This is a genomic window from Tenacibaculum pacificus (genome assembly GCF_027941775.1).
GTDB lineage: Bacteria > Bacteroidota > Bacteroidia > Flavobacteriales > Flavobacteriaceae > Polaribacter > Polaribacter pacificus_A.
On sequence record NZ_CP115917.1, the window covers coordinates 95001 to 152671 of the forward strand.

General features: G+C 28.8%; 53 protein-coding genes, 2 rRNA genes and 3 pseudogenes (2 of these 58 cut by a window edge). 38 read left to right on the top strand and 20 right to left on the bottom strand.

The window, feature by feature from the left end:
* Together PG913_RS00400 and rrf are read left to right on the top strand one after the other, a co-directional pair.
* Positions 1 to 283, top strand: a 23S ribosomal RNA gene (locus PG913_RS00400); it begins 2593 nt to the left of the window's first position.
* Positions 284 to 388: 105 nt separating this feature from the next.
* Positions 389 to 497, top strand: a 5S ribosomal RNA gene (gene rrf, locus PG913_RS00405).
* A 205-nt stretch (positions 498 to 702) separates the two neighbouring features.
* Here rrf and PG913_RS00410 read toward each other — a convergent pair.
* From PG913_RS00410 to PG913_RS00440, 7 genes are all read right to left on the bottom strand, one after another.
* Positions 703 to 1827 (bottom strand): NTP transferase domain-containing protein, encoded by a 1125-nt coding sequence (locus tag PG913_RS00410; protein ID WP_271231123.1) that lies wholly within the window; start codon positions 1825 to 1827, stop codon positions 703 to 705.
* Positions 1828 to 2613, bottom strand: coding sequence for a pyrroline-5-carboxylate reductase (gene proC, locus PG913_RS00415; RefSeq protein ID WP_271231124.1), 786 nt, complete (start codon positions 2611 to 2613; stop codon positions 1828 to 1830).
* Positions 2606 to 3082 (bottom strand): cyclic pyranopterin monophosphate synthase MoaC, encoded by a 477-nt coding sequence (gene moaC, locus PG913_RS00420; RefSeq protein ID WP_271231125.1) that lies wholly within the window; start codon positions 3080 to 3082, stop codon positions 2606 to 2608. Before moaC ends, proC begins: the two co-directional genes overlap by 8 nt.
* A complete protein-coding gene (locus PG913_RS00425) occupies positions 3079 to 4320 on the bottom strand; it encodes a molybdopterin molybdotransferase MoeA (protein ID WP_271231126.1) in 1242 nt (413 codons plus the stop codon). The genes moaC and PG913_RS00425 overlap by 4 nt, the downstream gene beginning before the upstream one ends.
* Positions 4321 to 4372: 52 nt before the next feature.
* A complete protein-coding gene (gene moaA, locus PG913_RS00430) occupies positions 4373 to 5365 on the bottom strand; it encodes a GTP 3',8-cyclase MoaA (protein WP_271231127.1) in 993 nt (330 codons plus the stop codon).
* Between the two features lie 12 nt (positions 5366 to 5377).
* Positions 5378 to 6784, bottom strand: a complete 1407-nt coding sequence (locus PG913_RS00435; RefSeq protein ID WP_271231128.1) for a MutS-related protein — start codon at positions 6782 to 6784, stop codon at positions 5378 to 5380.
* Positions 6785 to 6888: 104 nt separating this feature from the next.
* Positions 6889 to 7146 (bottom strand): hypothetical protein, encoded by a 258-nt coding sequence (locus tag PG913_RS00440; RefSeq protein ID WP_271231129.1) that lies wholly within the window; start codon positions 7144 to 7146, stop codon positions 6889 to 6891.
* A 75-nt stretch (positions 7147 to 7221) separates the two neighbouring features.
* Between PG913_RS00440 and uvrC the strand changes: the two are divergent.
* The 3 genes and pseudogenes from uvrC to PG913_RS00455 all read left to right on the top strand — a co-directional run bounded on the left by uvrC (position 7222) and on the right by PG913_RS00455 (position 11205).
* A pseudogene (gene uvrC, locus PG913_RS00445) lies at positions 7222 to 9076 on the top strand (excinuclease ABC subunit UvrC).
* Complete coding sequence (locus tag PG913_RS00450) at positions 9057 to 9287, top strand: patatin-like phospholipase family protein (protein ID WP_271231130.1); 231 nt, start codon at positions 9057 to 9059, stop codon at positions 9285 to 9287. Before uvrC ends, PG913_RS00450 begins: the two are co-directional and overlap by 20 nt.
* The gene (locus PG913_RS00455; protein ID WP_271231131.1) at positions 9268 to 11205 is read left to right on the top strand and encodes a patatin-like phospholipase family protein; all 1938 of its coding nucleotides are present in this window, start codon (positions 9268 to 9270) and stop codon (positions 11203 to 11205) included. The genes PG913_RS00450 and PG913_RS00455 overlap by 20 nt, the downstream gene beginning before the upstream one ends.
* A 64-nt stretch (positions 11206 to 11269) precedes the next feature.
* Here the strand turns inward: PG913_RS00455 and PG913_RS00460 are convergent, their stop codons facing one another.
* Both PG913_RS00460 and PG913_RS00465 read right to left on the bottom strand, forming a co-directional pair.
* Positions 11270 to 12802: an Rne/Rng family ribonuclease gene (locus PG913_RS00460; protein ID WP_271231132.1), complete on the bottom strand. Its 1533-nt coding sequence runs from the start codon at positions 12800 to 12802 to the stop codon at positions 11270 to 11272.
* A 296-nt stretch (positions 12803 to 13098) separates the two neighbouring features.
* Positions 13099 to 13389 (bottom strand): HU family DNA-binding protein, encoded by a 291-nt coding sequence (locus tag PG913_RS00465; protein ID WP_068702156.1) that lies wholly within the window; start codon positions 13387 to 13389, stop codon positions 13099 to 13101.
* 133 nt (positions 13390 to 13522) lie between these two features.
* Here PG913_RS00465 and mutY point away from each other — a divergent pair, with 133 nt between their 5' ends.
* Genes mutY through gldD form a run of 4 tightly spaced genes read left to right on the top strand, consistent with a single transcriptional unit; the run spans position 13523 to position 16895 of the window.
* Positions 13523 to 14566 carry an A/G-specific adenine glycosylase gene (gene mutY / locus PG913_RS00470; protein WP_271231133.1) on the top strand — a complete coding sequence of 348 codons (1044 nt, stop codon included), beginning with the start codon at positions 13523 to 13525 and terminating at the stop codon, positions 14564 to 14566.
* A 36-nt stretch (positions 14567 to 14602) separates the two neighbouring features.
* Positions 14603 to 15007, top strand: coding sequence for a single-stranded DNA-binding protein (locus PG913_RS00475; protein WP_271231134.1), 405 nt, complete (start codon positions 14603 to 14605; stop codon positions 15005 to 15007).
* Positions 15008 to 15049: 42 nt separating this feature from the next.
* Positions 15050 to 16351 (top strand): gliding motility-associated protein GldE, encoded by a 1302-nt coding sequence (gene gldE / locus PG913_RS00480; RefSeq protein WP_271231135.1) that lies wholly within the window; start codon positions 15050 to 15052, stop codon positions 16349 to 16351.
* On the top strand, positions 16344 to 16895 hold the full coding sequence (gene gldD / locus PG913_RS00485; protein WP_271231136.1) for a gliding motility lipoprotein GldD: 552 nt from the start codon (positions 16344 to 16346) through the stop codon (positions 16893 to 16895). The genes gldE and gldD overlap by 8 nt, the downstream gene beginning before the upstream one ends.
* Before the next feature lie 186 nt (positions 16896 to 17081).
* Here gldD and PG913_RS00490 read toward each other — a convergent pair whose 3' ends face one another.
* The gene (locus PG913_RS00490) at positions 17082 to 18104 is read right to left on the bottom strand and encodes a COX15/CtaA family protein (protein WP_271231137.1); all 1023 of its coding nucleotides are present in this window, start codon (positions 18102 to 18104) and stop codon (positions 17082 to 17084) included.
* An 85-nt stretch (positions 18105 to 18189) separates the two neighbouring features.
* A complete protein-coding gene (locus tag PG913_RS00495) occupies positions 18190 to 18789 on the bottom strand; it encodes a cation transporter (RefSeq protein WP_271231138.1) in 600 nt (199 codons plus the stop codon).
* 92 nt (positions 18790 to 18881) lie between these two features.
* Between PG913_RS00495 and PG913_RS00500 the strand changes: the two genes are divergently transcribed.
* Complete coding sequence (locus PG913_RS00500) at positions 18882 to 19754, top strand: DMT family transporter (RefSeq protein WP_271231139.1); 873 nt, start codon at positions 18882 to 18884, stop codon at positions 19752 to 19754.
* A 55-nt stretch (positions 19755 to 19809) separates the two neighbouring features.
* On the opposite strand, the gene PG913_RS00505 is transcribed toward PG913_RS00500, so the two are convergent.
* Both PG913_RS00505 and PG913_RS00510 read right to left on the bottom strand, forming a co-directional pair.
* Complete coding sequence (locus PG913_RS00505; protein WP_271231140.1) at positions 19810 to 21858, bottom strand: M16 family metallopeptidase; 2049 nt, start codon at positions 21856 to 21858, stop codon at positions 19810 to 19812.
* A 21-nt stretch (positions 21859 to 21879) separates the two neighbouring features.
* Complete coding sequence (locus PG913_RS00510; protein ID WP_271231141.1) at positions 21880 to 23193, bottom strand: M16 family metallopeptidase; 1314 nt, start codon at positions 23191 to 23193, stop codon at positions 21880 to 21882.
* Positions 23194 to 23400: 207 nt separating this feature from the next.
* Here PG913_RS00510 and rplU point away from each other — a divergent pair, with 207 nt between their 5' ends.
* The 6 genes and pseudogenes from rplU (at position 23401) to PG913_RS00540 (ending at position 27318) form a co-directional block, all read left to right on the top strand.
* Positions 23401 to 24024, top strand: coding sequence for a 50S ribosomal protein L21 (gene rplU, locus PG913_RS00515; protein WP_271231142.1), 624 nt, complete (start codon positions 23401 to 23403; stop codon positions 24022 to 24024).
* Between the two features lie 36 nt (positions 24025 to 24060).
* A pseudogene (gene rpmA / locus PG913_RS00520) lies at positions 24061 to 24320 on the top strand (50S ribosomal protein L27).
* A 355-nt stretch (positions 24321 to 24675) separates the two neighbouring features.
* The gene (locus PG913_RS00525) at positions 24676 to 25410 is read left to right on the top strand and encodes a LytR/AlgR family response regulator transcription factor (RefSeq protein ID WP_271231143.1); all 735 of its coding nucleotides are present in this window, start codon (positions 24676 to 24678) and stop codon (positions 25408 to 25410) included.
* A gap of 3 nt (positions 25411 to 25413) precedes the next feature.
* Positions 25414 to 25686: a hypothetical protein gene (locus PG913_RS00530; protein ID WP_271231144.1), complete on the top strand. Its 273-nt coding sequence runs from the start codon at positions 25414 to 25416 to the stop codon at positions 25684 to 25686.
* 59 nt (positions 25687 to 25745) lie between these two features.
* Complete coding sequence (locus tag PG913_RS00535) at positions 25746 to 26417, top strand: tetratricopeptide repeat protein (protein WP_271232107.1); 672 nt, start codon at positions 25746 to 25748, stop codon at positions 26415 to 26417.
* 136 nt (positions 26418 to 26553) lie between these two features.
* On the top strand, positions 26554 to 27318 hold the full coding sequence (locus tag PG913_RS00540; protein WP_271231145.1) for a sensor histidine kinase: 765 nt from the start codon (positions 26554 to 26556) through the stop codon (positions 27316 to 27318).
* A gap of 39 nt (positions 27319 to 27357) precedes the next feature.
* Here PG913_RS00540 and trhO read toward each other — a convergent pair whose 3' ends face one another.
* Positions 27358 to 28389 (bottom strand): oxygen-dependent tRNA uridine(34) hydroxylase TrhO, encoded by a 1032-nt coding sequence (gene trhO, locus PG913_RS00545; RefSeq protein WP_271231146.1) that lies wholly within the window; start codon positions 28387 to 28389, stop codon positions 27358 to 27360.
* A 227-nt stretch (positions 28390 to 28616) separates the two neighbouring features.
* On the opposite strand from trhO, the gene PG913_RS00550 reads away from it, so the two are divergent.
* Both PG913_RS00550 and PG913_RS00555 read left to right on the top strand, forming a co-directional pair.
* On the top strand, positions 28617 to 29606 hold the full coding sequence (locus PG913_RS00550) for an aspartate-semialdehyde dehydrogenase (RefSeq protein ID WP_271231147.1): 990 nt from the start codon (positions 28617 to 28619) through the stop codon (positions 29604 to 29606).
* A 78-nt stretch (positions 29607 to 29684) separates the two neighbouring features.
* Positions 29685 to 30341, top strand: a complete 657-nt coding sequence (locus PG913_RS00555; RefSeq protein ID WP_271231148.1) for an HD domain-containing protein — start codon at positions 29685 to 29687, stop codon at positions 30339 to 30341.
* A gap of 203 nt (positions 30342 to 30544) precedes the next feature.
* Here the strand turns inward: PG913_RS00555 and PG913_RS00560 are convergent, their stop codons facing one another.
* The 3 genes and pseudogenes from PG913_RS00560 to PG913_RS00570 form a co-directional block, all read right to left on the bottom strand.
* Complete coding sequence (locus PG913_RS00560; protein WP_271231149.1) at positions 30545 to 31327, bottom strand: enoyl-CoA hydratase/isomerase family protein; 783 nt, start codon at positions 31325 to 31327, stop codon at positions 30545 to 30547.
* A 4-nt stretch (positions 31328 to 31331) separates the two neighbouring features.
* Positions 31332 to 32745 (bottom strand): annotated as a pseudogene (locus PG913_RS00565) (ATP-binding protein).
* A gap of 74 nt (positions 32746 to 32819) precedes the next feature.
* Complete coding sequence (locus PG913_RS00570; protein WP_271231150.1) at positions 32820 to 33971, bottom strand: DNA polymerase III subunit; 1152 nt, start codon at positions 33969 to 33971, stop codon at positions 32820 to 32822.
* A 124-nt stretch (positions 33972 to 34095) separates the two neighbouring features.
* Between PG913_RS00570 and PG913_RS00575 the strand changes: the two genes are divergently transcribed.
* The 5 genes from PG913_RS00575 to upp all read left to right on the top strand — a co-directional run bounded on the left by PG913_RS00575 (position 34096) and on the right by upp (position 38988).
* Positions 34096 to 34320: a FeoA family protein gene (locus PG913_RS00575; protein ID WP_271231151.1), complete on the top strand. Its 225-nt coding sequence runs from the start codon at positions 34096 to 34098 to the stop codon at positions 34318 to 34320.
* A gap of 3 nt (positions 34321 to 34323) precedes the next feature.
* On the top strand, positions 34324 to 36429 hold the full coding sequence (gene feoB, locus PG913_RS00580; protein ID WP_271231152.1) for a ferrous iron transport protein B: 2106 nt from the start codon (positions 34324 to 34326) through the stop codon (positions 36427 to 36429).
* Positions 36430 to 36638: 209 nt separating this feature from the next.
* A complete protein-coding gene (locus tag PG913_RS00590; protein ID WP_271231154.1) occupies positions 36639 to 37142 on the top strand; it encodes a DUF3575 domain-containing protein in 504 nt (167 codons plus the stop codon).
* 85 nt (positions 37143 to 37227) lie between these two features.
* Positions 37228 to 38007, top strand: a complete 780-nt coding sequence (locus PG913_RS00595; protein ID WP_271231155.1) for an alpha/beta fold hydrolase — start codon at positions 37228 to 37230, stop codon at positions 38005 to 38007.
* A 327-nt stretch (positions 38008 to 38334) separates the two neighbouring features.
* Entirely contained in the window at positions 38335 to 38988 is a 654-nt protein-coding gene (upp, locus tag PG913_RS00600) for a uracil phosphoribosyltransferase (protein ID WP_271231156.1), read from the top strand.
* Positions 38989 to 38990: 2 nt separating this feature from the next.
* On the opposite strand, the gene PG913_RS00605 is transcribed toward upp, so the two are convergent.
* On the bottom strand, positions 38991 to 39893 hold the full coding sequence (locus PG913_RS00605) for a DUF6427 family protein (protein ID WP_271231157.1): 903 nt from the start codon (positions 39891 to 39893) through the stop codon (positions 38991 to 38993).
* Between the two features lie 42 nt (positions 39894 to 39935).
* Here PG913_RS00605 and PG913_RS00610 point away from each other — a divergent pair, with 42 nt between their 5' ends.
* The 6 genes from PG913_RS00610 to PG913_RS00635 all read left to right on the top strand — a co-directional run bounded on the left by PG913_RS00610 (position 39936) and on the right by PG913_RS00635 (position 43322).
* The gene (locus PG913_RS00610; RefSeq protein ID WP_271231158.1) at positions 39936 to 40148 is read left to right on the top strand and encodes a DUF6341 family protein; all 213 of its coding nucleotides are present in this window, start codon (positions 39936 to 39938) and stop codon (positions 40146 to 40148) included.
* Between the two features lie 24 nt (positions 40149 to 40172).
* Positions 40173 to 40844: a tRNA (guanosine(46)-N7)-methyltransferase TrmB gene (gene trmB, locus PG913_RS00615; RefSeq protein ID WP_271231159.1), complete on the top strand. Its 672-nt coding sequence runs from the start codon at positions 40173 to 40175 to the stop codon at positions 40842 to 40844.
* A gap of 9 nt (positions 40845 to 40853) precedes the next feature.
* A complete protein-coding gene (locus PG913_RS00620) occupies positions 40854 to 41180 on the top strand; it encodes an MGMT family protein (protein WP_271231160.1) in 327 nt (108 codons plus the stop codon).
* Between the two features lie 207 nt (positions 41181 to 41387).
* Positions 41388 to 42518, top strand: coding sequence for an Mrp/NBP35 family ATP-binding protein (locus tag PG913_RS00625; protein WP_271231161.1), 1131 nt, complete (start codon positions 41388 to 41390; stop codon positions 42516 to 42518).
* 9 nt (positions 42519 to 42527) lie between these two features.
* Complete coding sequence (locus tag PG913_RS00630; RefSeq protein WP_271231162.1) at positions 42528 to 42764, top strand: NifU family protein; 237 nt, start codon at positions 42528 to 42530, stop codon at positions 42762 to 42764.
* 222 nt (positions 42765 to 42986) lie between these two features.
* On the top strand, positions 42987 to 43322 hold the full coding sequence (locus PG913_RS00635) for a 2Fe-2S iron-sulfur cluster-binding family protein (protein ID WP_271231163.1): 336 nt from the start codon (positions 42987 to 42989) through the stop codon (positions 43320 to 43322).
* Here PG913_RS00635 and PG913_RS00640 read toward each other — a convergent pair.
* Both PG913_RS00640 and PG913_RS00645 read right to left on the bottom strand, forming a co-directional pair.
* A complete protein-coding gene (locus PG913_RS00640) occupies positions 43319 to 43840 on the bottom strand; it encodes a flavodoxin (RefSeq protein WP_271231164.1) in 522 nt (173 codons plus the stop codon). The genes PG913_RS00635 and PG913_RS00640 overlap by 4 nt on opposite strands.
* Before the next feature lie 16 nt (positions 43841 to 43856).
* Positions 43857 to 45422, bottom strand: a complete 1566-nt coding sequence (locus PG913_RS00645) for a PepSY-associated TM helix domain-containing protein (protein WP_271231165.1) — start codon at positions 45420 to 45422, stop codon at positions 43857 to 43859.
* A gap of 484 nt (positions 45423 to 45906) precedes the next feature.
* Here PG913_RS00645 and PG913_RS00650 point away from each other — a divergent pair, with 484 nt between their 5' ends.
* The 9 genes from PG913_RS00650 to PG913_RS00690 form a co-directional block, all read left to right on the top strand.
* Positions 45907 to 48273, top strand: a complete 2367-nt coding sequence (locus PG913_RS00650) for a TonB-dependent receptor (protein ID WP_271231166.1) — start codon at positions 45907 to 45909, stop codon at positions 48271 to 48273.
* 26 nt (positions 48274 to 48299) lie between these two features.
* On the top strand, positions 48300 to 49508 hold the full coding sequence (locus PG913_RS00655; protein WP_271231167.1) for a DUF4374 domain-containing protein: 1209 nt from the start codon (positions 48300 to 48302) through the stop codon (positions 49506 to 49508).
* Positions 49509 to 49762: 254 nt separating this feature from the next.
* The gene (locus PG913_RS00660; protein WP_271231168.1) at positions 49763 to 50920 is read left to right on the top strand and encodes a homogentisate 1,2-dioxygenase; all 1158 of its coding nucleotides are present in this window, start codon (positions 49763 to 49765) and stop codon (positions 50918 to 50920) included.
* A 234-nt stretch (positions 50921 to 51154) separates the two neighbouring features.
* The gene (hppD, locus tag PG913_RS00665; protein ID WP_271231169.1) at positions 51155 to 52318 is read left to right on the top strand and encodes a 4-hydroxyphenylpyruvate dioxygenase; all 1164 of its coding nucleotides are present in this window, start codon (positions 51155 to 51157) and stop codon (positions 52316 to 52318) included.
* A 101-nt stretch (positions 52319 to 52419) separates the two neighbouring features.
* Positions 52420 to 53340, top strand: coding sequence for a tryptophan 2,3-dioxygenase family protein (locus tag PG913_RS00670; protein WP_271231170.1), 921 nt, complete (start codon positions 52420 to 52422; stop codon positions 53338 to 53340).
* Between the two features lie 104 nt (positions 53341 to 53444).
* Complete coding sequence (locus PG913_RS00675) at positions 53445 to 54221, top strand: DUF3108 domain-containing protein (RefSeq protein WP_271231171.1); 777 nt, start codon at positions 53445 to 53447, stop codon at positions 54219 to 54221.
* A 91-nt stretch (positions 54222 to 54312) separates the two neighbouring features.
* A complete protein-coding gene (locus PG913_RS00680) occupies positions 54313 to 55572 on the top strand; it encodes a peptidoglycan DD-metalloendopeptidase family protein (protein WP_271231172.1) in 1260 nt (419 codons plus the stop codon).
* A 22-nt stretch (positions 55573 to 55594) separates the two neighbouring features.
* Positions 55595 to 57163 (top strand): glucose-6-phosphate isomerase, encoded by a 1569-nt coding sequence (pgi, locus tag PG913_RS00685; protein ID WP_271231173.1) that lies wholly within the window; start codon positions 55595 to 55597, stop codon positions 57161 to 57163.
* A 138-nt stretch (positions 57164 to 57301) separates the two neighbouring features.
* Positions 57302 to 57671: the 5' portion of a TonB-dependent receptor plug domain-containing protein gene (locus PG913_RS00690; protein ID WP_271231174.1), read on the top strand. Its footprint extends 1124 nt past the window's final position; 370 of the gene's 1494 nt are visible here — the first part of the coding sequence; the start codon lies at positions 57302 to 57304; the stop codon falls past the right edge of the window.

Sequence of the window (57671 nt, forward strand, 5' to 3'; positions counted from 1 at the left end):
AGTTCGGTCTCTATCTGCTGTGGGCGTTAGAAATTTGAGTGGATTTGACTTTAGTACGAGAGGACCGAGTTGAACTAACCTCTGGTGTATCTGTTGTTCCGCCAGGAGCATTGCAGAGTAGCTACGTTGGGAAGGGATAAGCGCTGAAAGCATATAAGCGCGAAACCCACCACAAGATGAGATTTCTTTAAAGGGTCGTGGAAGATTACCACGTTGATAGGATACAGGTGTAAAGGCAGTAATGTCATAGCCGAGTATTACTAATAACCCATAGGCTTATGTAGAAGTCTTGCGCTCGAAAGGGCGCAAGCACCAACTCTTTTGATTATTTACGATATAATTTTTACCAATATGTTAACTTACACAGTTGAAATATACTGAAACGATTTAAGGTGATTATCGCAATGGGGCTCACCTCTTTCCATCCCGAACAGAGAAGTTAAGCCCATTTGCGCCGATGGTACTGCCAATGGTGGGAGAGTAGGTCGTTGCCTTTCTTTTAAACCTCAATCTATAAAGATTGAGGTTTTTTTTTGCCCTAAACTGAAATAAATAATATATAAAAAATCCTCACAAATTTTAATTTTTGTAAGGATTTTATAAAGTGTATCATAGGTTTTTAGCCCCGATTGAAGCAATTGTTTGAGCTCTTTTTTTGATTTTTCTTCAAAAAAAAGCGAGTGCGGAAAGCGGGATTAGCTTCTAATTATTTAAATTATCTTCAATCTCTTTTTTAGCTATTTGAAATTCTTCAGGTGTATTTATATTTCTAATCAAATTATCGTCAACTTCAATAATTTCAATATCAGAATTAATTAATATTTTTCGAGGACACGAATAGCCTTGTGCTAAATATTGTAATAATTTAGTGTATGCTTTCGGTTCATAAATAGTAATTAAAGGCTCAGGAAATTCTTTGTTTTTTCCTTTAATTGTAGTTGCTATTTTACTCGGATTTCTTTTTTGTAAAACTAATTGAATTAACTCTTTATTCAGAAAAGGAAGATCGGTAGCTATAGCAAACCAAGCCGAATTTGGGTCTTTTTGAAAAGCAGAACAAATTCCGCCAAATGGACCAATATTTAAAAATGTATCCTGAATTTCATCCGAAGCAATAGTTTTATCAAAAGTAGCTTGTATAGAGTAAAATGTTTTTAAACCATTACTTTCTAATAGCGTTTTTGCGTGCTCTTTTTGAGGTTTGTTATAATATGCTAAAGTAGATTTATCGGTTCCCATACGAGTACTTTTTCCACCAGTTAAAACCAATCCTTTTACGGGAGCTATATTTTCTTTGATAAGACAATCAATGTGATTGGCAATTTTATTTACTTCATCAATAGTATAAGAAGTAATGTTTTTTATTTGTGGAAATTTTTCAACTAAACAATCAAAATAAGTAACGTCTGAATTTAACTTAATAACAAATTGAATGTTTGTTATTTCATCTAACCTTTTTTTAATAGAAGCTTCTTTTTCTTCATCTAAAATTAAAATTTGTTTTGCTCCTTGATAGTGGTTTCCGTTGATAAAAACAAAATCATGATTAATAAATTGTAAACGTTGTTCAAATTTATTAATAGGGCTTACTGTGTTAATTTGTAAGTTTCCTTGATGATGAAAAGTGTATTCGGTAAAGTTATTTTTATCAATATTTTTAGCGTGAGAAGCATCAAAATAAGCTAAGTTATAGTTTTGTAATTTAGATGAAACTTTATTTACTAAATCAGCAATGATACCGCAATTTGTTCCTAAAATAGCTACTTCATTTGCTGCAAAATTATCGGTATTTTTTTTAGCAATATTTGCGTGTTTTTGATGTGCCATTTATAAATTATCTATTTTATTTTTTGATGCAACAATTCCCTGAATAATAGAAGAACTAAAACCTTCTTGTTCCATTTTATTTAAACCTGTAATGGTAATTCCTTGTGGAGTTGTTACTTTATCAATTTCACTTTCAGGATGATTACCGTGCTGTAAAATTAATTCTGCCGCTCCTTTTAAAGTTTGTGCTGCTATTTTTTGAGACAACTCAGAACTAAACCCTATTTCGATACCTCCTTGCATTGAAGCACGAAGATAACGCAATGCAAAAGCAATTCCACTAGCGGCTAAAACGGTTGCAGAAGCCATTAAATCATCATCAATAAAAACAGTTTCACCTAAGTTTTTAAAGATAGTTTCTACTTGTTTTTGCTGATTTTCATTACTATCAATAGTTGATATACAAGTCATCGATTGTTTAATCGCTGCTGCCGTATTTGGCATTGCTCTAAACAATGGAAGTTCTTTTTTAAGAATTACTTTTAAATCGGATAGTTCAATACCTGTAACCGTAGAAATAATTATTTGGTCGGTTAATTGAGGTGTTAACTGAGTTAATACTTCTTTAGTTTTTTGAGGTTTTACACATAAAATAATAATACTTGTTTTTTCAATTGCATCACTATTTATGGTTGTTACTAACGTTCCGTTATCAGCATATTTTTTTAACGCTTTTGTATTTCTTCTTGATAAACTTAAATCAGTTGGATGTAATCCACTTTCTAAAAGTCCATCTGCAATTGCACATCCTAATTTTCCTGCTCCAATGATTGCTATTTTATCCATTTTTTATATCAGATTTACCACCAGTTTTTTCTAGTAATTTTATTTCTTTAATTATCATTTTTTGATTGATAGCCTTACACATATCGTAAATGGTTAAACAAGTTGCCGAAGCTCCTGTTAAAGCTTCCATTTCAACGCCTGTTTTTCCTTCGATAGTAACTTTACAAAACACTTCTAATTGTTCTTTATCAATAATATTGATCTGAATATCTACACCATTAATTAATAAAGGATGACACATGGGAATAATATCCGAAGTTTTTTTAACCGCTTGAATTCCTGCAATAATAGCCGTTTGAAAAACAGCTCCTTTTTTGGTGATTAAATCATCATTTTTAAAATGAGAAATAATTTCTGAACCTAAAAACATTGTAGCTTTTGCAATTGCCGTTCGTTTCGTGATTTTTTTATCAGAAACATTGACCATTTTAGGTTGATTTTTCTCGTTTATGTGCGTGAAATTACTCATTTTTTATATCTAATTACAGGAAAAATAGTTCCTTTTTTAAAATCGATTTGTTCAGTTGCTGGTATTTCTATAAACCCATCAGCATTTACTAAACTAGCTAAATCTCCAGAACCATTTGCTTTTATTGGAGTTGCTAGTATTTGTCCGTTTACGTTTTCTAATTTAACTTGTAAAAAGTACGTAAGATTGGGTTTAAAAATAATATTTTCAGAAAGAACAGCAAATTGTTTATCTTCTTTATTTCCGATTGATTTATAATACCAATCATAAAAATAAACCAAACAATTTACAAAAGTAGAAATTGGATTTCCAGGAAAAGCAAAGACAATTGTATTATTGTTTTTTACAGATTTATAAACATCTTGTTCATTAATATTTAAAGCCTCTGCTATGCCGAACCAAAAAGGTTTTCCTGGGCGTTGCGCTACTTTATGAAATAATTTATTAACACCTAATTCAGCAAATACTTCGGGTAAAAAATCAAATTTACCTTTACTAACCGCACCGCTACATAATAGTACATCGTATTCTTGTAAATAGTTACTTATTTTTTCTTTTAAAATTGATTTACTATCTGTAATATGAACAATTTCTGAAGGAATATATAATTCCTTTAATAAGGAAACCAAGGTGTAAACATTCGATTTTCTAATTTGATAATCTAGCGGATTTTCATTTACATCAACTAATTCATCACCCGTAGAAATAATCATTACTTTAGGCTGTTTTGCTACTTTTACAGTTGATTTTCCTACCGTAGCAATCACGCCAATTTCAGCCGCTGAAATAAGGGTGTTTTTATCGATTAAAACATCGTTTTGTAATTTGTCCTTTCCTTTGGGATGTACATTTTGATGTGTATTAATTGTATCAATAGTAATTGTTGCAATTCCATTTTTGATACTAACATCTTCATATCTGATTACCGTATCGCAATTATTTGGCAATACAGCGCCCGTCATTACTTCAATGCAATTTTCTGGATATTGTATGGTTAATTGTGCGCTTCCTGCAGGTTGAATTCCTTTAATTTTAAAACTACGTTTTCCATTTTCAAAATGAAGGTAGTTAATAGCGATTCCGTCCATAGCAACACGATTGAAAGGTGGGAAATCTCTATCGGCAAGAATATCTTCTTTTAAAATTCGTCCAACAGATTCCATAAAAGGAATGTTTTCTGTTCCAAAATCTAAAGTATTTTGTTGAATTATTTCTTTTGCTTTTTTTACTGAAATCATATATTTATGAGAAAGTTATCAATTTTGCTAAAACTGATGTTTTTATAATTAATTATCCACCGATTGTACTCACGCTTTCAGAAACACTTCCTTGTTTTCGGTTTGCTTCTGCGATAAAGCCATTTTCAGGTTTTTCTTTTATCAATGATAAAAAAAGTTCTTTTAAATCATCATTAGAAGCACCATTTCTGATAAAATCACGTAAGTTAAAAACACCATCATCAAACAAACAATTTTTAAAAGTTCCTATTGATGTAATTCTTATGCGATTGCAATCGTTGCAAATAGTACGGGTAAAAGCAGGAATAATCCCCACAGTTCCTTGATGATTTTTGATAGAAAAATTACGAGAAGTAGATGATTTTTCTGAAATTATATTTTCTACGGAATATTGAGATTTTATTTCTTCTAAAATTTTGTTGTAATTCCAGTTTTCTTTCATTTCACGCTGTCCTTTTCCGTTGAAAGGCATTTCTTCAATAAACCGAAGTGCAATATTTTTATCTTTAGTTAAGCCAACAAAATCATTAATTTCATCCGTATTAAAACCAGTTTGTACAACTACATTTAATTTTAAGTTAAGGCTGCTTTTTTCTAATAATTGAAAAGTTTTATATACTTCAGGAAATACATCACGACGTGTAATTTTAGCAAATTTATCCGTATTTAAACTATCAAGACTTAAATTGATATTTTTTACTTTATCTAATTTTTCTAAAGTTTCGATATGTTCAGAAATTAATGCACCGTTTGTTGTAATATTAATTTCATCCAACAAATCGTTATAAGAAAGCATTTCTAAAAACGACATAAAATCTTTACGAACAAAAGGTTCGCCACCTGTTAACCGAACTTTATTTACACCTAATTCGGTAAGTACTCGAATTAGGCGATACATTTCTTTATAAGTTAATAATTCTTTTCGAGGAACAATATCAATACCATGAGCAGGCATACAATATTGGCAACGTAAGTTACATCTATCTGTTACGGCTAAGCGAACATAGCTGATTTGTCTACCAAAATTATCAATAAGTTTGTGCATATAATATCGATATTAAACAATTTCCATCTTTTTTAGTAAGAATGAAGCGTTCATATTTTCGCATACTCCGTTTTTCATTTTATAGTCGAAATCTAATTCATCATTAATAATTTCGGCATCAAAATAATAATTTTTCACACTGCTATATTCGTTTGATAATTCACATAAACTTACATCATGCGTAGCAATAATTCCTGTTGATTTTGAATTATTTAATTTTTCAACGAATTTTTTAGAGCCAATTGCTTTATCTTGACTATTTGTTCCTTTTAAAATTTCATCTAAAATGATAAAATAATTATCCGTTTTAATTTCGTTTACGATAAATTTTAAACGTTTTAATTCGGCATAAAAATACGATTCATCTTCGCTTAACGAATCTGAAGTTCGCATACTTGTAATTAATTTTATCGGATTATAACTTACTTTTTCAGCACAAATAGGCAAACCAGTATTTGACATTACAATTGCCAAAGAAATACTTCTTAAGAAAGTACTTTTTCCAGCCATATTTGCACCTGTAACTATAAAGAAATTTTCGGTATCTATTACAAAATCGTTGTCAATTCTTTTAGAAGGATTTAATAAAGGATGCCCTAAATTTACGGCATTTAAAACCGCTTTTTCTTTACTGATATTAGGAAAAACGTATTCAGGTTTATTAAAAACAAAGTTGGCTAACGAATTTTGAGCATCAAAAAATGAAACAACATTAAACCATTCTTCAATAGTGTTTTTATAAGTTGTAATCCATTTTTCTATTTTGATGGTATTTCGAATATCCATTAGAAAAAGTCCATTTCCTGCAAGAGCAATCATAAAATTGCTACGTTGATCAAAAGCATCTAATTTTTTAGAAAATTCTTTAAAAATATCCGAAGCTTTTTTATTTTCTTGTTGAATTTTTTGTTGTTTATCTTTTAAAATTGAATTTGTAAAAGTTTCATTTTCTATCTGTGCTAATAATTGATGATATTGATTAAACGTTTCTTTTGCTTTATCTGTTTCAGAAGCTAATTCTTGAATGTTTTTAATATAAAAAGCGGTAATTGATAATCCAATTAAAAACCAAATTAACACAATTGAAAATGGAATAATACTAAAACTTAATAATCCAATTAAAACAAGTGAAACTCCAGAAAAAGCGTATGAAAATAACATCAAAAAAGAAGGAAGTTTTTGTTGATACGAATGCACCCAATTTACAATAGTAGGAATGGCTGTTTTGGTGTTTATTAAATTAGCAACCGCTGTAAAATTTTGACGCCAAGTTGTTTTTAAAGCTAATTCTTTTGCTACTTTTTGACGTTCATCAATATCATTTATATTGTTACTTGTTAAAATATTTGCTAATAATTTTCGACCTTCACTTGTTGCTGTTCGGTTTATGTATTGAAAAAAAGAACCACCTCCAAACAAATCAATATCGTTGCTAAAATAATGCTCAGGATTTGTAAATTCTTCACCGCTATCTAAATGTAAATAGTTTCCTTTTAATACTTCTATTTCAGTTTTATTGATGTTTAATTTGGCATCAGCAAGACTTTTTTCTGTTTTAATTGCAAGTGTTTTGTTATCAAAACTCCAAAAGTGATAACTCCTAAACCTGTTAATATAAAAAATAAATTATCTTTTGTAAAACCCACGTATGCAGATAAAGCAATGGTTAAAAAAGCCAAAAGACGTAAAATACGTGTGGTTAATAATTGTTTTTTCAGCCCAATTAAAATGGTATTTAAGCTGTTTATTTCTTCTTTATAAAATTGAATTGGTTCTTGCATTGTGTTGTAAATAAATATTGAGGTAAATGTACATATAGCAACTTAAATATCTTTATAAAATTGTATTTTCGTTGAATGCCAACTTCATTAGAACTTCAACTAAAAACATTGCCCACTTCGCCAGGAGTTTATCAATATTTTGATAACGACGAAGTGATTATTTATGTAGGAAAAGCAAAAAATTTAAAGAAGCGGGTTTCTTCTTATTTTACCAAAACTCATTGAAAATGGTAAAACACGAATTCTAGTAAAAAAAATTGTACGCATCGAGCATATTGTGGTTGACACAGAAACTGATGCTTTATTATTAGAAAATAATCTGATAAAAAAATACAAACCTCGCTATAATATTTTACTAAAGGATGATAAATCGTATCCTTGGCTTTGTATCAAAAAAGAACGTTTTCCACGAGTTTTTTCTACTCGAAGAGTTATAAAAGATGGCTCAGAATATTTTGGTCCTTATACCAATGTTAAAATGGTGCAGTCGCTTTTAAGTTTGATAAAAGAACTATATCCGCTACGAACTTGTACTTATGATTTGAGTGAACAAAAAATTACATCTTATAAATATAAAGTTTGTTTAGAATATCATTTAGGAAATTGTAAAGGCGCTTGTGAAGGACATCAGCAAGAAGCCAATTATTTAGAAGAAATTAGCGCAATACGAAATATATTAAAAGGAAATTTTAAAGAAATTTTAGATAAGTTACAAAGTTTAATGCTTGATTTTGCTTCGGAAATGAAATTTGAAGAAGCTCAGAAAATCAAAGAAAAATTAGCGTTGTTACAAAATTATCAAGCAAAATCGACTATTGTAAATCCGTCAATTAATAATGTCGATGTATTTTCAATTATTTCTGATGAAACTTACGGTTATGCAAATTTCTTTAAAGTGATGAACGGTGCAATTGTGCAATCGTACACCACCGAAATAAAAAAGAAATTAGATGAAAGCAATAAACAGTTATTAGAACTGTTTATTGTTGAAACTAGAAACAGATTTAATTCTTTATCGAGAGAAGTTTATGTACCTTTTGATGTTGATTTAGGAGAACAAATAAAAGTTACAGTTCCTAAATTAGGCGATAAAAAAAGAGTCGTAGATTTATCAGAAAGAAATGCAAAATACTATCGAATTGAGCAATTAAAACAATTAAAAATAGTAAATCCTGAGCGTCATATAAATAGAATTATGAGGCAAATGCAAAGAGATTTACGTTTGCAAAATGAACCTAGACATATTGAATGTTTCGATAATTCAAATATTCAAGGTACACATCCTGTTGCCGCTTGTGTAGTTTTTAAAGATGGAAAACCAAGTAAAAAAGAGTATCGTCATTATGATATTAAAACAGTTATAGGTCCTGATGATTTTGCATCAATGGAAGAAGTTGTGTTTCGTAGATACAAACGTTTGTTAGCCGAAAATGAGCCTTTGCCACAACTTATCGTTATTGATGGAGGTAAAGGACAATTATCATCAGCATTAAAAAGTTTAGATATTTTAGGCTTGAGAGGAAAAATAGCCATTATTGGTATTGCAAAACGATTGGAAGAAATTTATTATCCAGGAGATTCTGTTCCATTGTATTTAGATAAAAAATCAGAAAGTTTAAAAATAATTCAATTTTTACGAAATGAAGCCCATCGTTTTGGAATTACGCTTCATCGAAACAAACGAAGTAAAAGTGCCATCACATCAGAATTAGAAGAAATTCCAACTATTGGAGCCAAAACTATTGCTACTTTATTACGTAAATTTAAATCTGTTAAACGTATTAAAGAAGCCACTTTAAATGATTTAAAAGAAATAATTGGGCTTTCAAGAGCTCAAAAAATACATCAATATTATCAAAAAGAAAAAAATGAAAAAGTTGCTAATCTTATTGTTTTTTCCTGTGCTAATGATGGCGCAAAATCAACCTAAAATAGGGCTGGTTTTAAGTGGTGGTGGTGCTAAAGGTTTTGCACATATCGGAGTTTTAAAAGAGTTAGAAAAAGCAGGTGTTCAAGTTGATTACATTGGTGGTACAAGTATGGGTGCTATCATTGGTGGATTATATGCTACAGGGTATTCTGCCGATCAAATTGAACAGATTATTTTAAAAACGGATTTCAATGAAATTAATTACAGATGAAATCTCGAGAAGTGAAAAGCCTTTTTTTAGTAAAGTTCACGATGAAAAATATGCGATTAAATTACCTATTACAGATGGAAAAATAGGGCTTCCTTTAGGTTTTTCAAAAGGACAAAATGTATTGAGTTTTTTAACAGAATTATTAGCACCTGTTGATGAAATTAAAGATTTTTCGAAACTTCCAATTCCTTTTTATTGTATTGCAACAAATATTGAAACAGGTAAGGAAGTTGTTTTAGAAGATGGGTTTTTACCATTGGCATTAAGAGCAAGTGGTGCTTTTCCATCATTATTAAATCCTGTTGAAATTAATGGTGAATTATTAGTTGATGGAGGAGTTGTAAATAATTTTCCTGTTGATATAATGAAACAAAAAGATGTAGATATAATAATTGGAGTTAGCGTTCAAGGAGAACTATTAAAGAGAGACGAATTATCATCTATTGCTCCATTATTATTGCAAATTGTTAATTTTCAAATGTATGAAAAAGAAGAAAGTCAAATAGATTTACTAAATATTTATATCCGTCCAAACCTTTTAGAATATGGAGTAATTTCTTTTGATAAAAAAGAAGAAATAATAAAGGAAGGGAAAAAAACAGCTAAACCGTTTAAAGTTGTTTTTGATAGTATTGCAAAGCTTCAACCAAATAAAAGAAAGCCTCACATATTAAATGTAAAAAAAGAAAAGTTTTTAGTAGATAGAATTATAATTAAAGGAAATGAAAATTATACAAATGATTACATTTTAGGTAAGTTACAATTAACAGAAGGTGATAGTGTTTCTTATAAAGGTATTTCTAAAAAAATAAATACACTTACAGCAACAAATAATTTTAAAAGAATAGATTATCATTTAGAAAAATCATTTGAAGGTAAAAAATTAGAATTAATAATTAAGGAAGAAAATATAAAATCTTCTTTAAGGATAGGAGTGCATTATGATTTATTATATAATACAGGAGTATTGTTAAACTATAATCATAAGAAAATTTTAAAACAAAATGATGAATTATCGTTAGATGTAGTTATAGGTGATAGGATTCGATATGATTTTCAATATTTTGTAGATAACGGGCTGAAACCTAGTTACGGTTTTACTTCTAGATATAATTCTTTTAAAAGTGATCTTTTATTTGATGATACAGTTATAAATGTAAAGTATACAGATCTTACGAATGCTTTGTATTTACAAACAACTTTTGATAAAAAATTTGCATTCGGATTAGGAATTGAACATAAAGCATTAAAAGTAACTTCTTTAAATCTTTTAAATAATGGTGATGAAACTTTTTTTGATAAAAGTAATTATGGAAGTATGTATTCTTTTTTAAAATTAGATACTTATAATAAAGCAATATTTCCTACAAAAGGATTTTATGCAGATATCGGTTTTAAATGGTTTGTTTGGTCAGATAGAAATAAAAATTTATCAAAACTAGAAACAGGGAGTAATCTTTTTCATCAATTTTCACAAGTAGAAGCAACTTTAGGTGGAGCTGCTACTTTGTTTAATAAGTTAACTTTACAGTATACTTCGGAATTTGGATATACTTTAGGGAAAAAATCATCTCAAATGTTTGATTATCATTTAGGTGGATATAATAAAAATTACATAAATAATTTCAAACCTTTTTATGGATATAAAACAGGTGCTTTAAATAATCAGTCTTTTTTAAAGTCAGAGTTTGATTTTAGATATCAAATTATAGATAAACATTATATTACTTTTATAGCAAATTATGCTCGTGTTGAACAAGATATTTTATCAGGAGCAGATTTATTTAAAAACACAAAATTAGGATATGCAATAGGTTATAGTGTAGAAACTCTTATTGGTCCTGTGGAATTAAAATATACTTGGTCTCCTGATCATACCGAAAAACATTGGTTGTTTAATTTAGGGTTTTGGTTTTAATGTATAAAAAAAACCCGTTTCTTTTGAAACGGGTTTTTTATGATAATAAGATAGCCTTACTTATTTACTTTTTTTTCAAGAAAAACTTGTATTCTAAGTATTGGTATGCATCTCTTGGTAATACTTTAATCCACTTTTTGTGTTGTAAAATCCATTTTAAACGAATAGAAATTAACCCTTTTGTTAAATAAGCAGCTATAAAAGGATGTACATTTAACGTAACTTCTTTATAATTTTTACCACTATTAATTAAGCGTTCTAATTCAGCTTCTATTTTATCAATTAATACAATAGGAGCCTCAACTTCTCCGTTTTTATTAGGATTAGACTCTCGTGTTTTTATTTCTAATTCAGGTCGTACACGCTGTCTTGTAATTTGTATTAAACCAAACTTACTCGGAGGTAAAATTTTGTGTTTAGTACGGTCTAAAGACATTGCATCTTTTAAATGTTGATATAATTTTTGTCTGTTTTCAGTCGTCTTCATATCAATAAAATCAACTACTATAATTCCACCCATATCACGCAGTTGTAACTGACGTGCTACTTCGGTAGCAGAAATTAAGTTGACTTCTAAAGCAGTTTCTTCTTGGCTTAGCCCTTTGTTTGAGCGATTACCACTGTTAACATCAATAACATGTAAAGCTTCGGTGTGTTCAATAACTAAATACGCACCTTTACTCATAGAAACTGTTTTACCAAACGATGTTTTTATCTGACGTTCAATACCAAATTTTTCAAAAATTGGCGTATCAGATTTATGAAGTTTTACAATTTCTTCCTTTTCAGGATAAATTTCTTGTAAATATTCTTTAATTTCAACCATTAAAGTTTCATCATTGGTTACAATACTTGTAAAAGAATCGTTCATTACATCTCTTAATATAGAAGATGCTCTGTTTAACTCACTTAATATTTTTGTTGGGGTGTTTTGATTGGCAATGCTGTTACACATTTTCTCCCAACGTTCCAGTGAATTTTGTAAATCTTTATCTAGTTCTGCTACCTTTTTGTCTTGGGCAACAGTACGTAAAATAAGCCCAAACCCTTTTGGCTTGATGCTTTTTGCTAATTTTTTTAAACGTTCTTTTTCTTTTGGGTCTGCTATCTTCTGAGATACAGATACTCTGTTAGAAAAAGGAACTAAAACTAAATACCTACCAGCTATTGATAGTTCCGAGCTAATGCGCGGTCCTTTGGTAGAAATGGGTTCTTTTACAATTTGTACTAATAAATTTTGACCTGACTTAATTACATCACGTATACTTCCGTCTTTATTGATGTCGTTTTCAGCGCGAAAGTTTTTTAAAGTGAAATCTTTATAATTACCTATGCTTACCTTCTTAATAAAATTATTTAAAGATTGTACTTGTGGTCCTAAATCATGATAGTGTAAAAAACCATCCTTAGGATATCCAACATTTACAAAAGCGGCATTTAATCCTGTCATGACTTTTCCTATTTTAGCTAAGAAAATATCTCCGACAGCAAATTTATTATCGCTTGTTTCTTTATTTAATTCAATAAGTCTACCATCTCTTAGTAGGGCGAAATCAATATCCGAAGAATTTGAACGAATTATTAATTCTGTTTTCATTCTGAATATAGTTTTGTGCCTACGTAAAAAAATTACGAAGACGGATTAAAATTTGTAAACAGGTATAATTTTTATACCTTTTCAAGGTGTTAAAACCTTAATGTCAATGAACTTAATACTGCTTTAAAGCAATGAAAAAGTAAGCGTTAGCTTACTTTTTCTTATGGCGATTTGCTCTTGCTCTTTTCTTTCTTTTGTGTGTCGAGATTTTTGCTCTCTTTCTTTTTTTACCGCTTGGCATAATTAAAATGTTTTGTAAAATCTTTATATGTTAAAGACTTTTGATTAATACTTTATTATTTTACAGATACTTTAGTTTTAACACCCTCTGTAAACACTTTTGATGGTTTAAAAGCTGGTATGTTGTGTGCAGGTATTTTAATAGTAGTATTTTTAGAAATATTTCTACCAGTTTTTTCTGCTCTAGTTTTGATGATGAAACTACCAAAACCTCTTAAATATACATTATCTCCGCTCTCTAATGCATCCTTTACCTCGTCCATAAACGCTTCAACAGTTGCTAATACATCCGCTTTTTCAATTCCGCTCTTATCTGAAATCTTCGATACGATATCTGCTTTTGTCATTCTATATATATTTTGAATTTATTTTTTGAAATAGAGGGTGCAAATATATGATAATTAATCTATTCGTAAAAAAATAAGAATAAAAATATATAAATAAAAAATAGTAATTTCGCGGGCTAAATTTACATAAACAATGTTTGCTAACCAACTTATTTACTGGTATTTAAAAAATAAAAGAGATTTGCCTTGGCGTAAAACTAAAGATCCTTACTTAGTTTGGCTAAGTGAAATAATGTTACAGCAAACGCGTGTAGCCCAAGGTTTACCTTATTTTATAAGCTTTACAACCAACTTTGAAACAGTGTTTGACTTAGCTAAAGCAGATGAAAGTACGGTACTTAAATTATGGCAAGGATTAGGGTATTATTCAAGAGCAAGAAACCTGCATTTTACAGCAAAACAGGTTGCAACCGAGTTAAATGGTGTTTTTCCGAACAATTATAAAGAGCTATTAAAATTAAAAGGAATTGGAGATTACACTGCTTCGGCAATTGCATCGGTTTGTTATGACGAACCTGTGGCTGTTGTTGACGGAAATGTATATCGAGTTTTAGCGCGTTATTTTGGTATAAATACACCTATTAATTCTACCAAAGGAATCAAAGAATTTAAGCAATTAGCACAAACATTAATTGATGTATCGCAGCCAGGAATGTATAATCAAGCAATTATGGATTTTGGAGCTTTACAATGCAAACCGCAAAATCCGTTATGCGATTCTTGTCCGTTATCAAATAGTTGTGTGGCTTTAGAAAAACAATTAATAAAAGAGCTTCCTGTAAAAGAGAAGAAAATTAAAGTAAAAAAACGCTATTTTAATTATCTGGTGGTTGTTACTGATGATAATAAAACTATTATTGAACAAAGAGTAGGTAAAGGTATTTGGCAAGGATTATATCAATTTCCAGTGATTGAAACAACAGCTCCAATTTCTGAAACAGCATTGATTGAAGAAGAATCTTTTATAGCCCTTTTTCCTAAAGACACCGTATTATCATTATTTAATCAAAAAGATATTGTTCATAAACTTTCGCATCAACACTTATTTACAAAGTTTTGGATTGTAAAAACAGCAAACACTTCTGAAAAAACTATTTTATGGAAAGATATTAAGGAACTACCTGTGCCAGTATTGATTAATAACTTTTTAAATGAATTTTTAAGCAAGGATAACTAAATTTCGTATATTTGATTTTACACAAAGAATAAACTCATGGCAGGAACAGTAAATAAAGTTATTTTAATAGGTCATTTAGGTGATGAATTAAAAATGCATTATTTTGGAGAGGGTAATGCTGTAGGTCGTTTTCCATTAGCGACTAATGAAAATTATACCAATCGTCAAACAGGTGAAAAAATAAATAATATTGAATGGCATAATATTGTTGTACGTAATAAATTAGCCGAAATTTGTGAAAAATATTTATCAAAAGGAGATAAAGTATATTGCGAAGGACGCATTAAAACACGTCAATATGAAGCTGATGGACAAAAACGATATACAACAGAAATTCAAGTGCAAGAAATGACTTTTTTATCAACAAAAAAAGATCTTACTGCGCCTCCTATTGCTAACAAAGTCATAAAAAAGAGTGTTGCTAATAAAGAAACTTATTAAAAAATAAAAATGGACAACATTAGTTTACTTAAAATTTAAAAATTGGATACAGAACCCAACTCCTTATTCTTAGCGATATCAACTATTGATTTGTTAACAACAATAAATTGTTTTTTATTATTGTTTCTATTAATATGTTCGGCCTTAGTTTCAGGAACAGAAGTAGCTTTTTTTTCCATTTCACAAACTCAATTAGATGAACTTTCATCTTCTTCAAAAGAAAAAAGTAGTGTTGTAGGACTTCTTGAGAATCCTAAAAAATTATTAGCTACTATTTTAATTACCAATAACTTTATTAATATTCTTATTGTATTAATATTTGCTTCGATAGGTGAAGTGTTTTTTAGTGGACTTTCTGATGGTGTAAAGTTTTTAGTAGAAGTTGTTTTTGTTACTTTTTTAATTTTATTATTTGGTGAAGTATTACCAAAAGTATATGCAACTAGAAAATCAATGCAGTTTGCAGGTTTTATGGCAAAAATTATTCAAGTTTTAAATGTTGTTTTAACGCCATTAAGTACGCCACTAATTAAATTAACAAGTGTTGTTGAAAATAAATTAGGAAATAAAAATAGCAACTTTTCAGTAGAACGTTTATCCGAAGCTTTAGAATTAACTTCTAGCGGAGCAACAACTAAAGAAGAACAAAAAATTTTAGAAGGTATTGTTAATTTTGGTAATACAGAAACAGTACAAATAATGAAACCAAGAACAGATGTTTGTGCTATTTCTGATGATACATTATATGAAGAAGTTTTAAAAATAATTTTAAAAAATGGGTATTCACGAATTCCTGTATATCACGAAAATATAGATAGTATTAAAGGAGTTTTATATGCTAAAGATTTATTAGCTCATTTAAATGAAAAAACACTTAATTGGCAAAAACTGATAAGACAGCCTTTTTTTGTTCCTGAAAATAAAAAATTAGACGACTTATTAGGAGAGTTTAAAGAGTTAAAAATGCACCTAGCTATTGTTGTTGATGAGTACGGTGGTACAAGTGGAATTGTAACTTTAGAAGATGTTATTGAAGAAATTGTAGGTGATATAAATGATGAATTTGATGATGATGATTTAAGCTATTCTAAACTTGATGAAAACAATTATATTTTTGAAGGAAAAATAACTATTAAAGATTTTTGTCGTGTTTTAGATGACGATGATGAAGATAAGTTTGAAAACTTAAAAGGTGAAAGCGAAACACTAGCAGGATTTATTTTAGAAGTATCAGGTAAATTTCCTAAAAAAGGAGAAAAAATAAATTTTAGTAACTACACTTTTACTATTGAAGCGTTAGATAGAAAACGTATAAAACAAATAAAAGCAACACGAAATGCGTAATATTTTATTACTTTTATCACTACTAATATTAATTAGTTGTGGCGAACAAACCTTACCAAAACCTAAAGCATATTTAAGTTTACAATATCCTAATTTAGGATATAATATATTAAATCAAAATACACCATATACTTTTGATGTTGCAAAAAGTGCTACAATTAAAAAGTTACCAAAAAATTGGTTAAAAATTAAGTATCCTGCCTTAAAAGCGTCTATTGATATTACTTACAGACCTATCAATAATAATTTAAAAGAATTATTAGTTGAAGCAGAAAAATTAGTATTAGAACATACCGTAAAAGCAGACCATATTTCATGGAGAGATTATGCCGATTCAGATAAAAAAGTGTACGGTAAAATGTGTGAAATATCAGGGAATGCCGCTTCACAAATACAATTTCATGTAACAGATAGTACGAATCACTTTTTAAAAGGTTCACTATTTTTTTACACAAAACCTAATTACGATTCTATTTTACCAGCAGTTGAATACATCAAAAAAGATATGATTCAAATGTTAGAAACCTTAAAGTGGAAAGAGTAAGTAAAGAATAATTAAAAAGTAAAAACACATCAATATTTGATGTGTTTTTTATTTTAAGATTATAATGTTTATTATTTTTTTTTGAAGCAATTTCCCGCTTTCCGCACTCGCTTTTTTTTGAAGAAAAATCAAAAAAAGAGCTCAAACAATTGCTTCAATCGGGGCTAGAAATAGTTACAGTTTTTATTAACTTATTACACGACGACTTTGTAATAATAAATAAAATTGTAATCCAAATAAAACAGCTCCAGAAAGCAAATGTATAGCTTGTGTTCCTAAAGGGAAATCAGCATAATACATTAAAATTCCTGTAATGGTTTCTAAAAATATTAAAGCTACAATCCAGTTTACTAATTTGTAACCTAAATCTTTCAATTGATTTAAGTAAAACATTCCTAAGTTTACTAACACAATAGCAATGGTAAATGAACGATGAAAGTAAAATTTAAAACTCGGATTTAGTAAACTATATTGTTTATTATCAAATCCATAAAGTTTTACTTGTTCATCAATAAACTGACGAACTTGCGTTCCCATAGCTATTTGAATTAATGAAAATACTACCGAAAAAATCAGTAACTTATTAAATAACGAATTGTATTTATAGGTTATTTTTTTACGTTCAGAAACTATAAATAATAGCCATAATAATAAGCCAACAATTACTAAACCAGCCACCATATGAATGGTAATAATAGTCGGTTTTAAATTAGAATCGACTACAGTTTTACCTAGCCAAGCTTCAAAAAGCATTAAAGAGAAAGCTCCGAAGGATAACAGCGTAATTTGTTTTTTTTCTTTCCAAAAAGAAAGTGAAGAGTAAATTAAAAATAAAAAGCAAAACCCTGCTAGTACCGATGCTAATCGGTTGATATATTCTGTCCAAGTATGCAGTTTATTAAATTTTGCGTAACTGTGTTTTGTGTATTTTTTCCAGTTACTATTATTAAATTTTTCGGATGTTTTTAAATTGTTTTCGGCAACAAAAAGCACTTCATCTTTAACTATAATCATTCCTTCTTTGTACTCAGTATTTGGATGCCAAGTAATTTGTGCTTCCGAAGTAGGAGGTATGTAATAACCAAAACATTTTGGCCAATCAGGGCAACCCATTCCAGAGCCAGTCATACGAACTATTGACCCTGCTAAAAAGATAATATATACAGAAATTAAAGAAATTTTGACTAAGAGAGGAAAGTGTTTTTTCATCAGAAGAAATGTTTTTACAAAGATACTATAAACGCATAAAAAAAGCTCCTCATTTGAGGAGCTTCATCATATAAATTATAAAAAATTAAGCATCTTTAGTACAGCATTCTTTTTTACATTCAGTACTGCATATTTTTTTATCAGCTTCATTTTTAGTGCAACATTCTTTTTTACATGTACTACTACACGCTTTTTTATGAGCATCTTTAGAACTACATTGTTTTTGACAATCAGCTTTACATATTTTATGCTCACCTTTTGTTTTTGAATCACATTCTTTTTTACATTTAGAAGCACAAGCTTTTTTATCCGTATTATTTTTTTTGCAAGATTTTGCTCCAACCTGACAAGCTTTATACATTTTTCCGTTACCAATTCCTTGAATAAAAGAAATTAAATCTGCTTTGTTAGTAATGTTAGCATCATATTTTATGTTAGCAATACTATCTTTAAAAATAACATTTGCTTCTAAAACTCCTTCTTTTTTAGATAAATCTGAAGCTATTTTTCTAGCACACCCTATTTCACAAGTCATTCCTGAAATGTTTAAAGAAATATCTTTTTTGTCAACAACTGCTGCCGTTTTTTCTACTTTCGGAGTATTTTCTTTTTTTGCTTCATTTTTACATCCAATAGCTAAAAAACTAACAAAAGCTAATGCAAATATTATTTTTTGAATTTTCATAATTTTAATTTATTAAGTTATTTAGCAAAGTTATTAATAAAATCAATTTTATAGATATTAATATACGAATTTTGTGCTTAAATGTATTGAAAATGAATAGTCAACAACGTAAATGGATTTACTTAGTAATATTAGCAATTGTTTGGGGAAGTTCTTTTATTCTAATGAAAAAAGCATTAATTGTTTTTACACCTATTCAATTAGGAGCGTTACGTATATTAATTACGGCAGCTTTTTTATTATTAATAGGATTTAAAAGTCTTAAGAAAATTCAAAAAAAACATAGAATTTATATTTTATACACGGCTTTTTTAGGAACTTTTTTTCCATCCTTTTTACTTGCTTTTGCTGTAAAAGGTATTGATAGTTCTATTTCGGCTATTTTGAATTCGCTAACACCTTTTAATACTTTTATTTTAGGAGCTTTAATCTTCGGATTTACTTTTAAGAAGAAACAATTTATAGGTATTTTAGTCGGATTGATAGGAACACTTATTTTGATTTTAAAAGGAGCTGAATTAAATCCAAATCAGAATTATTGGTATGCAATTTTGGTCGTTTTTTCATCTATCGGATATGCTTTTAATGTAAATATCATCAAAAAATATTTATCAGATTTAGATGCCTTGGCAATAACAACAGGTAATTTTTTATTATTGATTATTCCTGCTTCTTTAGTTTTGTTTTTTTCAGGTTTTTTTACATCAGTTGAATTAAATGATGAAACGACTACAGCATTCGGATATATAACCATTTTAGCTGTTGTAGGAACAGGAATTGCAAAAGTATTGTATAATAAAATGGTACATTTAACGTCGCCTATTTTTGCATCTTCTGTAACTTATTTAATTCCGATTGTGGCAGTTTCTTGGGGATTAGTTGATGGAGAAAAATTAAGTTTAGTTCAATTATTCTCTGGAGGAATTATTTTATTTGGTGTTTGGTTGGTAAATAAAGCGAAATAAAAAAGAGTCAAAACAAACTGTTTTGACTCTTAAAAATTAGTGTTAGATTTTTCTTTTACTGAAAATCAGCATCAGAAACATCTTCATTTATTTTTACTTCTTTTAATTCGAAGTTCATTTTCATTGGTCCCATTGATTGGATTATTAAATGAGGAAATTTAATTCCGTTTACTTCTTTATAATCAGAAAATTCTAAAGGTACTTTTACATCACCTTTAGGTCCTTTCATTACAGATACCTCTTTAATTTTTAAGCCAGATTTTACATCATAAAAAATCTCTTTTTTATCAAAAGTAATTACATAAGCATTTTTACCATTAACAGGTTCTATTCTATTTAAAGTACCTTTTTTATAAGCTTCATCAGAAAAAGGAGATACATTATTTTTTGCATCTTCAAGTTCTTTACCTTCTAATTGTTTCTTTTGCCCACGTGCTTCTTGATATCCTTTTGTTCCATCAAAAATTTCTTTTTGCATCACATTTCCTGCCATTGAAACAATTGTTGAGGTTTTGTTAGGGAAAGCACTTTTTTTAACTAAAATTAATTGCATTCCTTGAACTTTAGCTTCCGAAGTAGCTTTTAAAGTTTTTACACTAGCAATTTTATCTTTACCACCAATAGCATTAAAAAAACTATTTATTACAGATGTAGCGTTAACACCTTTAGGAATAGGCAAACTCATTGCAGGTTTTGTTGTTTTGTTACCTTCTTTATCAAAATATTTAATACTATAGTCAGACATTTTTTCTAAATTAGTTAAAACATCAAGTCCTTTACCTGTAATAATAATTCTAGCTTTATCAGCTTTAAAATACTTAATTGCTGTATTTTGAATATCATCTAAAGTAACAGCATTTATGTTTTTTAAATAGTTTTCGTAAAAATTACTAGGTAAATTATAACGAGCAATATTTAAAGCATAACGAGCAGCAGTTTCAGGCTTTTGAACTTCCATAACAAAACTACCAACATACTTTGCTTTTGCGTTTTTTAATTCTTCTGCTGATACTTTTTGAGAACGGATTTTATAAATTTCCTTCTGTATTTCTACTACCGAACTATCGGTAACAATGTTACGTACACTAGCTGTTGCTTTAAAAGTTGCAGCAACTTTACTTTGTCTAACACTAGAATAAGAACCATAAGTGTAACCTTTATCTTCACGTAAATTCATAAATAAACGTGCTGTACCACCGCCACCTAAAATATTATTTGCTAATAAAGCAGCATAGTAATCTTTATCACCTAATTTTAAATCGATATTATTTGCAACTACAATTTCAGATTGTACTGCGTTTGGCATATCAATAAAATTAATTTCAGTTGCGCTAACGTTTTTAGGTTTTGGAAAATCAACAGTAGGAACATTTCCTTTTTTCCAATTGCTAAATAATTTAGTAACCATTTTTTTAGTTTTCGAAGGATTTATATCTCCTGTGATAACTAAATATGCATTATTAGGTTTGTAATAAGTGTTGAAATTATTTTTGATATCAGAAAGAGTAATATTACTTATTGATTTTTTAGTAGTAAATTCTCCATAAGGATGATTTTTTCCATAAATTAAAGCATCTTCAACTCTTCTTGCGATTGCTGTAACACTTTTTTCATTTGATTTTAAACCATCTAAAGTAACTTTAACTTCTTTATCAAATTCTTCTTGAGTGAATTGTGAATTTTTAACTCCATCAGCCATTAAAGCTAATATTTCAGGAAAGTATTTTTTTAAAGAGCTAGCAGAAGCACCTGAGCTATAAAAATTAACACGAGCTCCAAGATAATCTACTTTTTCGTTAAATTCATCTTTAGTAATATTTGCAGTTCCACGACCTAATAAATCGCCCATCATATTAGATAAACCAGCTTTTTCTCCTTCAAAAACGGCTCTATTATCAATAGTTAAACTTGCAGATGCTCTTGGTAATTTATGATTTTCAACCATAATAACTTGTAAGCCATTAGGTAATTTAAATTTTTTAACCTTTCCTAATTGTACTTTTGGAGCTGGACCTGGTTTAGGTTGTATACTTCTATCTATCTGTGCAGTGGTAGCAAAAGACACTGCTAAAATTGCGATAAGTGCTATTATTTTTGTTTTCATAATATATTAATGTCTTTTGATTTATTTCTTTTTCGGTAAATATTCTAAAACTAATCGTTGATTTGGGTTCAGATATTTTTTTGCAGCAGTTCTAATTTCTTCACGAGTAATAGAACGGAAAATATCAATTTCGGTATTTATTAAATCGGTATCACCGTATAAAACATTATATCGAGCTAAAGAATTAGCAATACCTTCAACGCTAGAATTTGAATTTACAAACTCATTTTCAAACTTGTTTTGTAATTTTTGATATGCTTTTTCTGAAATTAAATTAGTTTGAATTTTTACAATTTCTTCATCAATTTCTTTTGTTAAATCAGCTAAAGAAGTTTCACCTAATGGTAATCCGTAAACAATATAAGTTCCATAATCTTCTTGACTAAAACTAAAAGCACCTACTTGTAATGCCAATTTTTTAGTATCGACTAATTTTTTATATAAAATTGAACTTTTACCATCACTTAAATACGTAGAAATCATGTCTAAAACTCTAGCTTCTCTAGTTTTCATTGATGGCGTTCTGTAAGCATTAATTACAGCAGGAATTTGAATATTAGCATCATATGCTTTTGCATTTATTTGCGTTGTAATAGGGTCTTCTTTTATAACAGTTCTTTTTATTTCGGCACCTCTAGGAATTGTACTGAAATAATCTTTTACCATTTTTTTTGTTTTTTTGATGTCAATATCACCAGCAACAACTAATGTAGCGTTATTAGGAACATAGAATTTTTTATTAAAAGCTAAAAATTCTTCTAAAGTAGCATCATCTAAATGTTTCATTTTTCCGATAGTAGTTCCTTTATACGGATGTTTTTTAAACATGTTCTTTTTAACATTTTCTAAAAATTTTCCATACGGTTGATTATCTACACGCATTCTTTTTTCTTCCTTTACAACCTCATTTTGAGTATCTACACCTCCTTGATTAATAACAGGATGTAATAAACGCTCAGATTCCATCCATAAACCTAGTTCTAAGTTATTTGACGGAAATATTTCGTAATAATAAGTCCTATCATCAGTTGTGTTTGCATTGTTTTTTCCTCCGTTAGAAGAAACAATTTTAAACCAATCTCCTTTTTTGATGTTTTTTGTACCTTCAAATAATAAGTGTTCAAAAAAATGAGCCATTCCTGTTCTGTCAGGTTGTTCATCTTTTGCTCCAACATGATACATTACTGCTGTTGTTACTATTGGTGCAGATTTATCTTGATGTAAAATAACATGCATTCCGTTGCTTAAATCGTACTCTTCAAATGCAACTTTTTGAGCATTAGCAGATAAGCTAATAAGCAAAGTCATGGCAAGAGTTGTGATACTTTTTTTCATTGATTTTTTTTTAAAATTTTTAATTGATATTGAAGTATATGACGTAATTTAAATATGTTTGTTACACTTTAAAAATAAAATATTTTTCAATTAAAAAAACGAGTAATTTTCTGACTTTTAGATTGTTTGTTGCCTTAAAATGCGTATATTTGCATCCGCATTTTCATTAAGAAAGTGTATAATTAAGTATAACGCAAAACAAAAAGTATGTACGCAATCGTAGAGATAGCAGGGCAGCAATTTAAAGTAGCACAAGACCAAAAAGTATTCGTACACCGTTTACAAGACGCAGAAGGATCAAATGTAACATTTGAGAACGTTATGCTAATTGAAGACAAAGGGAACGTAACTATTGGCGCCCCAGCTATAACAGGTGCAGGAGTAACTGCAAAGGTATTACGTCACTTAAAAGGTGATAAGGTAATCGTTTTCAAGAAGAAAAGAAGAAAAGGTTACAAAAAGAAAAACGGACACAGACAGTATTTAACTGAGATTCAAATTGAATCTATCGTTGCTTCTGGTACTTCTAAAGCTGCTCCAAAGGCTGCTAAGGCTGCTCCAAAGAAAGCTGCGAAAGCTGATGATTTAACGAAGATTGAAGGTGCTGGACCTAAAGCTGCTCAAGCTTTAGTAAACGCAGGAATCGATACTTTTGCGAAAGTTGCAAAACAAGACCCAGCTACATTAAGTAAAATTTTAGTAGAAGCTAGTTCTCGTTTATCTCACTTAGTTACTACTACTTGGCCAAAACAAGCACAATTAGCTGCTGATGGTGAGTGGGATGTTTTAAAAGTGTTACAAGACAAGTTAGACGGAGGAATTGAAAAATAATCCCGTACAAGTTTAATCTAAAAAAATCAATATAAGATGGCTCATAAAAAAGGTGTCGGTAGTTCGAAGAATGGTAGAGAATCAGAATCGAAACGATTAGGAGTAAAGATTTTTGGAGGACAAGCTGCAATTGCAGGTAATATTATTGTTCGTCAAAGAGGTACAACGCACAATCCAGGTAAAAATGTTTACATGGGAAAGATCATACTTTACATGCTAGAGTTGATGGTGTTGTTACATTCAGAAAGAAAAGAAATGATAGATCATATGTTTCTATAGTTCCTTTCGAGGCTTAAGAAATTTTTATCTACATAAATTAAAGCTCAAACAATTCGTTGTTTGAGCTTTTTTATGCTCTAAATTTAAAATATAAGCACAAAAAAAAGTATCACTATTTAAAGCGATACTTTAATTTTAGTTTCATTTTTGATTAATCCCCCAATTTATCAAAATGATTACCCTTGTATATCACAAATATGAGACGAAAATATTATATATAAAGCAATTTATGTATAACTGGTATTAATTTATGTATAACTGGTTTTTATTTTATTTTTTTAGGTAAAAAATGTTCTTTTAAATGTTGTTTTCCAGCTTTTTGTGTTATTATTCAACTTAATATCGATTATATTTGAAGTTAAAAATTGTTTTATGATAAAAGCTGTAATTGTTGATGATGAAGCCAAGGCAATACAGGGTCTTTCTTGGGAGTTGTCTAATTTTAATAATGATTTAGAAATAATACAAACATTTACTGAACCAGAACAAGCTATAAAATATATAAATAATAATTCTATTGATTGTCTTTTTTTAGATATTGAGATGCCAACTATGGATGGTTTTCAATTACTTGAAAAATTAGATAAAAAAGATTTTGCAATAGTTATTACTACTGCTTATAATGAATATGCTATAAAGGCTATTAAAAATCAAGCTATTGATTATCTTCTTAAACCTGTAGACTCTGATGATTTAGAAGAGACATTAAATAGAGTTAAGAATTATCGTATTAAAAACAAAAGCGACAAAAAGTTTGAGCAAATATTATCAACTTTCAATAAAAAATTTAACAAAAGAAAAATTACCATAAACACAGACGGAAAATTAATATTTTTACAAGAGTCAGAAATTGTATTTGTTGAATCGGATGGTAATTATTGCACTATTCATACTGTTAATAATAAAAAAATTGTGGTAACAAAAAAGTTGAAAGAGATAAATTTATTACTTCCTGATGATCATTTTTTTAGAATTCATAATTCGTTTATTATTAACTTAAACAAATTAAAAGAGTTTATAAAATCTGATGGATATGTGATTTTAGAAGATAATCACAGAATACCTGTTTCTCGTCAAAGAAAGTCTGAGTTCTTAGAAAAGTTCTAAAAAATGAAATTCTTATTCATAACTATTTTATTTATTACAAGCAACTGTCTATCTCAAAAAAACATTGATAGTTTGATGTTGATTGCCTTAGATAAAAAAGAAGTAAATTTCTTTAAACTTAAAAAACATTTTAAAGGAGTTTCATTTACTGATGAAAAAATAAAGAGTTTTTTAGAAAAAAGTAAAGAAGTTAATTATCCTTTAGGAAAAATATTTGCAAAAAATATTCAAGGGTATTCTTATAGAAAAAAAGAATATATGATAAAGCAACCTTAAAGTTTAAAGAAGCTTTAAAAGATGCAAAAGAAATAAATAATATAGAAGCAGAGATTGTAATATTAAATCAGTTAGGAGTAGCTTATAGAAGGCAAGATAAAGTTCGATTGGCGTTAAATTATCACCAAGAAGTTTTAGATATTATTTCAAAAATAGAGAAACAAAAGATTGATATTAAAGTTATCCATAGTGTTGCTATTAATAGTATCGGAAATATTTATTTAGCGTTAAAACAATATGAAAGAGCTTTAGATAAATTTAAAGAGTCTCTTGCTATACAAGAACAATTAGAAGATCTTAGAGGTATTGCTATTAATCATCAAAATATAGGGTTTGCACATAAAAATATAGGAAACTTAGATATTGCTTTAGATAACTTTCAAAAATCATTAAAATATAATGAACTAAATAAAGATAAATTAGGTAAGTTAATTTGTCATAATAGTATTGCTAATGTTTTAATTATAAAAGGAAAGTATAAGATTGCTTATAGATATATTATTGAAGTAGTTTCTCTTGCTGAAAAGATAGGAAATAGATATTACCTATCTGAAGTATATAATACTTTAGGTTGGGTTTTTCTAAAATTAAAGAAATATAAAAAATCTAAATACTATTTAGGTAAATCACTTAAAATTTCGGTAGAAAATGATATTTCGTCAAGTTTAATAATTTGTTATCAGCATCTTTCAGAATTAAATAAAAAAAAGAAAACTATAAATCGGCATTAATTTACTATCAAAAATCAATTGAAACAGAAAAAAAAGGTTTAAGAATAAGAATATTCGCTATGTAAATAGCCTTATTAATAAATATGATATTGAGGTAAGTACCAATAAAATAAAAAACTTAGCTATTGAAAATAAAATGGCTGAAAATAAACTTTTACAAAACAGAAATATTTTAATCATAGCATTGATATTAATTGTCTTATTTGCTGTTTTATTATATTCGATATATAGACAGCGTTTATTAAAAAATGATAAACAGATATTACTTTTAGAACAAGATGCATTAAGAATTCAAATGAATCCTCATTTTGTCTTTAATGCACTTAACTCTATTAAATTATATGTTATTAATAATGACCAAAAAAATGCTGTATTTTATTTAAATAAATTTTCAAAATTAATTCGTAAAATTTTAGAATCAAGTAATGTAAAAGAAGTTACTTTAGGAGAGGAACTTAAAACAATGAATTTATACATGAGTATTGAAAATATTCGCTTTTCAAATGCCATAATATATACCGAAGATATTAGTGAATATTTAAATGTAGAAACGATTAAAATACCTCCATTAATTTTACAACCTTTTTTAGAAAATGCTATTTGGCATGGTTTATCTTCTAAAAAAGGAGAGAAAAAAGTACAATTATCTATTCATAAACAGGTAAAAGAGTTTATTCAAATTGATATAGAAGATAACGGAATTGGTAGAGAAGCAGCTTTCAGAATTAAAAGTAATAAAACTTTAAATAGAAAATCAATAGGAATTGATTTAACAAAAGAACGATTAAAGAATTTTTCAATTCAATTTGAAAAGGAGTATTCGTTAATTTATACTGATTTAATTGATGAAAAAGGAAAAGTAAAAGGAACAAAAGTATCGTTAAAAATACCTTTAGTTTAAAATAAAAAAAGCGCTCGAAAAGAGCGCTTTTAAATAGTTTTATTTCTTAAATTTAAGAACTTCAGAACGTCCTTTTTTGAAGATTTTATTACTAGCATGTGTGCCTTTTCGTAATTCTTTTTGTTCTTCCCAAGATAGTTGAATAACTTCCTGACAATCGGTTGAACACGTATTTTCTGTTTTTTCTGAACATTCATCACATTGAATAAATAATAAATGACAGGCTTCGTTAGCGCAATTTGTGTGTTCATCGCAAGATTTACCACATTGATGACAATTAGAAATTACATCATCAGTAATTCGTTCAGCTCTTCTATGATCAAAAACAAAATTTTTACCGATAAATTTATTATCAATTCCTTCATCTTTTACTTGACGAGTATATTCAATAATTCCGCCTTCTAACTGAAAAACATTTTTAAAACCTTTATGTTTGTAATAGGCTGATGCTTTTTCGCAACGAATTCCACCAGTACAATACATTAATAAGTTTTTATCTTCTTTGTTATCTTTTAAATCTTCTTCAATAATATCTAAAGAATCTCTAAAAGTATCAACATCTGGAGTTATTGCGCCATCAAAATGACCAATTTCACTTTCGTAATGATTTCGCATATCTACACAAACCGTATTCGGATTTGCTAGCATTTCATTAAAATCTTTGGCATTTAAATGCACACCTTTGTTGGTTACATCAAAAGTTTCATCATTTAAACCATCAGCAACAATTTTGTTACGAACTTTTACTTTTAATTTTAAAAACGATTTATTATCGTGCTCAACAGCTACGTTTAATCGAATATCTTTTAAAAATGAAATGGAATCTAGTTGATCTTTTAAGGCTAAAAAATTTTCTGAAGAAACAGACATTTGAGCGTTAATACCTTCGTAAGAAACGTAAGTTCTTCCTAAAACGTCTAATTCGTTCCATTCTAAGAATAATTTATCTCTAAAAAGTTGAGGGTTTTCTATCTTATAATATTGATAGAATGAAATAGTAATACGGTCTTTTCCCGCTTCGTCGATTAAAGCAGCGCGTTCGTTAGCGCTTAACTTGTTGTACAGTTGCATGCTATACTTTTTTTAAGTTATACAAAATATGTTGATTTATCTAAAAATCAATACAAATGTACTATTTTTTTGTGTTTTAGTGTTTAAAAACACACTTTTAACATTAATTTGATATTTTTTAAACTTTAACTTAAAATATCTAAAAAAACAGATACAAGTAACTTGATTTTTTTAAATCTTTGTGCGAGTATAGATTAGTTTTTAGTAACACATTTAATAATTAAAAAATGAGAGTAGCAGTTGTAGGGGCCACCGGAATGGTAGGTAATGTAATGTTAGAAATATTAGCAGAACGTAATTTTCCTGTAACAGAATTAATTCCTGTTGCATCAGAACGTTCAGTTGGAAATAAAATTGAATTTAAAGGTACCGAATATAGTGTTGTAGGTTTACAAACAGCCGTTGATATGAAACCTGATGTTGCTTTATTTTCAGCAGGAGGAGATACTTCATTAGTTTGGGCACCAAAATTTGCCGAAGCAGGTACTACTGTTATTGATAATTCATCAGCATGGAGAATGGATCCTACTAAGAAATTAGTAGTTCCTGAAATTAATGGAGATGTTTTAACTAGCGAAGATAAAATTATTGCAAATCCTAATTGCTCAACAATTCAGTTGGTAATGGCATTAGGTCCTTTACATAAGGAATATAAAATGAAACGTGTCGTAATTTCAACGTATCAATCAGTATCTGGAACAGGTGTTAAAGCTGTTCAACAATTAGATAATGAAGAAGCTGGAATCGATGGCGAAATGGTATATCCTCACCCAATAGGAAGAAACGCTTTACCTCATTGTGATGTATTTTTAGAAAACGGATACACCAAAGAAGAAATGAAATTGGTAAAAGAACCTAAAAAGATTTTAGGTGATGATTCTTTTTCAGTAACAGCTACAGCTGTTAGAATTCCTACTGCAGGTGGGCATTCAGAAGCTGTTAATGTACAATTTGAAAATGATTTCGATTTAGCTAAAGTACGTGAGTTATTAGGTAAAACTGATGGCGTAATTGTACAAGACGATGTACAAAATAATGTATATCCAATGCCTATTTTAGCACATAATAAAGATGAGGTTTTTGTTGGTAGACTTAGAAGAGATGAATCGCAACCAAACACTTTAAATATGTGGATTGTTGCTGATAATTTACGTAAAGGAGCAGCAACAAATACCATTCAGATTGCTGAATATTTAGTTGCTAATAAATTGATTTAAACATTGTTTTTAGTTTAATGATTTGTTTTATATATTTAAAATCCTGTGTTTTTAACACAGGATTTTTATTTTTGAGGCGTGAATGAAAATCAGATAATAGAAAATACGATTGCCTTTGTAAAAAAAACGTTAGCAGGAGCAGAAGGAGGACACGATTGGTTTCATATAGAACGTGTCTATAAAAATGCTTTATTAATTGCTAAGGATGAAAATGTTGATGTTTTTATAGTATCGCTAGGTGCTTTATTACATGATATTGCTGATGCTAAATTTTATAACGGAGATGAAACTGTTGGTCCTAAAATGGCACGTAAATTTTTAGAATATCAAAAAGTGAAGGAAGTAATAATAATTCATATCGAAAATATTATTAACAATATTTCTTTTAAAACAAGTTTATCTGAAGGAGAAAAATTTACCTCGCCAGAATTAGATGTAATTCAAGATGCAGATAGATTAGATGCAATAGGAGCTGTAGGAATAGCACGTTGTTTTAACTATGGAGGTTTTAAAAATAGAGCCTTATACGATCCTGAAATAGCACCTAATTTAAAGATGACAAAAGCCGAATATAAAAATTCTACGGCACCTACAATCAATCATTTTTATGAGAAGTTATTACTTTTAAAAGATAAGATGAATACTAAAGCAGGAAAGAGAATAGCCAAAGATAGACATAATTATATGCAATCTTTTTTAGATCAATTTCTAAATGAATTTAATGGGTTTAAGTAGTTTTTTATTTGTTGTTTTTGTATTTTATTTAGTTGTTTAATGTTATTTTCTTATTAAATTATGTTTTTTGATATTAAATTCATATATTTATAATAAGCAATTAAGCCCCCCGAATTCTTTTTTAAAAAAATTAATCCCCTAATAAAAAAAAGCATCTAGATTTTTTCGAATTTAGATGCTTTTATATTTAAAATAAATGTGTTTTATTTTCCAGGAAAATTTGGTTTTCTTTTTTCTAAAAAGGCTGTTGTACCCTCTTTAAAATCATCGGTAGAAAAAGAATCTCCAAATTCTACTATTTCAGTTTCAAAACCATTAATTCCATCTTTAAAATTATCATTTATGGCTCTAATAGCTGCACTAATTGCAACCGATGAATTGCGCATTATTTTACCAGCTAGTTTTTCTGCCAATGGCAATAATTCATTTTGAGGAACTACATAATTTACCAATCCCCATTGTTTTGCTTCATCAGCAGAAATCATTGTAGCAGTCATTATTAATTCCATCGCTTTTCCTTTACCGATTAGTTGAGGTAAGCGCTGTGTACCACCATAACCAGGAATTACGCCTAAAGATACTTCTGGTAATCCCATTTTTGCATTATCTGATGCTATTCTAAAATGACAAGCCATTGCTAATTCTAATCCGCCACCTAAAGCAAAACCATTAATGGTTGCAATTACGGGAGTTGATAAATTTTCGATTAAATCAAATAAAGATTCTTGTCCTAATCGAGCTAATTTTTCACCTTCTTCTGTTGTGAAATTTGCGAATTCTGAAATATCAGCACCAGCTACAAATGCTTTTTCTCCGCTTCCAGTGATAATTATTGTTTTTACAGCGATATTATCTTCTAAAGTTTCAAAAGCTGTACTTAATTCATTAATGGTAGCGCTATTTAAGGCGTTTAGTTTTTTAGGTCTATTAATTGTAATTTTTGCTAATCCATCAGTAATTGTTACTAAAATGTTTTCGAAATTCATTTGATTAAGTTTTAGGTAGTATTACGGTAAAAACAGTTCCAATTCCTTCGGTTGAAGTGAAAGTAATAGAACCATCATATGCTTCAATTATATTTTTTATCATTCCTAAACCTAAGCCCATTCCACTTGTTTTTGTGGTAAATTTAGGTTCGAAAATTAATTCTTTATTTTCAACTGTAATTCCTTTTCCGTTATCAGAAACTATTATTTTAACATTATTTCCTTCGGATGTTACTTTTATTTCAATCCTCGGGTTTTTCTCATTTTCTTTAATAGCTTGCGTAGCATTTTTAACTAAATTTGTTACAACTCTAATTAATTGTGTTTTATCTAAATATGCAAAAAGCTCAGTTTCTTTAGGTATGTAATAGATATAATTTTCTGTGAAAATATCTAATGAATGTTTAACAACATCAACAACATCTAATTTTTCACGACGTTGTGTTGGCATTTTTGCAAAGTCAGAAAAAGCAGAAGCAATAGAGCTCATCACATCAATTTGTTGAATAAGCGTTTCGCTGTATTCGGCTAATTTTTCTTTGATTTTAGGATCTTCAGGATTAAATCGTCGTTCAAAACTTTGTACGGTAAGACGCATTGGTGTTAGCGGATTTTTAATTTCACTGAGCCACTTGTTTTGCCATTTCTCTCCAAGCTTGTTCTCGTTCGCTTCTAGCAAGTTTTACGGCGCTTTCTTCTAATTGATCAATCATATTATTGTACGAATCAACTAAAGAATTTATTTCTGAACTAGCAGAGTTTAAAGTGATTTTTTCGTTTCGTTGATTTAAACGAGTTTCTTTAATTTTTTCTGAAATCGTTTGAATAGAACGTGTAATATAGCTCGATAAAAAATAAGCTAATGAAATTGCGATAATAAACATCAGTAAATAAACAAGGAGTAAACGAGATATAAATTCACGTAATTCTTGTTTTTGCTCTTCGTTATCTTGAGCTATTTGTAACTCTAAAAGTCCAATTCGTTTAAAACGTGTATCGTTTATATAAGTATATGATGATTGATAAGTAATTCCTTTATCTGTCCTACTTTTTAAAATTTTATGATTTGAATTATTCGCTAACTCTATTACAATTTCAGAAGTTAAATTTTCACCTTCTTTTTTATCAAAATTATATGGAATAGATGATTTTAAAAGCAGTCCATTCATATCGTACATTGATACTGTTAGTTTATGAACATAGGCAATATCATAAATACGATCTTGAAATATTTTAGCTAAATTATCAGTAGTAATCGGATAGGTTGTTTTGCGTTTTAATTCGATTTCTATATCGTGTTTTGTCGCACTTTCTTTTCTATTAAAACGTTGAATATTATAATCTTCCGTTTGTTCTCCATATTGAATTATAGTTACCGTAACAATTAAAACTGATGCTAATAGTACCAATAATATCATTGATAAGAAAATTCTAATTCGTAGTGATATGTTGTTGATTTTTAGCAAATTGTATGGTTTAATGTTATTTATAATTAGACTTGAATTTTTTCTTCTTTACTATGTAAAAGACGTGTTAATTTAATTGATAAATCTAATAAAATTATTTTAGCATTTCCATTTCTTTCGATATGATATTGAGCATCATTTATTTCTTTATCGATAATTAAAATATTACCACTATGTACAAAAGGTGCAAATTTTGATAATTGAAAATTAGCTGTTTTTGTTTCTAAAAACACTAAATCGGGTGCTCCGTAATTTAATAATAATGCTTGTCTGAAAAACTGTAAACAATATTGTAAAAACTGTTTTTGTGTTTCTCTTCCTGATTTTGAAATAGTTTCAGACCATTGAATTAAATCTTGAATAACCGCTGCATTTCCTTTTGCTTTAAAAGCTGCACGAATCCAAGTAATAAACCATTCTTCGAAAATTAAATCATTAGAATTATTGTTTAAAATATGTAATGCTTTGTTGTAATTTCCTTCGGATTGATGCGCTATTTTAATGGCTTCATTTTCAGAAACACGTTCATTTTTAACTAAGGTTTTTGCAATATCAGTATCACTTAATACAGGAAAATAAAGTGCTTGACAACGAGATTTTATCGTATTGATAATTTGCTCTTCATCTTCAGTTATCAGAATAAAAACTGTTTTATTAGGCGGTTCTTCAATAAGTTTTAATAATTTATTTGCAGCGGCGATGTTCATTTTTTCTGCCATCCAAATAATCATCACTTTAAAACCACCTTCGTATGATTTTAATTGTAGTTTTTTAACAATATCTAAGGCTTCATCAACACCAATTTGCCCTTGTTTATTTTCTATTCCAATATGTTTAGACCAGTTAAAAAGACTTCCGTAAGGTTGTTTTTCAACAAAAGATCGCCAATCAGATAAAAATAAATCACTAACAGGATGCTTTTTTACAGCATCGTTGGTAGTTACAGGAAATGCAAAATGTAAATCGGGATGTTGTAGTTTGCTACATTTTAAATTGCAAGAATCTGCATTATTTGATGTGCTACATAATAAATATTGAGCGTAAGCAATTGCCATTGGTAATGTACCAGAACCCTCTTTACCAACAAAAAGTTGGGCGTGTGGAATTCGGTTGTTATCAGCAGATTGCTGTAAATGTTTTTTTATATGTTCTTGTCCTATAATTTCATCGAAAGTCATACTACAAATATAAGATTTCAAATACAGAGAACAACCAATAAAAGAAATAGGAGATTGTTAAAATCTTATTGTTTAGAATCATTCTATTGTGGTATCTTTGCGAGTCAATATTATACGTGTTATTTTGAATTCAATTGCAAGTTTACAAATCGGTGAGAGAGGAATTATATCCGAAGAATGTTTAGATATTATTCCTTTGAAATTATTAGAAATGGGCTGTTTACCAGGAATAGAAGTAGAGTTGTTACAAATTGCGCCTTTTAAAGATCCATTATATATTTGTGTAAATGGAAGTCATTTAGCAATACGAAAAAAAACGGCAAGTAAAATTGTAATTACTAAAATATAAATAATGAGTAAGCGTATTAAAGTAGCTTTAATAGGAAATCCGAACACAGGAAAAACATCATTATTTAATCAATTAACAGGCTTACATCAAAAAGTAGGAAATTACCCAGGAGTAACAGTTGATAAAAAACAAGGAACTTGTAAAATATCAGAAAATAGTACTGCAATTATTACCGATTTACCAGGAACTTATAGTATCAATCCAACTTCTATTGATGAAAGTATTGTATTAAAAAGCTTGTTAAATTCTAATGAAGATGAAAAGCCAGATGTAATTGTAATTGTTGCCGATATTGAAAATTTAAAACGAAATTTATTACTTTTTTCTCAAATTCAAGATTTAGAAATTCCAATAATTTTAGCCTTAAATATGGCTGATCAGATGGAGCGAAAAGGAATATCAATTGATATTAAAAATTTAGAAAAACAATTAAATACTAAAATTGTTTTAATATCAGCAAGAAAAAATAAAGGAATTGATACTTTAAAAGAAGCAATTGAAAATTATAATTCTTTAAAAATACATTCAGATTTTAAAGAATTATCTCATAAAATTGATACAACATATTTTGATGAATTAGCCAAAGTAAGCACTCGTTTTTTAGCCTATGAATTATGGATGATGCTTACAAAACAACATACATCTTTACTTTCATCCGAAGAAAAAGAGCAATTGAAATCGTTTGGAAGCGATGTTTCTACTCAAAAAAAATATCAGCATAAAGAAACAATTTTTCGTTATCAGAAAATTAATTCAATATTAAAAGAAACTTATACTATTGATGCCTCAAAAGCAACTGATTTACGTGCTAAATTAGATGCTGTTTTTACGCATAAAATATTCGGATATCTTATTTTTTTCGGATTATTATTATTGATATTTCAATCGGTTTTTGATTGGGCATCAGCTCCAATGGATTTTATTGATGGTTTATTTGCTAGCATTTCAGAGTTTACTAAATCAAATTTACCAGCAGGTATGTTTACCGATTTATTATCCGAAGGAATTATTCCAGGAATAGGAGGAGTTATTATTTTTATTCCGCAAATAGCTATTTTATTTTTATTCATCGCTATTTTAGAAGAAACAGGTTATATAAGTAGAGTGGTGTTTTTAATGGATAAAATTATGCGCCGTTTTGGAATGAGCGGTAAAAGTATTATTCCTTTAATTTCGGGTACGGCATGTGCGATACCAGCAATTATGGCTACCAGAACTATTTCTAGTTGGAAAGAACGTTTAATTACCATTTTAGTAACGCCATTTACTACGTGTTCGGCACGTTTGCCAGTGTATGCGATTTTAATTGCTTTGATAATTCCTGATAAGAAATTGTTTGGTTTTATAGGTTTACAAGGATTAACTTTATTAGCGTTGTATGGTTTAGGTTTTGGCTCGGCAATTCTTGGAGCTTATATTTTACATAAAACATTAAAAATAAAAAGTAGCTCATTTTTTGTAATGGAAATGCCTAATTACAAGCTTCCATCTGTTAAAAATGTGTTTTTAGATGTGTTAGAAAAAACCAAAGCTTTCGTTTTTGGAGCAGGTAAAATAATATTAGCGATATCAATCGTATTGTGGTTTTTGGCTTCTAATGGAGCTTCGGATTTTAAAAATGCTGAAAAAAATGTTACTCAAAATATAGCGAATCAAAAGTTGTCATCAACAGAGTTATCACAAAAAATAGCCTCTCAAAAATTAGAAAATTCTTACATAGGAATTGCAGGGAAAGCAATCGAACCAATTGTAAAACCTTTAGGATATGATTGGAAAATAGGAGTTGGATTGATAGCTTCATTTGCCGCACGAGAAGTTTTTATAGGAACATTAGCAACTATTTATAGTGTTGAAAATAATGATGATGATATTTCTACTATCAAACAAAAAATGGCATCAGAAATAAATAATGAAACTGGTGAAAAACGTTTCAATTTTGCCACAGGAATATCTTTATTATTATTTTATGCTTTCGCAATGCAATGTATGGCAACTTTGGCAATTGTTAAAAGAGAAACTAAAAGCTGGAAATGGCCTATAATACAACTTGTAGGTATGGGTTCTTTGGCTTATTTAACAGCTTTTTTAGCTTATCAAATACTTCGTTAATGCAAGAAATTATTACATATATAACAGTCGGTTTAGCGGTATTATTTTTGATAAAAAAGTTTTTCATCAAGAGTAAAAAGAAAAAAGATTGTAATACTGATTGTGATTGTTCTTAAAAAAAATCATCTTTTTTTCTTATAGATTATCAATTAATGTACTTTTGTGGTATTATAATTGATATCAGTAAAAAAATAATTAAAAAATTAAAAATGAAAAAAATACTTTTAATAGCTGTACTATTTATTAGCTCATTTACACAAGCACAACAAGAAGCTAAAGTTTCAATAACTGATGCCTTAGCACTTAAAACACTTAATGTTTCTTATGAATATTATACTACTGAACGTTCATCAGTAGGACTTTCAACATTATTTAATTTAGAGAAAAAATCAGCAGATTTCAGATATAATGAAGAATGGATGATTACTCCTTATTTTCGTCATTATTTTAAAAATAGTAATAACTGGAATTATTTTGGTGAAATATTTTTAGGTGTTAATGGTGGAGAAAACGAATTAACTATTGAAGGTTCTGATATTAAGAAAATTGAAAAATATACTGATGCTGCTTTAGGGTTAGCGGTTGGTGCTAAATATGTATCTTCAGGAGGTTTTATTCTTGATATTTATGGTGGTTTAGGAAGAAATATGTTTACTTCAAAATCTCGTTCAATTGTGCCAAGAGTTGGTGTTAATTTAGGATATAGATTTTAATCTATAAGTATTTAAAATATTAGAAAAACTCGCTTTAAGCGAGTTTTTTTATGCCGATACTTTAAAAGAATACTATTTTTGTAAAATGGATAAATTTATTTTTCATAAAAATAGTAAAGTAGCTTATACTGATATTGGCAAAGGAAATACGATTGTTTTATTACATGGTTTTCTTGAAAATGCTATGATGTGGCGTGAAATTACAACTTCTTTAAGTCATAAAAACCGTGTTATTTGTATTGATTTATTAGGTCACGGAAATACGGAATGTATCGGTTATATTCATACTATGAGCGATATGGCTGAGGCTGTAAAAGCAGTTTTAAAAAACTTAAATATCAACAGTTTTTATATCATTGGGCATTCTATGGGAGGCTATGTTTCTTTAGCGGTTACTGAGAAATATCCGAAGAAAATAAAAGGAATTTGTTTGTTAAATTCGAGTGCGCAATCCGACTCTGAAGAACGTAAAAAACTACGATTAAGAGCGTCTAAAATGGCACAAACGAATTATAAAAGTTTGGTAAAAATGTCTATTTCAAACTTATTTAGTGCTCAAACCAGCACTCAATTTGCAACAGAAATTGCTGAAATAAAAAAACAAGCTTTACAAACACCTGTTCAAGGATATATCGCCGCAACCGAAGGAATGCGATTAAGAGAAAACAAAGAAGCTGTTTTACAAAATGTTGATAAACGGTTGATAATTGTAGGGAAAAATGATTCTATACTTAATTATCACACAATTATTGAGGAAGCAAATCGAACAAAAACCCCTTTTTACGAGCTTTCAGGCGGTCATATGAGTCATATTGAAAACAAGGATGAACTTCTAAAAATGCTACATAAATTTATTGAGAATTAAGAGCCTGTTTAAATTTTAAATAAAGTATTTTTTAGATATAAACGTCACGCTGAATTTATTTCAGCATCGCATAAAACTAAGAACTACGGAAAATCAGGATGTGAAACTGAAATAAATTCAGTTTGACGGATTCGATTTTTTAGTGATAAAAGGTTTTTAAATGAAATTTAAACAAGTTTTAAATTGATATTATTTTTTTGAAGCAATTTCCCGCTTTCCGCACTCGCTTTTTTTTGAATAAAAATCAAAAAAAGAGCTCAAACAATTGCTTCAATCGGGGCTATAAATTTGTGCGTTTTTTGTAAATTAGCTAGAAACTACTTTAATATGAAAATTCATCATTTAGCGAAAGAAACATCTATTTTAAATAAATTTTTATCAGAAATAAGAAGTACAGATATTCAAAAAGATTCGATGCGTTTTCGAAGAAATATAGAACGAATCGGTGAAATTTTAGGATACGAATTAAGTAAAAAATTAGCATCAGAAACTAAAAAAGTACAAACTCCTTTAGGAACAAAACAAGTAGAAATTCCTGTTAATGATGTAATTTTATGTTCAATTTTAAGAGCAGGATTACCTTTGCATAATGGTTTATTAAATTATTTTGATGATGCTGAAAATGCTTTTATATCGGCTTATCGTCATCATCCAAATAACGATGCTGAATTTGAAATTGTAGTTGAATATTTTGCATCTCCATCAATTGATGGTAAAACTTTATTATTGGTCGACCCAATGTTAGCAACAGGACGTTCACTAGTTGCGGTTTATGAAGCTATCAAAAAATACGGAACTCCTAAAGAAATTCAAATAGTTTCAGTTATTGGTGCTTCCGAAGGAGTTGAATATGTCGCAAATAATTTCCCTGAAAACACTAGTTTATGGATTGCCGATATTGATGAAGGACTCAATGACAAAGGATATATTATTCCAGGTTTAGGTGATGCAGGCGATTTAGCTTATGGTACAAAAATGTAAATTTATAGAACATTTGCAAGTATTGAACAAGCGAAAAATAATAATAATAAGACATCTGAAATCCATTTTTTTTGAAATAATTCGAATCCGTTGGCTAAAATAATTGCAATCGGAAAAAAGAGTAATAAAAGTTCTGTGCCTGTTTTATGAGGTATTAAAAGCACAACTACTGACGAAATTAATAAGTAAACAAAGGTTAAAATCCAGCTTTTTCTAAAATTATTAAGAACTGATAATGCCTTCGGAGTTTTTAATATCAATGAATAAAAGACTAAAATACCTATAAATACGAAAGATAATACATACTTTATATCAGTATAAAAATCAATATTATAAGATAAATTCCAATTAAATAGTTGGTTAAAAATTTCAGTTTTATCATACCAAAAACAATAGGTGAAAAATAAAAAAATTACGCATCCGTAGCCTAGTAAAGGAATTAATAAAGTTTGATAAGTAAAGCGTTGATGTAAGTAAATAGAAATATAAAATAATACGCCAAATAATGCTGTATAAGGTTCTATTAAAAAAGAAACACCAAGCCATAAACCTCCGTCAAATAACTTGTAAAAGGTATTTTTAGGTGATTGTAAGTTATAAACTTTCCGTGAAAATAATAAGATGATTAAGCAAGCAAAAAAGGTTTTATCAATATGAATAACATCAGGAAAAAAACCGATAAGTAGTATTAGAAATAAGAAAGCAAAGGAGTTATCAAAAGTTAATTTGTTTTTTGTAATTACAAAATTGAAGACTCCAAATACCGCTATAAAACCAATCAATTCTTTAGCCGTTTCAAAAGAGACTTCTTTAGAAAATAAGCTGAAAGAAAAGTAACTTAAAAACAGTGCAAAAAGCACAATGAAATTAACAGGTTTTGATTTACTGAAAAAATTGGCTAACATAGTTTCTTTTTATACTTTTGCAAACATAAAGATAATCAAGTTATGTTAGGATTAAATATTTTTAGATTAATTGCAGATTTATTTACTTTTATATTACAACCTTTCAAATGGTTGCGATTAGAAGTAGCAAAAGGAGACTACGGTTGGTGGACATCAAATGCAGTTAACTGGTTTTTTGTTTTTATTTTAATAGTGTTATTTGGATACTGGATGTGGCAATCGGCTACTTTCTTAAAAGAAGGAACTGAAGACTAAGCTTAAAACAGATATACATACACATTGGGAAGCAAAAACAAACTGAAACGTTTCAAAGAAAATGAAACGTTTGCAAACGTACTTCAACCTACGAGAGAAGAAGTAATAGGAGATTTTCCTTTAAAAGGAAAGTGGAATACATTTTTTAAAAACGACAACCCTATAGTTTTAGAACTTGGTTGTGGTAAAGGAGAGTATACCATTGCCTTAGCAGAAAAAAATCCGAATAAAAATTTTATTGGTATTGATATTAAAGGAGCTCGTTTTTGGCGTGGTGCTAAAACTGCCATAGAAAACGACATGCAAAATGTTGCCTTTATTAGAACTCAAATAGAATTAGTAGCTAATATTTTTGCGGAAAATGAAGTTGATGAGATTTGGATTACTTTTCCAGATCCACAAATAAAATATCAACGAACAAAACATAGAATGACAAATACATCATTCTTAAAAAGATATCACCACATTTTAAAAGAAGATGGTATTATGAACTTAAAAACCGATAGCGAGTTTATGCACGGTTACACTTTAGGTTTAATACATGGTGAAGGGCATGAAATTTTACATGCAAATCATAATGTTTACGTAAATGAAGGAGCGCCAGAAGAAGTAACTTCTACGCAAACTTTTTACGAAAAACAATATTTAGAAATAGGAAAAGCAATTACTTACATCCGTTTTAAGTTAAAGTATTAACTTTACTGAGTGAGTAAAAATCAAAACTTTTTCGAAAGAGTATACGAAGTGTCAAGGTTAATTCCATACGGAAGAGTAACCAGTTATGGCGCAATTGCAAGGTATTTAGGAGCAGCTCGATCTGCAAGAATGGTAGGTTGGGCAATGAATAATTCACATACCAAAGATGTTCCTGCACATCGAGTTGTAAATCGAATCGGTTTACTTACAGGAAAACAACATTTTGATGGAACAAACCTTATGCAACAACTATTAGAAAGTGAAGGAATAGTTGTTGTTGATAATAAAATACAAAATTTCGAAACTGTATTTTGGAATCCTATTGATGAGTTGTAAATACTAAAAACACTCATTTAACTATATATTACTAAAACAATTGCCTTTTTAACCTACTTATTTAGTTCAATTTAACTGTAATTAATATAAAACCGTTCAAAATTGATATCTCTTATCTTACTATAAATAAACACAATATAAACGCTTTATTTTCTGAAGGCTAAAATGTATCTTTGTACCTTAGAATCAATTAAATTGAATACTCTAATGAGTTTTAAAAAGCAAGATATTTACAAGGCGTTAGAAACTATAACGGCACCAGGAGAAGGTAAAAGTTTAGTTGAAAGCGAAAACATAAAAAACGTCGTTACTTTTGGTAAAGAAGTAATTGTTGATGTAACCATTTCAAACCCATCTTTACAAGCTAAAAAGAAGGTAGAAGTTGAAATAACCAAAGCAATTCATACAAATGTTGATGATAGTATCGATGTAAAAGTGAATGTAAAAGTTGAGGTTCCTCAAAAAGAAAATCCAAATCAAATTAAAGGAAAAGAAATTCCTAATATAAAAAACATCATAGCAATAGCTTCAGGAAAAGGAGGTGTAGGGAAATCTACTATTACTTCTAATATGGCAGTTTCTTTAGCTAAAATGGGCTTTAAAGTTGGTGTTTTAGATGCTGATGTTTACGGACCATCGCAACATTTAATGTTTGATGTAGAAAAAGAAAAGCCATTATCTGTAAAAGTAGATGGACGTTCTAAAATGAAACCTGTTGAAAATTATGGTGTAAAATTATTATCACTAGGATTTTTTACAGACCCAAATCAAGCTGTAATTTGGCGTGGACCAATGGCTTCAAAAGCATTAAATCAATTAATTTTTGATGCAGATTGGGGAGAATTAGATTTCTTATTAATCGACCTTCCTCCAGGAACAGGAGATATTCACTTATCAATAGTACAAGCCGTGCCTATTAGCGGAGCTGTAGTTGTAAGTACTCCTCAAAATATTGCCTTAGCAGATGCTAAAAAAGGAGTAGCAATGTTTCAACAAGAAAGTATAAACGTACCAGTTTTAGGTATTGTTGAAAACATGGCGTATTTTACACCTGCCGAATTACCAGATAATAAATATTATATCTTTGGTCAAGGCGGAGCTAAAAACTTAGCTGAAGATATTGAAACTAGCTTTTTAGGTGAAATACCATTAGTACAAAGTATTCGTGAAGCAGGAGACGTAGGTCATCCAGTTGCTTTACAAGAAAACACACCTTTAGAAAAAGCATTTACCGATGTAACTAAAGAAATGGTTGCACAACTATTAAAAAGAAATAACAATTTACCAGCTACTGAAGTAGTTCGTATAACTACAATGAGTGGTTGTAGCACAAAATAATCAAAGATTATGACAGCAACAGAAATAAGAGATAACGTAGAAAAAGCTTTAGAAGAAATTCGTCCATTTTTAATAAGCGATGGCGGAAATATTAAGCTTTTATCTATAGAAAAAAATATTGTAAAAGTTCAGTTAGAAGGTGCTTGTAGTGGATGTTCTGTAAATCAAATGACCTTAAAAAATGGTGTTGAAGCAACCATTAAAAAATATGTTCCAAGTATTGAAGAGGTAATAAACGTAGCTTAATAAACTTGTTTTAACTTTTTTTGGGCGTTCGGGCGTGCTTTCGCTACTCGCTTTTTTTAAATAGAAAAAATTTAAAAAAGAGCTCAAACAAACCTCTCAATCACTAACGCAACTAACAGACTTTAAAATAAAAACCTCACTATTTTTTTAAATAGTGAGGTTTAAAAAAATATATAACAAAATATACAATTTTAAAGGTATATAGTTTTAATCAAATTTAAAATGGAAACTCAAGATATAACTCTAAAAATAACTGACAGAGAAGGAGTACTACACGAAATTGTTGCACCAACAGATATGGCAATGAATTTAATGGAAGTTATTCGTTTATATGAATTAGCTCCTGAAGGTACAATTGGTGTTTGTGGAGGAATGGCAATGTGTGCATCTTGTCAATGTTATATAAAATCTGACCATGAATTACCTGAAATGGGTGACGATGAAGATGCAATGCTTGCAGAAGCTTTTGATGTAGAAGACAATAGTCGTTTAGGATGTCAATTACCAATAAAACCAGAAATGGATGGTTTAGAAATTGAATTAGCTCCTGAGAGCTAATTCAATAATTTTGAAAATTCATTTTCTAAAATTGAAAGCCAATCTGTAATTCTTTTTTGTGTAAGTTCTGGCTGATTATCTTCATCAATTGCCAATCCATAAAACAAATCATTATTATAAATGGCTTTCGATTCTGTAAAATCGTAACCATCTACTGACCAAAAACCAGTGATTTTTCCTCCATTTTTTAAAATAACTTCTGCCAACATTCCTACGCCATCAATAAAGTATTCACCATAACCATATTGATCTCCTAGCCCATAAATTGCAACTGTTTTATTGGTGAAATCGATAGTTTTAAATTCATCAAAATAACTTTCCCAATCACTTTGTAAATCGCCATCATACCAAGTTGAAAGTCCTAAAAGAAGAATATCAAATTGCTCAAAATCTGATTTTTTAACTTCAGATACTTCCATTACTTTTATATCGCTAAGATTCCAGTTATCTACAATAGAATTGGTGACTTCTTCTGTCATTCCAGTATCTGAACCATAAATTAAACCGATTGTTTTCATAGTTTATTTTTTAAGATTATTGTTTTATAAAAGTTGTTTTTCTCCATTCGTTTAAGTTTACAACTAAAAGAACACTTGCAATTGCTGTAAGTAGTAAGACTAGTATTTTTGATAATTCATCAGGATGCCCTATTATTTCTTCAATTACATGATAACAATTAAAAATTGCAACAATGATTCCCCATATTAAGGATGTTATTTTAAACCATTTTTTTGATAATTGAATTGTTAATAAAGCGAATAAAAAAGCAGTACCTTCCATTAAAATACGCCATTGATGTGCCCAAAATGGCGTTTCGCCAGTTGATCCATCAATAAAAACAGTTTGATTAAAAAATACGGTTGCTAATCCGTAAATATGATGAAAAATATATCCGAAGATAATTAACATCCAAAGGCTAATAATTTTTGTTTTCATAGGTATTGTATCGTTTTTAAGTATGGTTTTTTTTGGAATGATTACTCTTTTCTTTCGTTTTTTCTTTCTGCTATGTAACCATAACATTGTTCCTGTTACAGGAAGTGAAGCGCCTATTAAACCTGCTAAAAAAACAAGAATTTTTCCACTGATACCTAAAATACTTCCTGTATGAATATCGTAGTATAAAGAATGTAGTTTTTCTCCTGCGTTTTTTTCTTTATCAAGTTTACTTTTGATTAAATCGCCTGTGTTAGGATGTATGTAATAGTGATCAGAACTACCGTAACTATCATCGTTAGGATAGGCAGTTATTTTAAGAGGAATTGTATCATGCTGTGGTAAATAATAAATAAATAGATTTCTGTTTTTTTGATTTTTATTTAATTGATTTTTAGCATTGATTAATGAGGTTTTCAAAAATTTAGTACTATCGATACTAATTTTTTCTTTTTCTTTTTTACTTTCAAAAGTAACTAAGGTATATAGTGCGTCATCTACCCAAGTAAAAGACCAAGCAACGCCTGTAATTGCTAATATCAATAAAATAGAAGCGCCATAAAAGCCTAAAACATTATGTGAATCAAAAACTACCTTTTGTTTTTTTGCGTTTGTTTTTATCGAAAATTTAGATTTCCTTCCTTTTTTAGTCTTAAAAACTTTGCTGTTTTTTGGAAACCATAAAATCAACCCTGTAATTAAAGAAATAATAAACAACATTACAGACCAACCTATTATTTGAGCCCCTAATTGACCAAGTAATAAATTTTGATGTATGTATAATACGATTATAAAAAAATCACTATTTAGGTTTTTTTCTTTCAGTAATTTTCCTGTATACGGGTTTATGTAGCTGAAATAATAACCACCTTCTTTTTTGGAAAGAAGAATGGTACTTCTATCGGTTTCAGTAAAATCATATATTCTAAGAACATCGTTATCTGATTGCTCTTTATAAATTGTAAGTATGTTGTTTAACGGTTTTTTCTGTAGATTTTCAGCCGTATTTTTAACGGTATAATAAGGATACGCTGCTAACCGAATTTCTTTTTGAAAAGCATAAATACAGCCTGTAATACAAACTATAAAAATAATTAAACCTGATGATAAGGCTATCCATAAATGGATTTTTCGAATGGTATTTTTAAAATTAAATTTTTTCAATTTCATTTGTTTTAAAGACAAAACTCTGATTTTACATCAGAGTTTTGCTGTATTTAAAAAACTAATAATTCAAATAGAATACAACACACAATAAAAAAGTTGGGGGACTTTATTATTTTTATAAAAACAGTATTTTTTTTTGAATACTATTCTTTTTTCTTATTAAGATTAAATAGTAATAGGTGTCGACAAAAGTATTTACAAAAAATGGAATACAAAAGTTATTTAGAATAATTTTAAATAAAAAAAATAGAAATAAAACAACTATTATATATTTCGGTTTATTTAGAATTAAAACAAATAGATGTAAAAGTATGATTATCGTATTATAATGATTGTTCTGTTATTAATTAATCACCTTAATGTTGTTTTTTATTAGTTTAGTTAAATTTTTTTAAAAAAACAGAAAACAATACTACCTAAGAAAAATATTATTTTACTTTTGTAGTTATGTTTATTGAATCTAAATAAGTCTTTAATTGCAATGAGATATATAATAATATTGGTCATCTATTTTTTACAAATAATAACATTAAGTGCTCAAAATGATAAAATATCAGGTTGTGTATACAATGAATTTAAAGAACAGCTAGTAAATGCACATGTAACTATTTTAGAGAATAATAAAACTATTGTTACAGATACTAAAGGCTGTTTTTACTTTTCAGAAGTGAGATTAAATAATTTCACATTAAAAATACAATATGTAGGATATAAGCCTTTTTATAAAAAAATTACAAGTACTTCTAAAAAAACAAAGCTCTCTTTTTATCTAGAAGAAAACGATAGTACTTTAGATGAAGTTGTAATTCAAGGAAAATCTAAAGCAGAAAAAATAAGAGATAAAGCCTATGCTGTAAATGTTATAGAAACCGAAGTTTTTAAAAATACAGCAACAAATATCAGTCAGGTTTTAAACAAAGTACCTGGTATTATTATTAGAGAAGAAGGAGGTTTAGGATCAGATTTTAATCTGTCTTTAAATGGATTTTCAGGAAAGCAAATAAAAATATTTATAGACGGTATTCCGATGAGTTATTTCGGAAAATCATTAACATTAAATAATTTTCCGTCTAACATTATAGCATCAATAGAAGTTTATAAAGGAGTAGTTCCTATTTATTTATCTTCAGATGCTTTGGGAGGCGCTATTAATATTATTACAAAAAAAGGAGTAAATAATTATTTAGATGTATCTTATTCTTTGGGCTCATTTAATACACATAAAGCTGCTGTTAATACTCAGTATTACGATAAAAATAGTGGGTTCACAGCACGATTAAAATCATTTTATAATTATTCAGATAACGATTATGCAATAGATATAATTGTACCAGGCGAAGGAGGTAAAATAACAGATGAAACGACTAATGTAAAAAGGTTTCATAATGCATACACTTCAAAAATGGGGCAATTAGAAGCAGGGATTACCAATAAAAAATATGCCGATGAATTATTAGTTGGTATTTTATTTTCTGATAATTATAAAGAAATACAACACGCAAGGTTTCCTCTGAAAATGATCAAACCTTTTGGAGAAGTTTTTGAAAAAAATAAAAGTAGAATCAGTACTTTAAAATATGCCAAAAAAGGTGTTTTTAAAAACTTAGATGTTCGTTCTTTTATAGCTCTTGTAGATAACGAACGCAGATATGAAGATAAAAGTAATCATAGATATTTTTGGAATGGTGAAATTGAATACGATGACCATTTATCCACAGGAGAGCAAAGTAGTAGAAAAACCGAATTAACCTTATCACAAGAAAATATATTATTAAATTTTAATTTACAATATCACCTTCCAAAACAGCAAATTATTGCGGTAAATTTTTCTTCGGATAATTTTAAAATGGAAGGGAATGACCCTTTACACACTAGAAACAATACGCAATTTGGTGAACCAAGTACAGTTGATAAAAAAGTAGCAGGATTGTCTTATTCATTTAATCTTATTGATAAAAAATTAAAAGGAATTGCATTCGGAAAAAGATATAATTACAGCATCAATTCTTTAACGACTAATTATTCAGGAACTACAAAAGAAAAGAAAAATATTTTATCTAATTACACAGGGTATGGAGGTGCGTTAACTTATTTATTTACAAAAAATACACAAGTAAAAACTTCTTTTGAAAATGCAATTCGTTTTCCTGAAAACTCAGAAATTTTAGGAAATGGAATGGCAATTTTAACCAATATTGATTTAAAACCTGAAACAAGTACGAACATTAATATTGGTTTTAGAACAAATCAATATTTAAGCGATAAACATAAAATTCATTTTGAAACCAATACTTTTTTAAGAAGCTCTAAAAACTTTATCTATTTACGTCCAGAGTTGGTTTTTCAAGTAAACGATAATTTAGATAAAGTACTAACAAAAGGTATAGAAGGAGCGCTTGAATATACTTTTAATGATGCGTATAGTATTGGAGTAAATGCTACTTATTTAGATATTCGAGATAAAAGTAAATATGTAAAAAATAGCACACAACCTAATCCATATTTAAATTCTAGAATACCCAACGTACCTTATTTATTTGGAAATATAAAATTAAATTATAACACCAAAAATTTATTTAGAAAGGATGATATGTTTTCTATAAGCTCTTTTCAAAATTATGTACATGGCTATTCGTTATTTTTTGCTAAAATCGGAAATAGAGATAGAAAATTAATTAAAAATCAATTTACACAAAATATTGAAGCTATTTATTCTCTTCAAAATGGAACTTACAATATTTCGGTAGCGGCTAATAATATTTTTGATGCTAAAGTTACCGATAATTACAATCTTCAAAAACCAGGACAAAACTTCAGCTTAAAGTTAAGATACTACTTATCAAATTAAATCAATACTATAAATTAAAAACAATTATGAAACAATCAATTTTATCAATAGGTTTATTATTTACAATGAGTTTTTTTATCTCTTGTAATGATGATTCGCCAATACAACTAAATAGTACTTCAAACTTAGTAGTTGCTGTTGAAACGACAGGAGAATCTCCTACGGATGTAGTTTTAGGTATCGATAATTTTATAAATTCTGAAATATCACCAATAGGAAAAGGTATTCAGCAAGATGGAAAAAGAAGTTACTATTTTTTAAATGAAACACTTATCAGTTCAGGATATAAAGCTACAAACTGTATAGGTTACAATATTCAAAATGGAGAACTTACTAAAAAAGGGGAATTTGCTTTTCCAGTATCTTTTGATTTATTAGGAAAAGGAGACAACAAAACCATGATTGCCGTAGAAAGTCCTAGAGCTGGTTTTGAAAATAAAACTATCTTTTTAGTAGATACTGATGAAATGGTAATTACTAAAACATTAAAAACAAAAATAGATGAAAGAACTGAGGAAGGTTTAATGTCTTGGCCTACAGGTACTGTTGTAAAAGGAGGTAAGTTATTTTTATCATATTATTTAACTAGTTCTGATGGAAAATGGAAAACACCAAATTCCAATGAAGCAAGAATTGCAATATATAGTTACCCTGAGTTAAAATTCGAAAAATTAATAAAAGATACTAGAGGTTCTGATATTGGTTTTTACGGAAATTATAATGGGTTAGTAAAAGATGAAAATAATAATATTTATACTGCATCTACTTCTTCTTTAGCTTGTGGATTTGAACCTGCTCCAACAAATAAATCAGCAATTTTAAGAATTAAAAGCGGTGCTACTGATTTTGATACCGATTATTATTTCGATTTTGAAGCTGCTTCAGGAGGAAATAAAATCAACTTTTTACATTATGTAGGAAACAACAAGGCTATTGTAAGAATGATTACAGATGATTCTGTAAAATGGAGTGCATTTGCTCCTACATCAGAAAATCCTAATTGTAAAATTGCGGTGGTAGATTTAATTGCCAAAACGGTAACAGAAGTTACAGATATTCCATTACACGGAGGTCAGTGGGCTACTCCTGCATTAAATAGCAATGGAAAAGTATATATGAATGTAAGTGATAATAATGGTGCTTACATTTATGAAATTGACGTAAATACAGCAACTGCTAAAAAAAGCCAAAAAGTTGAAGCTGCTGTTGTAAAAGGAATTTTTGATTTAAATTAATCAGTATTTTTTATTTTAAATTTGTAAAAGTCGTCTTGAAACATAATGTTTTAAGACGGCTTTTTGTCTTTAAATTGTTTTTTTTATTTGTTATATTTGTAAGGAGGCAATAAAAAACAGATAAATATGCATTATTGGCAAGGTCTTTTACCACATTTAAAATATATGATAAAACGCAAACCTGAATAACTGTTTTGTGTAGTAATTAAAGAGCTTAAAATATTTTTAGTTTCATTTTAATTAAATCATTTCAAATGCCATTTTATCATAAATTAGGAAAAATACCACCAAAACGCCACACGCAATTTCGCAAAGAAGACGGAACTTTGTATTACGAACAATTATTTGGAACTATTGGTTTTGACGGAATGTCGACCAATTCATACCATGAGCACAGACCAACTATGGTCAAAGAAATTCGCAAACAATACTCTGTAAAGCCTAAAATAGCCAAGGCAAATAATATTCAATCGTATCGCTTTCGCGGATTTCAAGTACCGCCAGAAAATGATTATCTAGAAAGTAGAAAAATCGTTTTAACAAATGCTGATTGTAACATCATTTTATCAGCTCCAAAAACATCAACAAAAGAATATTTTTATAAAAATACCGATGCCGATGAGGTAATTTTTATTCATAAAGGAACAGGGAAATTACGCACCATGTTAGGGAATATCAATTTTAAATATGGCGATTATTTAGTAATTCCAAGAGGTATTATTTACAAACTAGATTTTGATGATGAAAATAACAGACTTTTTATTGTCGAATCGTATTCGCCAGTTTACACACCTAAACGATACAGAAATCATTTTGGACAATTATTAGAACACGCACCATTTTGTGAACGAGATTTAAGAAGACCAGAAGAATTAGAAACCTATAATGAGTTAGGCGATTTCTTAATCAAAGTAAAAAAACAAGGCGAAATTATAGAAATGATTTACGCTTCACATCCTTTTGATGTGGTTGGTTACGACGGTTATAATTTTCCGTATGCTTTTTCAATTCACGATTTTGAGCCTATCACTGGACGTATTCATCAACCGCCGCCAGTGCATCAAACTTTTGAAACCAATGCCTTTGTAATTTGCAGTTTCGTGCCTCGTTTGTACGATTATCATCCAAACGCAATTCCTGCGCCTTACAATCATAGTAATATCGATTCTGATGAGGTTTTGTATTATGTTGATGGCGATTTTATGAGCAGAAACGACATCGACCAAGGGCATATATCACTGCATCCCGCAGGTATTCCTCACGGACCACATCCAGGTGCAACCGAAAGAAGTATCGGACATACAGAAACCGAAGAATTAGCCGTTATGGTTGATACTTTTAAACCTTTGAAAATTACCGAAGAAGCCATGAAAATTGCCGATGAAAATTATTATAAATCGTGGTTAGAATAATAAAACTAGATTTATTAAAATAATTATTAGAAGCTAATCCTGCTTTCACTACTCGCTTTTTTTTGAAGAAAAATCAAAAAAAGAGCTCAAACAAACCGTTCAATCAGGGCTAAACTCATTTACGAAGTTTAGTACTAATTTAATAATTTATCATTTATAGAAAAATAGGCATCTATAAAAAAACAAAGATTTTACAGATTTTAAAAACCTGTGAAGTCTATAAAAACATAACGCATGAGTAAAAAAGAAGTAACATCAGTAAACTACGGTTTAGAAAAAATATTTGAAGGAGCACAAGATTTTTTACCACTTTTAGGAACAGATTACGTAGAGTTTTATGTTGGAAATGCAAAACAAGCGGCACATTTTTATAAAACAGCTTTTGGTTTTCAGTCACACGCCTATAAAGGTTTAGAAACAGGTTCGAAAGATTCTGTAAGTTATGTATTAAAACAAGATAAGATTCGTTTAATATTAACATCACCATTAAATAGTAAATCACCAATAAATGACCATATTGTAAAACATGGCGATGGTGTAAAAATTATAGCACTTTGGGTTGATGATGCAAGAAAATCGTATAAAGAAACTATCAAAAGAGGAGCAAAATCATATTTAGAGCCAACTATCGAAAAAGATGAACACGGAGAAGTAATTCGTGCAGGTATTTACACTTATGGTGAAACAGTTCATATATTTGTAGAAAGAAAAAATTATAAAGGCGTATTTTTGCCAGGATTTACAGAATGGAAGTCAGATTACAATCCGCCAAGCGCAGGTTTAAAATATATTGACCACATGGTTGGTAATGTTGGTTGGAATCAAATGGATATCTGGGTAAAATGGTACGAAGACGTTATGGGATTTGTAAATTTTTTATCATTTGATGATAAGCAAATTCATACCGAATATTCTGCTTTAATGAGTAAAGTAATGAGTAACGGAAATGGGCGAATTAAATTTCCTATTAACGAACCAGCAAAAGCAGCAAAACGTTCACAAATTGAAGAGTATTTAGATTTTTACGAAGGTGAAGGCGTACAACACATTGCAGTTGCTACCGATGATATTATTAAAACAGTATCACAATTAAAAGCAAACGGAATAGAATTTTTACCACCGCCACCACAAGCATATTATGATGGAATTCCTGAGCGTTTAGGGGAACATATGAGTATGATGAAAGAAGATATTTCTAAGTTACAAGAATTATCAATAATGATTGATGCAGATGAAGAAGGCTATTTATTACAAATTTTTACAAAGCCTGTTGAAGACCGTCCGACCTTATTTTTTGAAATAATTCAACGAATGGGAGCTCGTGGTTTTGGAGCAGGAAATTTTAAAGCCTTATTTGAATCAATAGAAAGAGAACAATCAAAAAGAGGAACTTTATAATTATAAATAGTAATTATAAGAAAAATAAATCACCATTTTAATAAGTACTTGCACTTATTAAAATGGTGATTTTAATAATAATTTTTATATAAAATATAAAAATGGATAAAGAAGCGCTTTTAATAGCAATAGAAAATAAGTATAAAAAATTAGATGTTCCGTTAGAAACAATGCTAGAAGGTTTACTTCATAGCAAGCCTATTACTTATTGGGATTATATTCAAACGGATGCCTTATTAGCATTACAAACTCCTAGAACAACAGAAAAAGATGAAATGGTTTTTATCACAGATCATCAAGTAAATGAATTGTTGTTTAAAATGATTTTATGGGAACTTAATCAAATATCAGAAGCTGAAGATGCAATTACTGCCGAAAAATTTTCGAAACATTTAATGCGTGTTAGTAATTATTTTGACACGCTTTGCAATTCTTTTAACGTAATGCAAGATGGAATGGATATTGATCAATATTTGAAATTCCGAACTGCTTTAACACCTGCAAGTGGTTTTCAAAGTGTACAATATCGTCAAATAGAATTTGCATCAACAGAAATTATTAACTTGATAGATGCGCGTTATAGAGCTACTTTTGATGTAGATTCTTCGATTGAAAACACTTATAATCATTTGTATTGGCAAGCGGCAGGAGTAAACCATAAAACAGGAGAAAAATCAACTTTAATTAAATTATTTGAAAAAAAATATAAAAAAGAGTTTATCGATTCTATAGAAAATTATAAAAATTGTAATCTTTCTAAAAAATTTAAAGAATTACCTAAAGAAGTACAACAAAGTGATGAGTTGATAAAAGCAATGCGTCATTATGATTATACCGTAAATATAAAATGGGTGATGGCTCATTACGATGCAGCAGGAAAATATTTAGGTGGTGGCGATAAAGATTTAGAAGCAACAGGAGGAAGTAACTGGCGAAAATATATGCATCCAAAATATCAACGAAGAATATTTTTTCCTTACTTATGGAGCGAAGAAGAATTAAAAAACTGGGGTGTTTCTTAATATCAAAATAACAATAAAAAAAGACTGTTAGAATTTTAAATTCAAATAGTCTTTTTTTAGTTTGGAACAATAATTGTCTAACTATTTTCATAAGTTTGAATATTATGAAAAAACTACTATTTTTTATTTCCGTATTATTTTTGACCTCAATTACGTTTAGTCAACAAAAAGTAAAACCATTTAAAGATGGTGAGTGGCTTCAGTTTAAAATGAGTTATAGTGGTTTTTTAAAAGCTGGAAATGCTACTTTATCATTAAATGAAGAAAATTTAAAAGGAAAAAAAGTAGTGCATGCAACCGCTAAAGGTTGGACTACTGGTATGATTAAATGGTTTTTTGAAGTAAATGATAATTATCAATCTTATTTTGATAAACAATCAGGAAAACCTTATTTATTTAAAAGAAAAATAGACGAAGGTGGTCATAAAAAAAATAAACACATAACCTTTAATCAGGAACAAAATACAGCTCATGTTGAGGATTTTATCAAAAAAAAAGATACTGTAATTAGTGCTGCAAATGTGCAAGATATGATTTCTTCTTTCTATTTTTTGAGAAGTTATAATACTCAAAACATGGCAAAAGGAGAAGAGATAAAAATTGATATGTTTTTTGACAATCATACGTACCCTTTTAAATTGCGTTTTTTAGGGAATGAAACGATAAAAACGAAATTTGGAAAAGTTAAAACACAAAAATTTAGACCGATAGTAAAGGCAGGAAGAGTGTTTAAAGCGCAAGAAAGTGTTACGGTTTGGATTACTGCTGATCAAAATAAAATTCCAATGAAAGTAAAGGCTTCTTTATCAGTAGGTTCACTTCGTGCAGAGTTAGATGCTTATAAAGGATTAGCAAATCCGTTTGAGATTGTTTTTGATTAAACAGAATAAGTACTTTAGTTATTGCTAAAGTTCAATAATCAATAGTTTTTATTTGTACTTTTGCGAGTACACATATTTAAATTATCTTTTTTTGAAAAAATATATTCTTTTATTATTAGCTTTTTCTCTGTTTTTTTCTTGTAAAAAAGAAGATGAAAAAAAGGTGAAACTTCCTGTTAAAATATTAAAACCAAAATCAGTTTATGCCTATGGTTTTAATTTAGATAATTTTAAAATAATTAATGATACTATAAAAAAAGGAGAAAGTTTTGGTGTTATTTTAGATAGACATCATGTTATGTATCCTAAAATAAATCAAATAGCAACAACTATTAAAGATACTTTTGATGTTAGACGTATCCGTTCAGGTAAAAAATATACAGTTCTTACTTCAAAAGATTCTTTAGAAAAAGCACGTGTTTTTATTTATAAACATAATAAAGTAGATGCAACAATTATAAACTTTAATGATTCTATCATATCAGCTTATAAGGTTCAGAAAAAAATAACAACGATTGAAAAAGAAGTTACAGGTGAAATTTTATCAAACTTATCAGTAACAATGGATAGTTTAGGTTTAAAATCAACTTTAACAAACAAAGTTGCAGATATTTATGCTTGGACACTCGATTTTTATAGCTTACAAAAAGGAGATAGTTTTAAATTAATTTATGATGAAAAATTTATTAACGACACTACTTTTGTTGGTTATGGAGCTATAAAAGCAGCTGTTTTTAATCATAAAGGAGAAGATTTATATGCTTATAAGTTTGTTGGAGATTCTATTACTAAAATTCCTGAATTTTATAATGAAAAAGGAGATATGCTTCGTAGAGCATTTTTAAAATCACCTATTAAATTTCAATATAGAATATCATCACGTTATAATTTAAGAAGAAAAATTGCCCTTTATGGAAGAGTTCGTCCGCATAAAGGAACCGATTTTGCTGCAAAATATGGTACCCCAATAATGACAACCGCAAGCGGAACTGTTGTTGCTTCTGCAAGACGAGGTGGAAATGGAAATTATGTGAAAGTTCAGCATAATACTACTTATACAACACAGTATTTACATATGAAAAAAAGAAAGGTAAAAGTAGGTGATTATGTAAAACAAGGTGACATAATAGGTTGGGTAGGTATGACAGGAAATACCAGTGGACCTCATGTTTGTTATCGTTTCTGGAAAAATGGTAAACAAGTAGATCCGTTTAAACAAAAATTACCTACAGCTGAACCTTTAGACCCTAAAATTAAACCAAAATATTTTGAGTTTATAAAGCCATTAAAAAGAAAATTAGATGTCATAACTTTATCTGAAAAAGATACAGTTTATAATTCTTCCAATTAAAAAAATTAGCTACACATTAATTATGCCTTTACAAAACATTAATCCGACTCAAACCGAAGCTTGGAGTAAATTAACAAATCATTTTAATGAAGCTAAACTGTATGAATTTAAAGAACTTTTTCTTAAAGATAAAAATAGAAAAGAACGATTTTCTATTTCTTTAGATGAATTAGTTGTTGATTATTCTAAAAATCATATAACTCAAGAAACAATTGATTTATTGATTTCTTTAGCAGAAGAATCAAAATTAAAAGATGCTATTGATAAATATTTTTCAGGAGACAAAATTAATGTAACTGAAGAAAGATCTGTATTACATACAGCTTTAAGGAGTAATTCCACTACAGCTGTTTTAGTTGATGGAGAAAATATAAAACCGAAGATACAAGCTACACTAAGAAAAATGGAAAACTTTAGTAATAAGGTTATTTCTGGTCAATGGAAAGGGTATACGGGAAAAGCAATTACTGATATTGTTAATATAGGTGTAGGAGGGTCTGATTTAGGACCGAGTATGGTGGTAGAAGGGTTACAGTTTTATCGAAATAAACTAAACTCACACTTTGTTTCAAATGTAGATGGAGATCATGTGTTTGAAGTTTTAAAAAAACTTAATCCAGAAACTACTTTATTTGTAATTGTCTCAAAATCTTTTATGACTGATGAAACTATTACAAATTCAAATACTATTAGAAACTGGTTTTTAAAATCGGGAAGAGTTACTGATGTATCTAAACATTTTGTAGCGGTATCATCTAATATTGAAGAAGCAATAGATTTTGGAATTAATGAAGAGAATATTTTTCCAATGTGGGACTGGGTTGGAGGTAGATTTTCATTATGGTCAGCAGTAGGACTTTCTATTAGTTTATCTATCGGATATGATAATTTTAAAGAATTATTAAATGGAGCAGAAAAGATTGATGAGCATTTTAAAACTACTGATTTTGATAAAAATATCCCTGTAATATTAGCTTTATTGGGTATTTGGTCTAATAATTTTTTTAAATCAGAAACTGAAGTAATTTTACCTTATAGTCAATATTTATATAAATTACCAGCTTATTTGCAACAGGCAATTATGGAGAGTAATGGAAAAAGTGTTGATAGAAATGGTCAAGAAATTAGTTATCAAACAGGTGGTGTTATTTGGGGAGGTACTGGTACTGATATTCAACATGCTTTTATGCAGTTATTACATCAAGGAACAAAACGAATACCTGCAGATTTTATCGGTTTTGAAGAATCTTTACATGGTTTAATAGATCAACATAAAAAATTAATGGCTAATTATTATGCTCAAATGGATGCCTTAGCTTATGGTAAGACAAAACAAGAAATACATTTAGAGTTAAAAGTAGCAAATAAATTAGATAAAATAAATCAATTATTGCCTTATAAAATATTTGAGGGTAATCGACCAAGTAATTCTCTTCTCTTTAAAAAATTAACGCCAAAATCGTTAGGAATGCTTATTGCAACCTATGAACATAAAATTTTTACACAAGGTGTTATTTGGAATATTTATTCATATGATCAGTTTGGAGTAGAGTTAGGTAAAGAACTAGCAAAAAAAATGTTAATTAATTAGATAAAATATTTTTTAAAAAACAGATTTATTTCTTTTTTTTAGTTAAGTCATTGTTAAAAAAGTTAACACTAAGTTAATATTTATAAAGTGTAAAAGGAACACCTTTGTACTTGCATTTAATAACAATTTAGATTTAAAATGAAGAAAATTAAAAATGTTTTATTAGTGGTAATGTTCTTTGTAGCAGCTACAGTTTTAGGACAAACAAAACTTACTGGAAAAGTAATTGACGAAACAGGTGAACCATTACCTGGAGCTAGTGTTGTAGTTAAAAAAACTACAAACGGAACTGCAACTGATTTTGACGGGAAATTTCAGTTAAATACAAAATCAAATTCAGGTGTTATTATTGTGTCTTTTATAGGATATGTTAATAAAGAATTGGCTTACACGGCTTCAAAAAGTAATGTAGGAACTATTCAATTAGCTCCTTCAAATGTTTTAGATGAAATTGTAATTATTGGTAAAGGAGTTATTGACTTAGCTGGAGGTAGAAAAACACCAGTTG

Coding starts and splice junctions, on each gene's coding strand:
- PG913_RS00410 (WP_271231123.1), bottom strand. CDS start 1,827: ATGGCACATCAAAAACACGCAAATATTGCTAAAAAAAATACCGATAAT.
- proC (WP_271231124.1), bottom strand. CDS start 2,613: ATGGATAAAATAGCAATCATTGGAGCAGGAAAATTAGGATGTGCAATT.
- moaC (WP_271231125.1), bottom strand. CDS start 3,082: ATGAGTAATTTCACGCACATAAACGAGAAAAATCAACCTAAAATGGTC.
- PG913_RS00425 (WP_271231126.1), bottom strand. CDS start 4,320: ATGATTTCAGTAAAAAAAGCAAAAGAAATAATTCAACAAAATACTTTA.
- moaA (WP_271231127.1), bottom strand. CDS start 5,365: ATGCACAAACTTATTGATAATTTTGGTAGACAAATCAGCTATGTTCGC.
- PG913_RS00440 (WP_271231129.1), bottom strand. CDS start 7,146: ATGCAAGAACCAATTCAATTTTATAAAGAAGAAATAAACAGCTTAAAT.
- PG913_RS00450 (WP_271231130.1), top strand. CDS start 9,057: ATGGCGCAAAATCAACCTAAAATAGGGCTGGTTTTAAGTGGTGGTGGT.
- PG913_RS00455 (WP_271231131.1), top strand. CDS start 9,268: ATGAAATTAATTACAGATGAAATCTCGAGAAGTGAAAAGCCTTTTTTT.
- PG913_RS00460 (WP_271231132.1), bottom strand. CDS start 12,802: ATGAAAACAGAATTAATAATTCGTTCAAATTCTTCGGATATTGATTTC.
- PG913_RS00465 (WP_068702156.1), bottom strand. CDS start 13,389: ATGACAAAAGCAGATATCGTATCGAAGATTTCAGATAAGAGCGGAATT.
- mutY (WP_271231133.1), top strand. CDS start 13,523: ATGTTTGCTAACCAACTTATTTACTGGTATTTAAAAAATAAAAGAGAT.
- PG913_RS00475 (WP_271231134.1), top strand. CDS start 14,603: ATGGCAGGAACAGTAAATAAAGTTATTTTAATAGGTCATTTAGGTGAT.
- gldD (WP_271231136.1), top strand. CDS start 16,344: ATGCGTAATATTTTATTACTTTTATCACTACTAATATTAATTAGTTGT.
- PG913_RS00490 (WP_271231137.1), bottom strand. CDS start 18,104: ATGAAAAAACACTTTCCTCTCTTAGTCAAAATTTCTTTAATTTCTGTA.
- PG913_RS00495 (WP_271231138.1), bottom strand. CDS start 18,789: ATGAAAATTCAAAAAATAATATTTGCATTAGCTTTTGTTAGTTTTTTA.
- PG913_RS00500 (WP_271231139.1), top strand. CDS start 18,882: ATGAATAGTCAACAACGTAAATGGATTTACTTAGTAATATTAGCAATT.
- PG913_RS00505 (WP_271231140.1), bottom strand. CDS start 21,858: ATGAAAACAAAAATAATAGCACTTATCGCAATTTTAGCAGTGTCTTTT.
- PG913_RS00510 (WP_271231141.1), bottom strand. CDS start 23,193: ATGAAAAAAAGTATCACAACTCTTGCCATGACTTTGCTTATTAGCTTA.
- rplU (WP_271231142.1), top strand. CDS start 23,401: ATGTACGCAATCGTAGAGATAGCAGGGCAGCAATTTAAAGTAGCACAA.
- PG913_RS00525 (WP_271231143.1), top strand. CDS start 24,676: ATGATAAAAGCTGTAATTGTTGATGATGAAGCCAAGGCAATACAGGGT.
- PG913_RS00530 (WP_271231144.1), top strand. CDS start 25,414: ATGAAATTCTTATTCATAACTATTTTATTTATTACAAGCAACTGTCTA.
- PG913_RS00540 (WP_271231145.1), top strand. CDS start 26,554: ATGGCTGAAAATAAACTTTTACAAAACAGAAATATTTTAATCATAGCA.
- trhO (WP_271231146.1), bottom strand. CDS start 28,389: ATGCAACTGTACAACAAGTTAAGCGCTAACGAACGCGCTGCTTTAATC.
- PG913_RS00550 (WP_271231147.1), top strand. CDS start 28,617: ATGAGAGTAGCAGTTGTAGGGGCCACCGGAATGGTAGGTAATGTAATG.
- PG913_RS00560 (WP_271231149.1), bottom strand. CDS start 31,327: ATGAATTTCGAAAACATTTTAGTAACAATTACTGATGGATTAGCAAAA.
- PG913_RS00570 (WP_271231150.1), bottom strand. CDS start 33,971: ATGACTTTCGATGAAATTATAGGACAAGAACATATAAAAAAACATTTA.
- feoB (WP_271231152.1), top strand. CDS start 34,324: ATGAGTAAGCGTATTAAAGTAGCTTTAATAGGAAATCCGAACACAGGA.
- PG913_RS00590 (WP_271231154.1), top strand. CDS start 36,639: ATGAAAAAAATACTTTTAATAGCTGTACTATTTATTAGCTCATTTACA.
- PG913_RS00595 (WP_271231155.1), top strand. CDS start 37,228: ATGGATAAATTTATTTTTCATAAAAATAGTAAAGTAGCTTATACTGAT.
- upp (WP_271231156.1), top strand. CDS start 38,335: ATGAAAATTCATCATTTAGCGAAAGAAACATCTATTTTAAATAAATTT.
- PG913_RS00605 (WP_271231157.1), bottom strand. CDS start 39,893: ATGTTAGCCAATTTTTTCAGTAAATCAAAACCTGTTAATTTCATTGTG.
- PG913_RS00610 (WP_271231158.1), top strand. CDS start 39,936: ATGTTAGGATTAAATATTTTTAGATTAATTGCAGATTTATTTACTTTT.
- PG913_RS00625 (WP_271231161.1), top strand. CDS start 41,388: ATGAGTTTTAAAAAGCAAGATATTTACAAGGCGTTAGAAACTATAACG.
- PG913_RS00630 (WP_271231162.1), top strand. CDS start 42,528: ATGACAGCAACAGAAATAAGAGATAACGTAGAAAAAGCTTTAGAAGAA.
- PG913_RS00635 (WP_271231163.1), top strand. CDS start 42,987: ATGGAAACTCAAGATATAACTCTAAAAATAACTGACAGAGAAGGAGTA.
- PG913_RS00640 (WP_271231164.1), bottom strand. CDS start 43,840: ATGAAAACAATCGGTTTAATTTATGGTTCAGATACTGGAATGACAGAA.
- PG913_RS00650 (WP_271231166.1), top strand. CDS start 45,907: ATGAGATATATAATAATATTGGTCATCTATTTTTTACAAATAATAACA.
- PG913_RS00655 (WP_271231167.1), top strand. CDS start 48,300: ATGAAACAATCAATTTTATCAATAGGTTTATTATTTACAATGAGTTTT.
- PG913_RS00660 (WP_271231168.1), top strand. CDS start 49,763: ATGCCATTTTATCATAAATTAGGAAAAATACCACCAAAACGCCACACG.
- hppD (WP_271231169.1), top strand. CDS start 51,155: ATGAGTAAAAAAGAAGTAACATCAGTAAACTACGGTTTAGAAAAAATA.
- PG913_RS00670 (WP_271231170.1), top strand. CDS start 52,420: ATGGATAAAGAAGCGCTTTTAATAGCAATAGAAAATAAGTATAAAAAA.
- PG913_RS00675 (WP_271231171.1), top strand. CDS start 53,445: ATGAAAAAACTACTATTTTTTATTTCCGTATTATTTTTGACCTCAATT.
- pgi (WP_271231173.1), top strand. CDS start 55,595: ATGCCTTTACAAAACATTAATCCGACTCAAACCGAAGCTTGGAGTAAA.